At 67.3% G+C, this 57,671-nt stretch carries 47 protein-coding genes (1 of these 47 running past the window's edge); 21 read left to right on the top strand and 26 right to left on the bottom strand.

Annotated features, from left to right (window positions below):
* Positions 1-28: 28 nt before the first annotated feature.
* Positions 29-643: a glycerol-3-phosphate 1-O-acyltransferase PlsY gene (gene plsY / locus J5T34_RS11625; protein ID WP_208579882.1), complete on the top strand. Its 615-nt coding sequence runs from the start codon at positions 29-31 to the stop codon at positions 641-643.
* A gap of 21 nt (positions 644-664) precedes the next feature.
* Here the strand turns inward: plsY and J5T34_RS11630 are convergent, their stop codons facing one another.
* The gene (locus tag J5T34_RS11630) at positions 665-1,942 is read right to left on the bottom strand and encodes an ATP-binding protein (RefSeq protein ID WP_208579883.1); all 1,278 of its coding nucleotides are present in this window, start codon (positions 1,940-1,942) and stop codon (positions 665-667) included.
* On the bottom strand, positions 1,939-2,679 hold the full coding sequence (locus tag J5T34_RS11635) for a response regulator (protein ID WP_208579884.1): 741 nt from the start codon (positions 2,677-2,679) through the stop codon (positions 1,939-1,941). The genes J5T34_RS11630 and J5T34_RS11635 overlap by 4 nt, the downstream gene beginning before the upstream one ends.
* Positions 2,680-2,968: 289 nt before the next feature.
* On the opposite strand from J5T34_RS11635, the gene J5T34_RS11640 reads away from it, so the two are divergent.
* The 4 genes from J5T34_RS11640 to J5T34_RS11655 are packed head-to-tail and all read left to right on the top strand — an operon-like array spanning position 2,969 to position 12,525.
* On the top strand, positions 2,969-4,513 hold the full coding sequence (locus J5T34_RS11640; protein WP_208579885.1) for an MdtA/MuxA family multidrug efflux RND transporter periplasmic adaptor subunit: 1,545 nt from the start codon (positions 2,969-2,971) through the stop codon (positions 4,511-4,513).
* 25 nt (positions 4,514-4,538) lie between these two features.
* A complete protein-coding gene (locus J5T34_RS11645) occupies positions 4,539-7,721 on the top strand; it encodes an MdtB/MuxB family multidrug efflux RND transporter permease subunit (RefSeq protein ID WP_208579886.1) in 3,183 nt (1,060 codons plus the stop codon).
* Positions 7,718-11,056, top strand: coding sequence for an efflux RND transporter permease subunit (locus J5T34_RS11650; protein WP_208579887.1), 3,339 nt, complete (start codon positions 7,718-7,720; stop codon positions 11,054-11,056). Before J5T34_RS11645 ends, J5T34_RS11650 begins: the two co-directional genes overlap by 4 nt.
* 2 nt (positions 11,057-11,058) lie before the next feature.
* The gene (locus J5T34_RS11655; RefSeq protein WP_432207662.1) at positions 11,059-12,525 is read left to right on the top strand and encodes an efflux transporter outer membrane subunit; all 1,467 of its coding nucleotides are present in this window, start codon (positions 11,059-11,061) and stop codon (positions 12,523-12,525) included.
* A gap of 318 nt (positions 12,526-12,843) precedes the next feature.
* Here the strand turns inward: J5T34_RS11655 and J5T34_RS11660 are convergent, their stop codons facing one another.
* Positions 12,844-13,758 carry a LysR family transcriptional regulator gene (locus J5T34_RS11660; protein WP_174104370.1) on the bottom strand — a complete coding sequence of 305 codons (915 nt, stop codon included), beginning with the start codon at positions 13,756-13,758 and terminating at the stop codon, positions 12,844-12,846.
* A 140-nt stretch (positions 13,759-13,898) separates the two neighbouring features.
* Here J5T34_RS11660 and J5T34_RS11665 point away from each other — a divergent pair, with 140 nt between their 5' ends.
* Entirely contained in the window at positions 13,899-14,351 is a 453-nt protein-coding gene (locus J5T34_RS11665; RefSeq protein WP_208579889.1) for a PACE efflux transporter, read from the top strand.
* A 96-nt stretch (positions 14,352-14,447) separates the two neighbouring features.
* On the opposite strand, the gene J5T34_RS11670 is transcribed toward J5T34_RS11665, so the two are convergent.
* The gene (locus tag J5T34_RS11670; RefSeq protein ID WP_174104372.1) at positions 14,448-14,660 is read right to left on the bottom strand and encodes a glycine zipper 2TM domain-containing protein; all 213 of its coding nucleotides are present in this window, start codon (positions 14,658-14,660) and stop codon (positions 14,448-14,450) included.
* A gap of 193 nt (positions 14,661-14,853) precedes the next feature.
* On the opposite strand from J5T34_RS11670, the gene J5T34_RS11675 reads away from it, so the two are divergent.
* From J5T34_RS11675 to J5T34_RS11695, 5 genes are all read left to right on the top strand, one after another.
* Entirely contained in the window at positions 14,854-15,507 is a 654-nt protein-coding gene (locus J5T34_RS11675) for a hypothetical protein (protein WP_208579890.1), read from the top strand.
* Positions 15,508-15,746: 239 nt separating this feature from the next.
* A complete protein-coding gene (locus tag J5T34_RS11680) occupies positions 15,747-17,009 on the top strand; it encodes a flavin-dependent oxidoreductase (RefSeq protein ID WP_208579891.1) in 1,263 nt (420 codons plus the stop codon).
* A 34-nt stretch (positions 17,010-17,043) separates the two neighbouring features.
* Positions 17,044-18,195, top strand: a complete 1,152-nt coding sequence (locus J5T34_RS11685) for an ABC transporter substrate-binding protein (RefSeq protein WP_208579892.1) — start codon at positions 17,044-17,046, stop codon at positions 18,193-18,195.
* Entirely contained in the window at positions 18,192-18,701 is a 510-nt protein-coding gene (locus J5T34_RS11690) for a DUF3237 domain-containing protein (protein WP_208579893.1), read from the top strand. Before J5T34_RS11685 ends, J5T34_RS11690 begins: the two co-directional genes overlap by 4 nt.
* A 4-nt stretch (positions 18,702-18,705) precedes the next feature.
* Positions 18,706-19,284, top strand: a complete 579-nt coding sequence (locus tag J5T34_RS11695) for a MarR family winged helix-turn-helix transcriptional regulator (RefSeq protein WP_208579894.1) — start codon at positions 18,706-18,708, stop codon at positions 19,282-19,284.
* Between the two features lie 70 nt (positions 19,285-19,354).
* Here J5T34_RS11695 and J5T34_RS11700 read toward each other — a convergent pair whose 3' ends face one another.
* Together J5T34_RS11700 and J5T34_RS11705 are read right to left on the bottom strand one after the other, a co-directional pair.
* Positions 19,355-20,188 carry a hypothetical protein gene (locus J5T34_RS11700; RefSeq protein WP_208579895.1) on the bottom strand — a complete coding sequence of 278 codons (834 nt, stop codon included), beginning with the start codon at positions 20,186-20,188 and terminating at the stop codon, positions 19,355-19,357.
* A 9-nt stretch (positions 20,189-20,197) separates the two neighbouring features.
* Positions 20,198-23,287 (bottom strand): hypothetical protein, encoded by a 3,090-nt coding sequence (locus tag J5T34_RS11705; RefSeq protein WP_208579896.1) that lies wholly within the window; start codon positions 23,285-23,287, stop codon positions 20,198-20,200.
* 160 nt (positions 23,288-23,447) lie between these two features.
* On the opposite strand from J5T34_RS11705, the gene dacB reads away from it, so the two are divergent.
* Entirely contained in the window at positions 23,448-25,007 is a 1,560-nt protein-coding gene (gene dacB / locus J5T34_RS11710; RefSeq protein WP_244258854.1) for a D-alanyl-D-alanine carboxypeptidase/D-alanyl-D-alanine endopeptidase, read from the top strand.
* Positions 25,008-25,351: 344 nt separating this feature from the next.
* Here the strand turns inward: dacB and J5T34_RS11715 are convergent, their stop codons facing one another.
* From J5T34_RS11715 to J5T34_RS11755, 9 genes are all read right to left on the bottom strand, one after another.
* Positions 25,352-26,413, bottom strand: coding sequence for a hypothetical protein (locus tag J5T34_RS11715; RefSeq protein ID WP_208579898.1), 1,062 nt, complete (start codon positions 26,411-26,413; stop codon positions 25,352-25,354).
* A 36-nt stretch (positions 26,414-26,449) separates the two neighbouring features.
* Positions 26,450-29,383 carry a hypothetical protein gene (locus J5T34_RS11720; protein ID WP_208579899.1) on the bottom strand — a complete coding sequence of 978 codons (2,934 nt, stop codon included), beginning with the start codon at positions 29,381-29,383 and terminating at the stop codon, positions 26,450-26,452.
* Between the two features lie 248 nt (positions 29,384-29,631).
* On the bottom strand, positions 29,632-30,609 hold the full coding sequence (locus J5T34_RS11725) for an L-threonylcarbamoyladenylate synthase (RefSeq protein ID WP_208579923.1): 978 nt from the start codon (positions 30,607-30,609) through the stop codon (positions 29,632-29,634).
* 61 nt (positions 30,610-30,670) lie between these two features.
* Positions 30,671-31,915 (bottom strand): 5-(carboxyamino)imidazole ribonucleotide synthase, encoded by a 1,245-nt coding sequence (locus tag J5T34_RS11730; RefSeq protein ID WP_208579900.1) that lies wholly within the window; start codon positions 31,913-31,915, stop codon positions 30,671-30,673.
* Positions 31,916-32,050: 135 nt separating this feature from the next.
* Positions 32,051-32,548 carry a 5-(carboxyamino)imidazole ribonucleotide mutase gene (purE, locus tag J5T34_RS11735; RefSeq protein WP_208579924.1) on the bottom strand — a complete coding sequence of 166 codons (498 nt, stop codon included), beginning with the start codon at positions 32,546-32,548 and terminating at the stop codon, positions 32,051-32,053.
* 78 nt (positions 32,549-32,626) lie between these two features.
* Positions 32,627-33,535: a phosphoribosylaminoimidazolesuccinocarboxamide synthase gene (locus J5T34_RS11740; RefSeq protein WP_208579901.1), complete on the bottom strand. Its 909-nt coding sequence runs from the start codon at positions 33,533-33,535 to the stop codon at positions 32,627-32,629.
* A gap of 144 nt (positions 33,536-33,679) precedes the next feature.
* Positions 33,680-34,744 carry a class II fructose-bisphosphate aldolase gene (gene fba / locus J5T34_RS11745; RefSeq protein WP_208579902.1) on the bottom strand — a complete coding sequence of 355 codons (1,065 nt, stop codon included), beginning with the start codon at positions 34,742-34,744 and terminating at the stop codon, positions 33,680-33,682.
* A gap of 197 nt (positions 34,745-34,941) precedes the next feature.
* On the bottom strand, positions 34,942-36,378 hold the full coding sequence (pyk, locus tag J5T34_RS11750; protein ID WP_174104384.1) for a pyruvate kinase: 1,437 nt from the start codon (positions 36,376-36,378) through the stop codon (positions 34,942-34,944).
* A gap of 99 nt (positions 36,379-36,477) precedes the next feature.
* Positions 36,478-37,674 (bottom strand): phosphoglycerate kinase, encoded by a 1,197-nt coding sequence (locus tag J5T34_RS11755; RefSeq protein ID WP_208579903.1) that lies wholly within the window; start codon positions 37,672-37,674, stop codon positions 36,478-36,480.
* Positions 37,675-38,088: 414 nt separating this feature from the next.
* On the opposite strand from J5T34_RS11755, the gene J5T34_RS11760 reads away from it, so the two are divergent.
* A complete protein-coding gene (locus J5T34_RS11760) occupies positions 38,089-39,267 on the top strand; it encodes a helix-turn-helix transcriptional regulator (RefSeq protein WP_208579904.1) in 1,179 nt (392 codons plus the stop codon).
* 3 nt (positions 39,268-39,270) lie between these two features.
* Here the strand turns inward: J5T34_RS11760 and J5T34_RS11765 are convergent, their stop codons facing one another.
* The 3 genes from J5T34_RS11765 to J5T34_RS11775 form a co-directional block, all read right to left on the bottom strand.
* Positions 39,271-39,594, bottom strand: a complete 324-nt coding sequence (locus J5T34_RS11765) for an AzlD domain-containing protein (RefSeq protein WP_208579905.1) — start codon at positions 39,592-39,594, stop codon at positions 39,271-39,273.
* The gene (locus J5T34_RS11770; RefSeq protein WP_208579906.1) at positions 39,591-40,490 is read right to left on the bottom strand and encodes an AzlC family ABC transporter permease; all 900 of its coding nucleotides are present in this window, start codon (positions 40,488-40,490) and stop codon (positions 39,591-39,593) included. The genes J5T34_RS11765 and J5T34_RS11770 overlap by 4 nt, the downstream gene beginning before the upstream one ends.
* 178 nt (positions 40,491-40,668) lie before the next feature.
* Entirely contained in the window at positions 40,669-41,568 is a 900-nt protein-coding gene (locus J5T34_RS11775) for an AraC family transcriptional regulator (RefSeq protein WP_208579907.1), read from the bottom strand.
* 141 nt (positions 41,569-41,709) lie between these two features.
* Between J5T34_RS11775 and J5T34_RS11780 the strand changes: the two genes are divergently transcribed.
* On the top strand, positions 41,710-42,465 hold the full coding sequence (locus tag J5T34_RS11780; RefSeq protein ID WP_208579908.1) for an SDR family NAD(P)-dependent oxidoreductase: 756 nt from the start codon (positions 41,710-41,712) through the stop codon (positions 42,463-42,465).
* 120 nt (positions 42,466-42,585) lie between these two features.
* Here the strand turns inward: J5T34_RS11780 and J5T34_RS11785 are convergent, their stop codons facing one another.
* On the bottom strand, positions 42,586-43,608 hold the full coding sequence (locus J5T34_RS11785; RefSeq protein ID WP_208579909.1) for a Bug family tripartite tricarboxylate transporter substrate binding protein: 1,023 nt from the start codon (positions 43,606-43,608) through the stop codon (positions 42,586-42,588).
* Between the two features lie 351 nt (positions 43,609-43,959).
* Between J5T34_RS11785 and J5T34_RS11790 the strand changes: the two genes are divergently transcribed.
* The 6 genes from J5T34_RS11790 (at position 43,960) to J5T34_RS11815 (ending at position 48,792) form a co-directional block, all read left to right on the top strand.
* Entirely contained in the window at positions 43,960-44,880 is a 921-nt protein-coding gene (locus J5T34_RS11790; protein WP_208579910.1) for a branched-chain amino acid transaminase, read from the top strand.
* Between the two features lie 88 nt (positions 44,881-44,968).
* Entirely contained in the window at positions 44,969-45,163 is a 195-nt protein-coding gene (locus J5T34_RS11795) for a zinc-finger domain-containing protein (protein ID WP_208579911.1), read from the top strand.
* A gap of 196 nt (positions 45,164-45,359) precedes the next feature.
* On the top strand, positions 45,360-46,382 hold the full coding sequence (gene waaF / locus J5T34_RS11800) for a lipopolysaccharide heptosyltransferase II (RefSeq protein WP_208579912.1): 1,023 nt from the start codon (positions 45,360-45,362) through the stop codon (positions 46,380-46,382).
* A gap of 182 nt (positions 46,383-46,564) precedes the next feature.
* The gene (locus J5T34_RS11805; RefSeq protein ID WP_174104396.1) at positions 46,565-47,005 is read left to right on the top strand and encodes a YybH family protein; all 441 of its coding nucleotides are present in this window, start codon (positions 46,565-46,567) and stop codon (positions 47,003-47,005) included.
* Between the two features lie 50 nt (positions 47,006-47,055).
* On the top strand, positions 47,056-48,126 hold the full coding sequence (locus J5T34_RS11810; RefSeq protein WP_208579913.1) for an alpha/beta fold hydrolase: 1,071 nt from the start codon (positions 47,056-47,058) through the stop codon (positions 48,124-48,126).
* A gap of 57 nt (positions 48,127-48,183) precedes the next feature.
* Entirely contained in the window at positions 48,184-48,792 is a 609-nt protein-coding gene (locus J5T34_RS11815; protein ID WP_208579914.1) for a DUF2946 family protein, read from the top strand.
* Positions 48,793-48,822: 30 nt separating this feature from the next.
* Here the strand turns inward: J5T34_RS11815 and J5T34_RS11820 are convergent, their stop codons facing one another.
* The gene (locus tag J5T34_RS11820) at positions 48,823-50,628 is read right to left on the bottom strand and encodes a M48 family metalloprotease (protein WP_208579915.1); all 1,806 of its coding nucleotides are present in this window, start codon (positions 50,626-50,628) and stop codon (positions 48,823-48,825) included.
* A 146-nt stretch (positions 50,629-50,774) separates the two neighbouring features.
* Here J5T34_RS11820 and moaC point away from each other — a divergent pair, with 146 nt between their 5' ends.
* Positions 50,775-51,251, top strand: a complete 477-nt coding sequence (moaC, locus tag J5T34_RS11825; protein ID WP_208579916.1) for a cyclic pyranopterin monophosphate synthase MoaC — start codon at positions 50,775-50,777, stop codon at positions 51,249-51,251.
* A gap of 36 nt (positions 51,252-51,287) precedes the next feature.
* On the opposite strand, the gene J5T34_RS11830 is transcribed toward moaC, so the two are convergent.
* The 6 genes from J5T34_RS11830 to sucC form a co-directional block, all read right to left on the bottom strand.
* Positions 51,288-52,247, bottom strand: a complete 960-nt coding sequence (locus tag J5T34_RS11830; protein WP_208579917.1) for an SGNH/GDSL hydrolase family protein — start codon at positions 52,245-52,247, stop codon at positions 51,288-51,290.
* A 175-nt stretch (positions 52,248-52,422) separates the two neighbouring features.
* Positions 52,423-54,201 (bottom strand): PglL family O-oligosaccharyltransferase, encoded by a 1,779-nt coding sequence (locus tag J5T34_RS11835; protein WP_208579925.1) that lies wholly within the window; start codon positions 54,199-54,201, stop codon positions 52,423-52,425.
* A gap of 160 nt (positions 54,202-54,361) precedes the next feature.
* Entirely contained in the window at positions 54,362-54,892 is a 531-nt protein-coding gene (locus tag J5T34_RS24070; protein ID WP_208579918.1) for a pilin, read from the bottom strand.
* Between the two features lie 200 nt (positions 54,893-55,092).
* Positions 55,093-55,788, bottom strand: a complete 696-nt coding sequence (locus J5T34_RS11845) for a TerC family protein (protein WP_208579919.1) — start codon at positions 55,786-55,788, stop codon at positions 55,093-55,095.
* 315 nt (positions 55,789-56,103) lie between these two features.
* Positions 56,104-56,985 (bottom strand): succinate--CoA ligase subunit alpha, encoded by an 882-nt coding sequence (gene sucD, locus J5T34_RS11850; protein ID WP_174104405.1) that lies wholly within the window; start codon positions 56,983-56,985, stop codon positions 56,104-56,106.
* A gap of 73 nt (positions 56,986-57,058) precedes the next feature.
* Positions 57,059-57,671, bottom strand: the 3' portion of a protein-coding gene (sucC, locus tag J5T34_RS11855) for an ADP-forming succinate--CoA ligase subunit beta (RefSeq protein ID WP_208579920.1). Its footprint extends 554 nt past the window's final position; only the last 613 of its 1,167 coding nucleotides appear in the window; its start codon lies beyond the right edge, outside the window — the gene reads right to left on this strand; its stop codon occupies positions 57,059-57,061.

A 57,671-nucleotide genomic window follows, 5' to 3' on the forward strand; every position in this document is an offset into this window, starting at 1 on the left:
CCTTTCCCCTGCTTTCTTGACCCCGCCCATGGCCAATCTCGTCTTTGCCCTGCTCGCCTATCTGATCGGTTCGATCTCCTTCGCTGTCGTGGTCAGCAAGACGATGGGGCTGCCCGACCCGCATTCCTACGGCTCGGGCAATCCGGGCGCCACCAACGTGCTGCGCACCGGCAACAAGAAGGCGGCGCTGCTGACGCTGCTGGGCGACGGGCTCAAGGGCTGGCTGGCGGTCTGGCTGGCGCAGCGTTTCGGGCCGCAGTACGGCGTCGACCAGACCGGCATCGCGCTGGTCGCGGTGGCGGTGTTCCTCGGCCATCTGTTCCCGGTGTTCCACCGCTTCGCGGGCGGCAAGGGCGTGGCGACCGCCGCGGGCATCCTGTTCGCGATCCATCCGTGGCTGGGTCTGGGCACGCTGGCGACCTGGCTGATCATCGCCTTCTTCTTCCGCTACTCGTCGCTGGCCGCGCTGGTATCGGCGATCTTCGCGCCGTTCTTCTACATCCTGATGTTCGGCACCAACGTGGTCGCCGTGGCAATCCTGGCGATCAGCGCGCTGCTGATCGTGCGCCATCGCCAGAACATCGCCAAGCTGCTGTCGGGACAGGAAAGCCGGATCGGAGAAAAGAAAAAGCCGCAGCAGTAAGCCGCGGCTTCAACAGGTAGCTCAGGCCGCCTTGGCCAGCTGCGCAAACGGAAACACCATCTCGACGCGCAGGCCGCCCTCGGGCCGATTGCCGAGGATCAGGCGGCCGCCGGACTGGCGCACCAGCCGGTCGACGATCGCCAGCCCCAGGCCCGAGTGCGCATTGCCGCCGCGCGCCGGGTCCAGCCGCACGAATGGCAGCGTGACCTTGTCGAAGGCATCTTCCGGAATGCCGCTGCCCGCATCCTCGACCACCAGCTGCCAGCCATCGGCCACCCGCGCGGTGCGGATGCTGACCGGCGGCGCGCCGTAGTGGTACGCGTTGTCGACCAGATTGCCGATGATGCGATCGAGCTGCGTGGCGATCATCCGGAAGCCCTCGCCGGCCTCCAGCGACAGGTCCACCGGGCGCTCCTGCTCGGCGAGCGACGCCGCCAGCTCGGCCATGCGGCGATCGACCGGCACCGGGCGCGCGGTCGGCTCGGCGCTCTGCGCGAAAGCGAGAAACTGCTCGACGATCGCCGACATCGAATCCACATCGCGCGTGACGCCCGCCGCCGCCTTCGGATCGGCCAGCATCTCGGCCCGCAGCCGCAGCCGCGCCAGCGGCGTCTTCAGGTCGTGCGCGATGCCGGCCAGCATCGTGTTGCGCTCCTGATCGATGCGCGCCAGGTCCGCCACCATCCTGTTGAAGCGTTCGATCAGCTGCCGCAGCTCCAGCGGGCCGCGCTCGCGCAGCGGGGTCACCGGCTGCTGGCGCGACAGCTGGCCGGCGGCATTGGCCATCTCGCGTACTGGGCGCTGGATCTGCCAGGCGACCAGCAGCGCGAACACGATGGCCACGCTGACCACCAGCATCGCGCCCGGAATCAGCCGGTTGTCCAGCGGCGGGTTATGGACCCACAGGATCGGCATCGCGATCCAGTCCTGGCGCGTCGGCAGCTTGATCCAGATGCGCGGCGTGTCCTCGTCCTCGATGCGCACCTCGGTGCCGGGCGGCAGCCGGCTGGAGAAGCGTTCGACCAGCCGGCGCGAGCGGTCGGTGGGCGCGCGCGAATGTTCCTCGGCGCTGGCCTCGCCGGCGACCTCGACCAGGCTGGGCAGCTTCGCCGGCGGCCTGGCGTCGAGCGCGCGCTGGATGCTGTCGAGCTGGAACAGCATCTGCTCCACCGAATATTCCATGCGCTGCTCGCGGCGGTCCATGCGCAGGATCGCCAGCCACGAGAAATGGCTGATCACCAGCACCGCGGCAATCAGCAGCGCCATGCGGCCGAACAGGGTGTCGATGCGCAGCTTCATGAGACGTCCAGGTCGGCCTGCGCGGCTTCATCCGGCACGAAGGTATAGCCGCGCCCGCGCACGGTCTGGATATAGCGCGGCCGCTGCGCGTCCTCGTCGAGCAGCCGGCGCAGGCGCCAGATCTGCACGTCGATGCCGCGGTCGCTGACGCCGCTGGCCGCGCCGTACATCAGCTCGACGATGCGCTCGCGCGACAGCACTTCGAGCGGATGCATCAGCAGCAGCTTCAGCAGCGCGAATTCGGTGTCGCTGATCGGTAGCGTCTGCCCCGATCGCACCAGCGTGCGCTGGCGGAAGTCGACCTTGAAGGGGCCGAAGGTCGCGCTGTCGCGGTCCTCGGGGGCCGCCGCCGGGCGCGCCAGCTTGCGGCGCAGTACCGCGTTGATACGGGCCAGCAGCTCGCGCGGCGAGAACGGCTTGCCCAGATAGTCGTCGGCGCCGATCTCGAGGCCGACGATGCGGTCGATCTCGTCGCTGCGCGCGGTCAGCAGGATCACCGGGATATCGTCGTTGCGCGCACGCAGCTTGCGCAGCGCGGTCAGGCCATCGACCTTGGGCATCATCAGGTCCAGCACGATCAGGGCCGGGCGCTCCCGTTCGAGGCGGGCCTGCAGGCCGTCGCCGTCGTGCAGCACCGAAACGGCAAAGCCTTGCTGGGTCAGGTACTCGCGCAGCAGGTCGCGCAAGTCGGGGTCGTCGTCGACGACCAGGATCTGGGTGGGCTGATTGGGTCGCATAGCCGGATGATAATCAGGCACGCCCGCCGCGCCGCCGCAATGTTGTTTCGGCAAGTTACACCGGGCGCGCTGGTAATTATCTGTAATAAAGCCCTTCCTTACCGACATAGGTCTGCCCTCCCTCACGCCGTATCCTTGCCACGTCGCCGCAGGTGGGCCCCGCTCCGCATCCGCGGAAGGCCCTGACCGTTGCGGCATACTTCTGCGTCTTTCCATCGACAAGCAAGGCCGCGCACCCCGGTGGGGGCGCTCCAGGACCCGCTTCAGGACCCGCATCAGGACCCAGTTAATGGCCAATCCCGACTCCCATCAGCCCGCCAAACCCAAGACCCACGGCGAGGATCATCCGATCGATGCCTCCACCGAGGCGAGCGCCGGCCGGCCCGCTTCCGACCGGGATCCCGATCCGTACCGCGGCCATCCGCGCGGCACCGGACCCGTCCCGCCCGCCGACGGCGCCCCCGCGCGGGGCCGCCGCGGCGTGTGGATTGCCGGCCTGCTGGTGCTGCTGCTGGCCGGCGGCGGCTGGTACTGGTACAGCCAGCGCGGTGCATCCGATGCCGGCCAGGCAGGCCAGCCGGGCCCCGGCGGCCGGATCCCCGGCGGGCCCGGCGGACCGGGCGGCCCTGGCCGCGGCATGGCGGGCCCGGCCGCGCCGGTGGTGGTCAGCCCGGTGGCCCAGCGCGATATGGACGTGGTGCTCAATGGCCTGGGCAATGTGACCCCGGTCGCCAACGTCACGGTGCGCGCGCAGGTCTCCGGCCCGCTGCTGCGCGTGCTGTTCAAGGAAGGCCAGATGGTCAAGGCCGGCGATCTGCTGGCCGAGATCGATCCGCGTCCGTTCCAGGCCGCGCTCGATCAGGCGCTGGGCCAGCTGGCGCGCGACCAGGCGCTGCTGCAGAACGCGCGCATCGACCAGCAGCGCTATCGCACGCTGCTGGCGCAGGATTCGATCGCCAAGCAGCAGGTCGACACGCAGGACGCGCTGGTGCGCCAGTACGAGGGCGTGGTCAAGACCGACCAGGCCAACGTCGACAACGCCCGGCTGCAGCTGAGCTACACCCGCATCAAGGCGCCGACCTCGGGCCGCATCGGCCTGCGCCAGGTGGACCCGGGCAATATCGTCAGCACCTCCGATGCCAACGGCATCGCGCTGATCACGCAGATCCAGCCGATCGCCGTGCTGTTCTCGATTCCGGAAGACAACCTGCCGAGCGTGCTTCGGCAGCTGAACGCCGGCCAGACGCTGCCGGTGCAGGCCTGGGACCGGCAGGCGCGCAACAAGCTGGCCGACGGCACGCTGCTGACCACCGACAACCAGATCGATACCACCACCGGCACCGTGCGGCTCAAGGCGGTGTTCCGCAACGACGACGGCATGCTGTTCCCGAACCAGTTCGTCAATGTGCGGATGCGCGTCGATACGCTGGCCGGCGCCACCGTGGTGCCGGTCGCGGCCGTTCAACGCGGTCAGCAGGGCACCTTCGTCTATGTGGTCGACCAGGACAACAAGGTCAAGGTGCAGACCGTCGCGCTCGGCCCCAGCGACGGCGAGCAGACCGCGGTGCTGCGCGGCGTGCGGCCTGGCCAGCGCGTCGTGGTCGACGGCGCCGACCGCTTGCGCGAAGGCATGACGGTCCAGACCGTCGACCCGGCGGCGCGCGCCGCGGCAGTGGCACCGGCCAGCGAGCCGCGCGCGCGTGGCGGCCGGATGCGCGCGGGCGGCGCGTCGGGCCCCGAGGCTGCTGGCGCCAGCGCGCCGGCAGCGGCATCGGCACCGGTGGCGGCAACCGGACCGGCCTCGGCCGCCGCCGCGCCGGCACCGCGCCAATGAGCCCGCGCCGCAACGAGGACGCCGCATGAACCCGTCACGTATCTTCATCGAGCGGCCGGTCGCCACCGCGCTGCTGATGCTCGCGATCCTGCTGTCCGGGCTGGTCGCCTACCGGATGCTGCCGCTGTCGGCGCTGCCCGAGGTCGACTACCCGACCATCCAGGTGACCACGCTGTATCCGGGCGCGAGCCCCGACGTGATGACCTCGGCGGTGACCGCGCCGCTGGAGCGCCAGTTCGGCCAGATGCCGGGTCTGAAGCAGATGTCGTCGTCCTCGTCCGGCGGCGCGTCGGTGATCACGCTGCAGTTCGACCTGACGCTGCCGCTCGACGTCGCCGAACAGGAAGTGCAGGCCGCGATCAACGCCGGCAGCAACCTGCTGCCGGGCGACCTGCCGATGCCGCCGGTCTACAGCAAGGTCAACCCCGCCGACGCGCCGATCCTGACGCTGGCGATGACCTCGGACACGCTGCCGCTGCCCAAGCTGCAGGATCTGGTCGACACGCGCGTCGCGCAGAAGATCTCGCAGATCCAGGGCGTGGGCCTGGTGACCATCAGCGGCGGCCAGCGCCCGGCCGTGCGCATCCAGGCCAATCCGACCGCGCTGGCGGCGCTCGGCATGTCGATCGACGACCTGCGCACCGCGATCGGCGCGGCCAACGTCAACGGCGCCAAGGGCAGCTTCGACGGCCCGGCGCGCGCCTCGACCATCGACGCCAACGATCAGCTGCGCTCCGCCGACGAATACCGCCAGATCATCATCGGCTACCAGAACGGCGCGCCGATCCGCATCACCGACGTGGCGACCATCGTCGACGGCCCTGAGAATTCGCGCCTCGCGGCCTGGGCCAACGGCAAGCCGGCCATCGTCGTCAATATCCAGCGCCAGCCCGGCGCCAACGTGATCGCGGTGGTCGATCGCATCAAGACCATGCTGCCGCAGCTGCAGGCCTCGCTGCCGGCCTCGGTCAAGGCCGAGGTGCTGACCGACCGCACCACCACCATCCGCGCCTCGGTGCACGACGTCGAAATCGAACTGCTGCTGGCGATCGCGCTGGTGGTGATGGTGATCTTCCTCTTCCTGCGCAACGTGCCGGCGACGGTGATCCCGGGCGTGGCGGTGCCGCTGTCGCTGGTCGGCACCTTCGGCGTGATGTACCTGGCCGGCTTCTCGATCAACAACCTGACGCTGATGGCGCTGACCATCGCGACCGGCTTCGTCGTCGACGACGCCATCGTGATGATCGAGAACATCATGCGCTACATCGAAAAGGGCGAATCGCCGATGGCGGCGGCGCTCAAGGGCTCGAAGCAGATCGGCTTCACCATCATCTCGCTGACCTTCTCGCTGGTGGCAGTGCTGATCCCGCTCCTGTTCATGGGCGACGTGGTGGGCCGGCTGTTCCGCGAGTTCGCGGTCACGCTGGCGGTGTCGATCCTGATCTCGGCGGTGGTGTCGCTGACGCTGACGCCGATGATGTGCGCGCGCATGCTGCGCCATGTGCCCGAGGACAAGCTGCCGCGCTTTCATCGCGCCACCGGCGCCTTCTTCGATCGCGTGATCGAGCGCTACGGCCACGCGTTGAACTGGGTGCTGGGGCGGCAGCGCGCGACGCTGCTGGTCGCGATCGGCACGCTGGCGCTGACCGTGGTGCTGTACCTGGCGATTCCCAAGGGCTTCTTTCCGGTGCAGGATACCGGCGTGATCCAGGGCGTCACCGAGGCCTCGCAGAGCATCTCGTTCCAGGCGATGGCGCAGAAGCAGCGCGCGGTCTCCGAGGTGGTGCTGAAGGACCCGGCGGTGCAGAGCGTGTCCGCCTTCATCGGCGTCGACGGCACCAACACCACGATGAACGCCGGCCGCATGCTGATCAACCTGAAGCCCAAGGGCGAGCGCGACGACATCGCCACCGTCACCGAGCGGCTGCAGGCCGCGGTCGAGGAGATGGGCGGCGTCTCGCTGTATATGCAGCCGGTGCAGGACCTGACCATCGAGGACCGCGTCTCGCGCACGCAGTACCAGTTCACGGTGGAAGATCCCGATCCGCAGACGCTGGCCACCTGGGTGCCGAAGCTGGTCGAACGGCTGAAGGAAGAACCCGAATTCCGCGACGTCGCCACCGACCAGCAGAACAACGGCCTGCGCGTCTACGTCGACATCGACCGCGATGCGGCCGCGCGCTTCGGCATCACCACCGCGGTGATCGACAGCGCGCTGTACAGCGCCTACGGCCAGCGGCTGGTGTCGACCATCTTCACGCAGTCGAGCCAGTACCGCGTGGTGCTGGAGGCGATGCCGGAATTCCGCGACAACCCGCAGGCGGTGGCCGAGCTGCGCCTGCCCTCCTCGTCCGGCGGACAGGTGCCGCTGGGCGCGTTCGCCCGCATCAGCGAGCGCACCGGGCCGCTGGTGATCAACCACCAGGGCCAGTTCCCGGCCGCGACGATCTCGTTCAACCTGGCGCAGGGCGCGTCGCTCGGCCACGCGGTCGACAAGATCAAGCAGGTCGAACAGGAGATCGGCCTGCCGATTTCGATGCAGACCACCTTCCAGGGCGCGGCGCTGGCCTTCAGCGCGTCGCTGTCGAACACGCTGTGGCTGATCCTGGCCGCCGTGGTGACGATGTACATCGTGCTGGGCGTGCTGTACGAGAGCACCATCCATCCGGTGACGATCCTGTCGACGCTGCCGTCTGCCGGCGTCGGCGCGCTGCTGGCGCTGCTGCTGGCCGGCCATGACCTGGGCATCATCGCGATCATCGGCATCATCCTGCTGATCGGCATCGTCAAGAAGAACGCGATCATGATGATCGACTTCGCGCTGGAGGCCGAGCGCGAACGCGGGCTGGCGCCGCGCGACGCGATCTTCGAGGCCTGCCTGCTGCGCTTCCGGCCGATCCTGATGACGACGATGGCCGCGCTGCTGGCCGCGCTGCCGATGATGCTCGGCACCGGCATCGGCTCCGAACTGCGCCGGCCGCTGGGCATCACGATGGTGGGCGGCCTGCTGGTCAGCCAGGTGCTGACGCTGTTCACCACGCCGGTGATCTATCTGGCGTTCGATCGGGTCGCCGGCCGGCTCAAGGGCTGGCGCCGCCGGCGCTTCGGCGATCCCGATGCCGACCTCGATGCGGATCTGGGCCCGGGCGGCAATCCGGGGGGCACCCCGGGCGCGCCCCCGCCCGTCGACACGCCGAGGGCGCCATGAACCTGTCGGCCATCTTCATCCACCGGCCGGTCGCGACCGCGCTGCTGACGCTGGGCATCCTGCTGGCGGGCCTCGCCGCGCTGCGGATGCTGCCGGTGTCGCCGCTGCCGCAGGTCGACTATCCGACCATCTCGGTGTCGGCGTCGCTGCCTGGCGCGAGCCCCGAGACGATGGCCGCGACCGTGGCGACGCCGCTGGAGCGCGCGCTCGGCTCGATCGCCGGCGTCAACGAGATCACCTCGAGCAGCTCGCTCGGTTCGACGCGGATCGTGCTGCAGTTCGACCTGTCGCGCGACATCGACGGCGCCGCGCGCGACGTGCAGGCGGCGATCAACGCCTCGCGCGCGACGCTGCCGAGCAGCCTGCCGGGCAACCCGACCTATCGCAAGGTCAACCCGTCGGACGCGCCGATCATGATCATCGCGCTGACCTCGCCGACGATGACGCGGGGCCAGCTGTACGACGCCGCCTCGACCATCCTGGCGCAGAAGCTGTCGCAGATCGAGGGCGTGGGCCAGGTCACGATCGGCGGCGCCTCGCTGCCGGCGGTGCGGGTCTCGCTCAATCCCACGGCGCTGAACAAGTACGGCATCGCGCTGTCCGACGTGCGCAACGCGATCAGCGCGACCAACGCGAACCGGCCGCTCGGCGTGGTCGAGAACGACACCAAGGCGTGGCAGATCTACGCCAACGACCAGGCGATGAAGGCGGAAGACTATATGCCGCTGATCATCCGCTATGCGACGCCGGGCAGCTATTCGACGACCACCGCCGGCGCGCTGATCGCCAGCACGTCGAGCGCGACCTCGGGCGGCACGGTGCGCACCACCACCGTCAACGGCGTGACGACCACCACGGTCACTGCGGGCGGCACGACCACCACCACGGTCAACAATGCCGCCGGCAGCAACGCGGCCACCACCGGGCCGAATTCCTTCGCGGTGCCCGTGCGGCTGTCCGACGTCGCCACCGTGACGGACTCGGTGCAGGACGTGCGCAACGCCGGCTCGGCCAACGGCGAGCCGTCGGTGCTGCTGGTGCTGAACCGCTCGCCCGGCGCCAACATCATCGAGACGGTCGACCGCGTCAACGAGATGCTCCCGACGCTGCGCCAGATGATCCCGGCCGCGATCTCGATGGACGTGATGATGGACCGCACGCCGACCATCCGCGCGTCGCTGCGCGAGGTCGAACACACGCTGATCATCTCGGTGGCGCTGGTGATCATGGTGGTGTTCCTGTTCCTGCGCAATGTGCGGGCCACGCTGATCCCCAGCGTCGCGGTGCCGGTGTCGCTGATCGGCACCTTCACCGTGATGTATCTGGCCGGTTTCTCGCTGAACAATCTGTCGCTGATGGCGCTGACGATCGCCACCGGCTTCGTGGTCGACGATGCGATCGTGGTGCTGGAGAACATCTCGCGCCATCTGGAGGCCGGCATGCGGCCGGTGCAGGCGGCGCTGCGCGGCGCGCGCGAGGTCGGCTTCACGGTGATCTCGATGAGCCTGTCGCTGATCGCGGTGTTCATCCCGCTGCTGCTGATGGGCGGCATCATCGGGCGGCTGTTCCAGGAGTTCGCGATCACGCTGTCGGTGGCCATCCTGGTGTCGCTGGTAGTGTCGCTGACGACCACACCGATGATGTGCGCGCGGCTGCTGCGCTCTCCGGAGCAACAGCGCCCGCGCGGCCGCTGGTATCGCGCCAGCGAGCGCGTGTTCACCTGGATGAACGAGCGCTATGCCCGCACGCTGTCGGTCGCGCTGCGGCACAGCCGGCTGGTCTGGCTGGTGCTGCTGGTGACCATCGGCCTGAACGTCTGGCTCTATGTGATCGTGCCGAAAGGCTTCTTCCCGCAGCAGGACACCGGCCGGCTGATCGGCTTCATCCGCGCCGATCAGGCCACCTCGTTCCAGGCGATGCGGCAGAAGCTCGACAGCTTCATCCGCATCGTGCAGTCCGACCCCGCGGTGGTCAACGTGACCGGCTTTACCGGCGGCTCGCAGCGCAATACCGGCCAGATGTTCGTCACGCTCAAGCCGCTGACGGAGCGCACCGAGACGGCCAACGAAGTCATCGCGCGGCTGCGCGGCAAGCTCGCCAGGGAGCCCGGCGCGAGCCTGTTCCTGGTGCCGGTGCAGGACATCCGCATCGGCGGACGGCAGAGCAGTTCGCAATACCAGTTCACGCTGCGCTCGGATGACCTCGAGGTGTTGCGCGCGTGGGAGCCGAAGGTTCGCAATGCGCTGTCGAATCTGAAGGAGCTCGAGGACATCGACACCGATACCAACGACAAGGGGCTGCAGACCTCGGTGATCGTCGATCGCGACACCGCATCGCGGCTCGGCGTCACGATGCAGCAGGTCGATTCGCTGCTGAACGACGCCTTCGGGCAGCGGCTGGTGTCGACGATCTACCATCCGCTGAACCAGTATCGCGTGGTGATGGAGCTGAGCCAGGAGTACCTGCAGGGACCGAACGCGCTGAAGGACATCTATGTGGTGACCGGCGCCGGCAACCGTGTGCCGCTGTCGGCGTTCGCGCGCGTGGTGCCCACCAATACGCCGCTGGGGGTCAACCATCAGGGCCAGTTCGCCGCGTCGACGATCTCGTTCAACCTCGCCGAAGGGGTGTCGCTGTCGCAGGCAACCGAGCGCATCCAGCACGAGATGGCGCGGATCGGCGCGCCCGAATCGCTGCAGGCGAATTTCGCCGGTACCGCCAGCGCCTTCCAGGAGTCGCTGCGCAGCCAGCCGATCCTGATCCTGGCCGCGTTGATCACGATCTACATCGTGCTGGGCATCCTGTACGAAAGCTATGTACACCCGCTGACGATCCTGTCGACGCTGCCGTCGGCCGGCGTGGGCGCGCTGCTGGCGCTGCTGGCCTCGGGCACCGAGTTCAGCGTGATCGCGCTGATCGGCGTGATCCTGCTGATCGGTATCGTCAAGAAGAACGCGATCATGATGATCGACTTCGCCATCGATGCCGAACGGCGCGAAGGTCTGACGCCGCGCGAGGCGATCTATCGCGCCTGCCTGCTGCGTTTCCGCCCGATCCTGATGACGACGATGGCGGCGCTGCTCGGCGCGGTGCCGCTGGCGCTCGGCCGCGGCGACGGCGCCGAGCTGCGCGCGCCGCTCGGCATCTCGATCGTCGGCGGCCTGCTGGTCAGCCAGCTGCTGACCCTCTACACCACGCCGGTGGTCTACCTGACGCTGGACCGCTGGCGCCTGAAGTGGCAGGCCTGGCGGAACCGTCGCAACGCACGTCGCAACAGCGGCGGCCGCGGTGACGATACGCCGGCCGAGCCCACGCCTGCCGGATTCGATTCGTGATGATGACCAGAGAAGCGATGACCCGCCCCTCCTCCCTGCCCCGCTGCATCGTGATGGCGTGCGCGCTGCTGCTTGGCGCCTGCGCGGTCGGCCCCGACTACCAGCGGCCCGATGCGCCGGTGACACCGGCCTTCAAGGAAGCGCCGGCCGAATGGGGCCAATGGAAGCCGGCCGAGCCCGGCGACGCGAGCCAGCGCGGCAACTGGTGGGCCGTGTTCGGCGATCCGCAGCTGGACGCGCTGATGGCTCAGGTGAAGATTTCCAACCAGACCATCGCCGCCGCCGAGGCGCAATACCGGCAGGCCACCGCGATCCTGCGCGCGGCGCGCGCGGGCTACTTCCCGGTGGTCGGCGCGCAGGCCAGCGTGGACCGCTCGCGCAGCGGCAACGGCAATATCACCAGCGGACAGACCGCGACGCTGTCAGCCAGCTGGGAAGTCGATCTGTGGGGCCGCGTGCGGCGCCAGGTCGAGAGCAGCGAGGCCAGCGCGCAGGCCAGCGAAGCGGACCTCGCTTCGACGCTGCTGTCGACGCAGGCCACGCTGGCGCAGACCTATTTCCTGCTGCGCGTCACCGATGCCCAACAGGCCCTGCTGCAGCGGACCGTCGCCGACTACGAGAAGTCGCTGCAGCTGGTGCGCAACCAGTACCAGGCCGGCATCGCGCAGCGTTCCGACGTGCTGCAGTCCGAGACGCAGCTCAAGAGCGCACAGGCGCAACTGATCGACATCCAGATCGAGCGCGCGCAGTACGAGCATGCGATTGCGGTGCTGACCGGGCAGCCGCCCGCATCGTTCTCGCTGGCACCGATCGACTTCACCGAGACGGTGCCGCGCGTGCCGGTCGCGGTGCCGTCGCAACTGCTGGAGCGCCGTCCGGACATCAGCGCGGCCGAGCGCCGCGTCGCGGCCGCCAATGCGCAGATCGGCGTGGCGCAGGCCGCGTATTACCCGACGCTGAGCCTGTCCGCCGCGGGCGGCTTCACCTCGAGTTCCCTCGAGCGCTGGCTGTCGCTGCCGAACCGCATCTGGTCGTTCGGCCCCGAACTGGCCATGACACTGCTCGACTTCGGCGCGCGCGGCGCCGCCAAGGAACAGGCCATCGCGGTCTACGACCAGACCGTGGCCAACTACCGGCAGACGGTGTTGACGGCGTTCCAGGAGGTCGAAGACAACCTCGCCGCGGCGCGCCTGCTCGAACAGGAAGCGGTGGTACAGAACGAGGCGCTGCGCTCCGCGCGCGAAGCGCTGTCGCTGGTCAACAACCGCTATCGCGCCGGCACCGCCGGCCTGCTGGACGTGCTGACGGCGCAGACCGCGGCCTATACCGCCGAGCGCACGGCGCTGTCGATCGCCGGCCGGCAATTGAGTGCGAGCGTGGTGTTGATCAAGGCGTTGGGCGGCGGCTGGCAGGGACCGGAGACGACGGTGGCGAAGGAGGCGGGGGACGGGGCGGCGGTGTCGCGCTGAGGCACGATCGCGCATCGGCGGGATGCGGGGCGCCCGATGCCCTCTCCCCCGCCCCTCTCCCGCGAGCGGGAGAGGTGAGAAAGTCCGTCGTATCTGCGAGCGCTATCGGCGACTGCAGCGATATCGCGCTCCCCTCTCCCGCCCTGCGGGAGAGGGGTTGGGGGAGAGGGCAAGCGGCGCAACAAGCCACCACCAGCGCTAATCTCACGCACTGCTGCGCGCACTATCGAGGACTGCAGCGATATCGCGCTCCCCTCTCCCGCCCTGCGGGAGAGGGGTTGGGGGAGAGGGCAAGCGGTGCCCGCAGATACCCGCACATCAACCGCCTCCACGCCGCCGCGGCGCCGGCTGCGGCAGCGGCTGGTGGCTGACCCGCTCCTGCAGCCATGCACCGGCTTTGCCCAGCGGGCGCTGCTTGTGCCAGACCAGCTCCATCGCCACCGGCCAGTCCTGATCGTCGAAGTCCAGCTCGGGCGAGACCAGCTGCGCGGCCGCCGGCGAGTTGGCCGCGACATGCCACGGCACGAAGGCCCAGCCCAGTTCGCGCTTGACCAGCTCGACGATGACCCAGTGGCTCTCGACCCACCAGACCTCGGCGGCCACGCGCAGGCGCATCTTCTCTTCGCTGTCGCTGCGCACCGCCACCATCAGCTGGCGATGGCGCTTCAGTTCTTCCCAGCCGACCCGCTGCTGCGCCGCCAACGGGTGGTCGGGCGCGCAGATGATCTGCATCGGCACCCAGCCCAGCCCGCGGAAGGCCAGCGCGGGGGGCAGCACCTCCTGCCGCCACATCAGGCCCAGATCCGCGCCCCCCTCCAGCACCAGCCGGCTGACGTCCTCCATCACCGGGAACAACAGCTCCAGCTCGACCGCGGGAAACCGGTGGGAGAACTCCTCCAGCAGCACGCCCAGCGTTTCCTCGGGATACAGCTCGTCGACCGCCAGCACCAGCCGGCTCTCGACACCCTCGCCCAGGCTCTTGGCGACGCCGCGGAAATGCTCGCAGCGCTCGAGAATCACGCGCGCCTCGACCAGCAGCCGCTCGCCCGCGGGGGTCAGCGCCGGATAGCGTCCGCTGCGGTCGAACAACGCGTTGTCCAGATCGATTTCGAGATTGGAGACGGCGGTGCTGACCACCGACTGCGCCTTGCCCAGGCGCCGCGCCGCGGCCGAAAACGAGCCGGTCTCGGCCGCGGCGACGAAGGCTTGCAGTTGTTCGAGGGACAGGCTCATGGCGATCCGTGGCGTGGTGGGCAGAAAAGCCCCATGGTGCCACAGTCACGGCCATCCATCTGAATAGACGATACTTCCCAACTTGTATCTGGTGCTCTACCCGATAGACTGGGCGCCATTGTCTTTCAGGGAGCAGCACAATGCGCAGTACGCTCGACAGAATCCGTCATACGGTCGGCTTCGAAGTGATCGGCCTGCTGATCTTCGCCCCGCTGGGCAGCCTCGTGTTCGGCTACGCGCTGCACCAGATGGGCGTCATCGCCGCGGTGGCCTCGCTGGTCGCCGCGATCTGGAACTACGTCTACAACCTGCTGTTCGACAAGGCCATGGTCCGTCTGACCGGCTCGGTACGCAAATCGCCGCGCGTGCGCGTAGCCCATGCGCTGTTGTTCGAGCTGGGCCTGCTGACGGTATTTCTGCCGGGCGTCGCGTGGTATCTGAAGATCAGCCTGCTCGACGCGCTGCTGATGGACCTCGCGGTGGCCGGCTTCTATGTGGTCTACGCCTTCGTCTACAACTGGGCGTACGACATCGTGTTCCCGGTGCCGGACCGTGTGGTCGCCAATCAAGCCTCGGGAAGCGAGCCGGCCTGATCGGCAGCCGGCAGGCGCAACAACGCCAGGCAAAAAAGACGACGCCCCGGCCATCGGCCGGGGCGTCGTGCCTTGGTGCCAGCGCCTTCGCGGTCCTTACTTCTTCCTGTCGTCGGTCAACACATTGCCGACCACACCGCCCAACGCGGCGCCGCCCAGCGTGGCGCCCGGTCCGCCAATGATGGTCGCGCCGGCGACGCCGCCCACACCCGCACCGATGGCGGTGTTGCGCTGCTTGGGGGTCATGTCGGCGCAGCCCGCGGTGGCGAGCAGCGTGGCCAGCGCGAACGACAGGGTAAGGGTACGCATCGAAAGCTCCTTGTACGGGCGAGAGGTAGCTCGATTGTGCGGGCGAGCGCGCGGCATCGGCAGACGGTGGCCACCGATGCCACTGTCAGATAAATCCCACACCGCTTCGGTGCGCCGACTGGCCGGCCCGGCGCGATGCGACACCTTGTCATGGGTGCGCGTTAGACTTCGGGCGCGCCATTGCGAGCCCAACATGCTGCCGATCATCGCCCTCCGCCCTTCGCTGTTCCGTCCGTTTTTCGCCGCCATGCTGCTGCTCTGCCTGACGCCGCCGGCATGGGCGGCGCGGCCTCTTGTCACCGATGACGCGCGCATCGTCGATCCGCAGTCGTGCCAGCTCGAATCGTGGCTGCGTTTCAATCGCGACGGCACCGAGCGCTGGGCCATGCCCGGCTGCAACTTCACCGGCAACTTCGAATGGACGCTCGGCGGCTCGGTGCAGCGCTACGGAGACGGCCCGGGCAACGCCATCACCGACCTGCAGTTCCAGGGCAAGACCGTGCTCAAGCCGGTCGAGACCAACGGCTACGGCGTCGCGTTGACGGTCGGCATGACGGAATACCCGAAGGCTGCGCCGCGCAGGACCCCGGGCGGCCTCTACCTCAATCTGCCGCTGACGGTGTCGATGCGCGACGACCGTCTGCTGCTGCATGCGAACGTCGGCGCCACCCACGATCGCGCCGAACGGCAGACCCGCATGACCTGGGGCGTGGCCAGCGAGGCGATGATCAGCGAGCGCTGGGCCATGATCGCCGAGAGCTTCGGCGAGAGCGGCGACCGGCCGTGGATCCAGCTCGGCGCGCGGGTCTGGATCGTGCCGCAGCGGGTTCAGATCGACATGACCTGAGGCACGCAGCTCAACCAGCCGCGCGAGACGCGCTTCGTGTCGGTCGGCCTGCGGCTGCTGTCGCCGAGCTGGGGAAAGTGAGCGGCGCTCTGGTCGGTCAAATCCGCGTGCGGGCATAGACCGGTCACCCGTATCGCCCCGATCTTGCATGGTCCGGCGATTTAGTTATACTCCATAACAATTCGTCGAACACAGAGAGCGGGCCGCCCTTCGCGCGCAGGACCGCCGCAGGAGACACCATGCGCATCGCCATCGCAGGCGGCGGCATCGGCGGGCTGACGCTCGCGCTGCTCTGCCATCGTCACGGCATCGACGCCGAAGTGTGGGAAGCCAGCGAATCGCTGAAACCGCTCGGCGTCGGCATCAATCTGCTGCCCCATGCGGTGCGCGAACTGGCCGAACTCGGCTTGCAACCGGCGCTCGCGCAGATCGCGATCGAAACCAGCTCGCTGTCCTACTACAACAAGTTCGGCCAACGGATCTGGCACGAGCCGCGCGGACTGGCCGCGGGTTACCCGTATCCGCAGTTCTCGGTGCATCGCGGCGAGCTGCAGATGCTGCTTTATCGCACCGCGGTCGAAAGGCTCGGCGCCGATCGCGTGCATACCGGCCATGCCTTCGAAACGGTGCACGATACCGGCGCACGGCCCGGCTCGCCGGTGCAATTCACGCTGCGCCGGCGTGCGGACGGTGCCGAAGTGCAAGCCAGCGCCGATGTGCTGGTCGGCGCCGACGGCATCCATTCGGCGGTCCGGCGGCAGTTCTATCCGAGCGGCGACGCCCCGCGCTTTTCGCGGCGGATGCTGTGGCGGGCCGTCACCGAAGCACCCCCCTATCTGGACGGACGCTCGATGTTCATGGCCGGCCATCAGGACCAGAAGTTCGTCGCCTATCCGATCTCCGAGCCGCTGCGCCGGCAGGGCCGCTCGCTGATCAACTGGATCGCCGAACTGCGCGTGCCCGACGACGCGTCGGACACGCCGCCGCGCAGCGACTGGAACCGGCAGGTCGACAAGTCGGTGTTCCGTGAGGCCTTCGTCGACTGGCGCTGGGACTGGATCGACATTCCCGCGCTGATCGACGGCGCCGCCGCGATCTACGAATTCCCGATGGTCGACAAGGACCCGCTGCCGCGCTGGACCTTCGACCGCGTCACGCTGCTCGGCGACGCCGCGCACCCGATGTATCCGATCGGCTCGAACGGCAGCGCGCAGGCCATCGTCGATGCCCGCCATCTGGTCGATTGCCTGCTTGGCACGCCGGATACCGGCTACGCGCTGCGCGAATACGAAGCCGAACGCCTGCCGCGCACCGCCGGCATCGTGCTGCGCAACCGGCTCAACGGTCCCGAACAGGTCATGCAGCTGGCCGAACTGCGCGCGCCGCAGGGCTTCACCGATATCGAGCAGGTCATTCCGCGCACCGAGCTCGAAGCGATCGCATTGCGCTACAAGCAGCTGGCGGGATTCGATCGGCAGTCCGTGCAGGGCAGCACACGTTGACCGCCAGGAACAACATAAGAAAGGGAGACAACCGATGACACTTCGCCGCACCGCGCTTGCGCGCCTGACCCTGGCGCTCGCCGCCGCCGGCTCGATTTCCGGCGCCGCGCTGGCCGACGTCACCGTCGGCGTCAGCATTTCCTCGACCGGGCCGTCGGCCTCGCTCGGCATTCCGCAGAAGCAGTCGCTGGGCCTGCTGCCGCAGCAGGTCGCCGGCGAAACGATCCGCTATGTCGTGCTCGACGACGGCTCCGATCCTACCCAGGCCACCAAGGTCGCGCGCCGCTTCGTCAGCGAGGACAAGGTCGACATCATCCTCGGCTCGTCCGCGGTGGCGCCGTCGATTGCGATCGCCGAGGTCGCCGACGAGAGCAAGACCGTACAACTGGCGTTCTCGCCGATCGAGCTGAAGCCCGGCCGCGGCGAATGGACCTACCGGCTGGCCCAGCCGATCAAGCTGATGGCGGAAGCTGTCGCCGCGACGGCCAAGGCGAACGGCGTCAAGACGGTCGGCTTTATCGGCTTTGCCGATGCCTATGGCGAGACCTGGCTGAAGGAATTCACCACCGCCGCGGCCGCAAACGGCATTCGCCTCGTCGCCACCGAACGCTACGCGCGCTCCGATACGGCGGTCACCGCGCAAACGCTGAAGCTGATTTCGGCGCGCCCCGACGCGATGCTGATCGCCGGCGCCGGCACCGGTGCCGCGCTGCCCCACACCACGCTGCGCGAGCGCGGCTATCGCGGGCCGATCTATCACACGCATGGTGCGGCAACGAAGGACCTGATCCGCATTGGCGGCAAGGCGGTCGACGGCGCGATCCTGCCGGCCGGTCCGGTGATCGTGCCGGAACAACTCGCCGCCGACAGCCTGCCGAAGAAGCCGGGTCTCGATTACGTCAGCCGCTATGAGAAGCAGTACGGGCCGGAAAGCCGCACGCAGTTCGGCGCGCATCCGTACGATGCCGGCCTGGTGCTGCAGCGGATCGTGCCGGTCGCGCTCAAGCGCGCCAAGCCCGGCACGCCGGAATTCCGTGCAGCACTGAAGGCCGCGCTCGAAAGCGAGCGCGAGATCGTGGTCTCGCACGGCGTCCTCAACTACACCAGCCAGGACCACTTCGGTTTCGATCAGCGCGGCCGCGTGATGCTGACGATCGACAACGGCAACTGGAAGCTGCTCAAGTGATTGCTGAATCTACCTTGGCTGGCCTGTTCGCCTTGCCCACGCCGCGGCTCGAGCATGTGGCGGACTTCAGCTTCCGCCTCGATCCGGCGATCGAGGTCGGCGCCAGCGCGGTGGGGGTGCGGCGCGTGATTCCGATCCTCGATGGGGTCGTCGATGGCCCGCTGCTGCGCGGCCGGGTACTGCCCGGCGGCGCCGACTTCCAGCTGGTCCGTCCGGACCTCGGCGACGGCATCACGGTCGCCGAAATCGAGGCACGCTACGTCGTGGAGACCGACGACGGCGCGCGGATCTACATCATCAACGCGGGGCTGCGCAGCGGCCCGGTCGACGTGCTGGCGCGTTTGTCCGCGGGCGAGACGGTCGATCCGTCGCTGATCTATTTCCGCACCGCGCCGCGCTTCGAAACCCAGGCGCCGGCCTATCGCTGGCTGATGCAACACACCTTCGTCGCCACCGGCGCCCGCTTCCCGGACCGCGTGCAGATGCGATACTTCCGCGTCGCCTGAACGGATGGCGGGCTGCACGCCTGCCATCCCCGCCTCCATGTCCGCTTCGTCGCCCTCGTCCCGATCTCCCCGTTCCCCGCGCAAGACCCGCGATACGCTCGCGCCCGACCCCGCCGCCGAAGCCGGTGGCTTCGATCCGCATCTGCCGGACATCGACTATGGGGTGCTGGACGGTTTGATCGGCTACGCGATCCGCCGCGCGCAAATCCGGCTCTACGAGGATTTCGTGCGTGCGCTGGCCCCGTGGAACATCACGCCGCCACGCTTCTCGGCGCTGGTGCTGATATCGCGCAATCCGAGTCTGAGACTGACCGACCTGGCCCGGATCATGGGCATCGCCCGTTCGGGTGCGGTGCTGCTGGTGGATGCGCTGGAGGAGATGAAGCTGGTGGCGCGACGGCCGGCCGAGAACGATCGACGGGCGTTCAGCCTGGTGTTGACGGGGGCCGGGCGCAAGACGCTGGCGGAGGTAACCGAGGCGGTCTGCGAACATGATGCACGCATGTCGCGGCAGCTGTCGCCGGAACAGCGTAGCACGCTGGTGGAACTGCTCGGCAGGCTGTGTACGGCGCCGCCGTCATGATCCTGGCCAGGCCGGGCATCGGTCAGAGGCGCGCCGATCGACGCGCCGCCGCCTCACTGCCCTGAGCGTCCTAGACAATATTGCAGGGGAAGAACTGGCGCTCCTCCGGCTTCTTTCCGTTCCAGAAGAGACGGCAATACTCCTGCTCGACCTCGGCCTCATTCTGATAACGGCCCAAGGGACCGATCCGCGAGTTCTCAACCCGCCGAGCGGTCATACAGACGAGATAGTGGATTCGCCCGGAGTAGACACAGAATCCCTTACGGATCCGCTCCAGCGTGACAGGATGACGCGAGACACCCGGAGTCGGCGGCTCCATGTCGCGATGCCAGGGCATCAGGGGCGTAAAGCAACCGACCTGATACCAGTCTTCCAACTGGATGTCGGGCAGGCGCGAAACCACTCCCTGCTTGTCCACGGCACGCGGGAAGTGTTTGGCCCAGAACCCGGTATCCGTCAGATCGCGTCGCCACATCGACATGAAATCGTAGTCCTTGATGTCGATGACGCCGTTCATCAAGCCGATGATGGCCCAATCGTCCAACATCAGCCAATTCATCAAATGACACGGAATACCGAGCTTGAAGAGATCGTCGGTACGCCTTTCCGCTTGCGGCTTCTGCAACAGCTTGACAGTCTGCAGGAACTTCGACTTCGACAGCGCCCCATTGATATAACCGTTCGCCAAGGCCAGCAGCTTGACTGGCGCCACGTCCTTTTCGATTCCCGCCGGTAGCTTGATGTCGAATTGTTGATGCCGAATTGCCGAGGCGCCATCGGGATAGCCGATCGCCGAAGTGGGAAAATCGGGGAGCGTCCAATCGGTCCGCCACGCCCATATCGACACGTCAGGCGGATCGCCATGACAGGATTGCACTACGTTTGCAGAGACGCGCGTCATCATTGGCTCCTGTTAGTGGCCGACTGCTTCGCTGGCCGGATGGGTTTCCCGCCCGAGGACCAGGACATAACTGCGTTCACAAGGGCGCTTGTCGTCAAGCACGATCTTGCCGCTTCTGGTATAGACCCACGACGTCTGGATTCTGAATGCCGAACGCGCACTGTCGAGCCATGATTCTGCGGTCAGGCCGCGCAAATCGTCATCCCGAACCACCGCGTTGATACGCGGCAATTCCATCGTGGCCGTAAACCCGAGACCGCCGTCTGGCCGACGCGAACAGACATATTTGATGACGTTGTCCTGGGGCAAGCTTCCCCGATCGCTGTCGAACAGTTTGGGCTCTCCCCGGCCGAACGAGCCGAAATCCTCCATCGTCAAGGCTACGTACGCGCCGCTTTGAAATGCCTGATTCATTTGCTGCGTCGCACGGAAAAGCCGCTCATGATCGCCATCGCACAACGCAAGCAGCGACTGCATGAACCGATACAGCGCTCCGTTGTTGCTGGTTCGGACAATTGTGGCTTTCGCAGAGTGTTTGGCGCCGCTGGCTTCCGGCGGGTTGCTCACGCGCGGTAGTTCGGCGTTGTTGACATCTTTCATCGATAGCAATACGTTGCCCGCCTGCATATCGCAACGCCCCACATCGGCGGCCCACTGTTCCGCCACCGTGAACTGATGCGGCTTGCCCCTCGAGTCCTTATATTGCGGGAAGACCAGTGTGGCGCGCTCGCTCAGGCCTCCTTCCTTCGCGTAGAGGGAATGCTGCTTGATTGCATCCAGCTGCGCTTCGGTCAGCGGCGCCTTCACCAGTCTTGCGCGATGGACGCCTCGGTCGTCCTTCACAAAGTACTCCGTACCAAGACTTCCGAGTATGTTGATGCGGTCCTTATCCACTGACACCATCAAGCCGTATGCGTCCTTCAACGTTTTTTCAACCAGGCGTCGGTACTTCTGCAGGTCCACCGGCCTGCTTGTCATCGGCCTGCGGCTCTGTGCCGCCAGTTCACTGGCGAGGATGCCGTAACTTGCGTTCCAGCGAATGATTTCATCGGACAGGGCGCCCACACTTGCGTTCGTCTCCTGTCGATCAACGAACGGCTTGACCGCGTCGGCGAGCCTGCCGACGGCGTGATGACACGCCATGTAGTCCGCCCGATGCATCTTGTCCTGCAGGGCCGCAATCGCTTTGGGTGTCAACTTCTCGCCAATCACGAAGCGGAACAACCCGCGCAGATCGGTCAGCTCCCAAGACGGTCCCGGTGCCGCGGAGCCGGCCCGGTCTGATTTCGCCGCCACAGCATCGTCCATCCCGGCGAGTCGTTGAAGGGCCAGTCCGGAATCTGCAATGTCCTTGATCGTCCTTAGCAAGGCCGCCGGACTGGCAGGAGGATGCTGCAGTTGCCTCATCCCACGCTGCAGCGTCTCGCCGAGCATGGCGATGTCGGGAATGGCGTGATGAACGCCGCCGCATTCCATCAGGAGCCTGCGCTGGGAATCGCTCAACTGATGCGCGATGCGGGTCAGGAATTGGAGCAGCTCGGCTACGGTGGCATCGTCGAGAATCGGCCCTCGCGAGCGCGTCGCGCCTTGCACGACAGCGAGGTGATTCAGAACGGCAATCAGCGTGTTGATCTGCTCCCGGTGGTTACCGAATTGGCTATCGCGTAGTCGGGCGAATCCGGTTTCGTCGACGACGAATCGGTCGCAAATGGCCTTCGCAAGGACAGGCAGATTGTTTGCCTGTTCCGCTACGTCCGCGCGCACCGCACCGGCAAACCGCTCGATCGCCGCGTCGATGACGGCATACGCGTCACGCACGACGTCTGGCGTCAACGAGCCTTCTTTGGCATGGGTGACCAGCGCACCATACTGTTCCATCGACAGGGACACAAGCTGGTCGGCCTGGCTTTCGAGGAAAGCGATATTGTCCTTCAGTACGGCGACCTTTCTCCCACTCGCATCGACCAATCGGGGCTGAAGAATGGCTTCGAGCCTACCATGCAACGCTGCGAACTTCCTGACGTCTTCGGTCGAGAACGCCGGTGGCAACAAGTGTCCCTCCAGAGTGTCCCACCGCGAATAGGGTGCGATGCTCTCGAAGCGCCGGTCCTCAAAATGGCGCAAAGCCTGATTGATCGCTGCAAGGCAGGGAACGGCAAAGGCGGCACGAAGTTTGGCCTTGGACTGTCGAGCGCTTTCCGTATTTGCTTCGATCGACGCGACGGCCGATCGCAGCTTCGATAACTCGCGCGCCGCAAATGCGTTGTTCTGGCCGATGCACTGTCGATATCCTGCATCGGCTGCATCGCCTCGCTCACGCTCGAACCAGGCGTGCACGAGAGCGAGTTCGCGGTCTGGCCGCCGGATCAACACGCCCAGCACGGCATCGTTGTAGGCGTCGAGCGCTTTGCCCGATAGCGCCCGGCTCGCTCCTCCACAGGCGACGGCATTGTCCAGCGCCTCGCGTACGGCCCGTCGCGACTGCGGCGTGCCTTGATCCTCGACGATGGCGTTAACCACCGCGCGAAGGGCCGCTTCGTATTCTCCGATATCGAACGGCGAGGTGCTTTGCCTGTTGTCGCCTGCTTCGGCTCGAACCAGTTCGCTCCGGAGCAGGTTGAGGTCGTCGGCCAGGATGGCCGCGGTGCGCTTGATCGTCGCATCGGAAGATCGATAGCGCTCCAACAGAAGGGCTTGAATCTCGGTGCGGTACGCACGGAGCAGATGCAGGCAATCGTGACGCTCATCACTGGACAAGTCGCGCACAAATTGCGATACCACATCGACGCGCGCATGCTTCTCGAGGGCCGCCCCATGGTCTGCATGCGAAGCCGCGAGCAGGGATTCCAGAAGCCGCGCAGCGGCCTGTTGTCGCTCCTCCGCCGTCTCGGGTTGTTCCTTCGCATGACGTTCCGTCTTCCGCAGATCGATTCGTGCTCGTATCTGATCGCGGCGGCTCGCCGCGGCAGTGGCAAAGCCGTTGCACAGCATGCCGAGCCTGGCCGCGAAGCTGTCGCGCGCCTCGGCGACGTTCGCGTCGGTGCGCCGCGGCGACGGGTCGACCGACTTCCGGCTCCAGCAAGCGAGGTTCAATCCGGACATTGGGTTCCTTTCGGCAGGATGAGTGCAGCGAGGCTGCATGGTGCCGGTCGGACACCGGTGAATCTTCTAATATCGAGGCCGCTTCTTTCGTTAACGGGTCCGCTCGTCGCACTACCGCGACATGTCTCCGACGCGGTTGTCGTGTGCTAGCATCCCGCGCATGTCGACCGCCCTGCGTGCATCCCTTTCCGCCGTCCCTGTCCTGATCCTCGGCACTGCGCTGGGACTGGGCGCTCCGATCGAAGCCGACGCAAGAACGCCGGCAAAGCGCGACAAGGTCCAGGCGCGCAAGCAAATCGTCAAGCCCGCCATCGCCGAACACCGGCTCGCGGCTGCCTCTGCCGGACTGCCGGAGGCTGTCACGCGGGCTCTTGCGGCGGCCAACGTTCCCCTGCAGGCCACCAGCTTCTACATCGTCCGGCAAGGCGCGCCGACAGCCACGGCCAGCTGGAACGCCCAGACCCCGATGAACCCGGCTTCGACGATGAAGCTGGTCACCACCTTCGCCGGCCTGCAACTGCTCGGCCCCAGCTATCGCTGGCAGACCTCGCTCTACGCGGACCGCGAGCCGGGCGCCGACGGCGTGGTCGGCAACGTCTATCTGCGGGGGCAAGGCGATCCGAAGCTGGTGCCGGAAGAGATGGCCAGGCTGGTGGCCGCGGCGCGGCGGGCCGGCGTGACGACGATCGCCGGCGACGTGGTGCTGGACCGCAGCTACTTCCAGCAGGGACTGGACAATGGCGGCACCATCGACGGCGAGTCGCATCGCGCCTACAACGTGGCACCGGACGCGCTGCTGTATTCGTTCAAGACCCTGTCGTTCACGCTGACGCCGGATACCGCCACGCAGACGGTCGGCGTCTCGGTCATGCCGCCGCTGGCGCAACTGCGTCTGGACAACCGGCTGGCCCTGACCAATGGCCGCTGCGGCGACTGGCGGGCCGGCGCCATGCCGACGCTTTCCCCGCAGACCGACGGCACCGTGGTCGCCTCGTTCGAAGGCAGCTACTCCGCCGATTGCGGCGAACAGGTGCTGAACTACGCCGCGCTGAGCCATGACGACTTCATCGGCGGCGGCTTTATCGCGCAATGGCTCGCGGCCGGCGGCACCTTCGCGAAGCCACCGGCGATCCGGCGCGGCAGCGTGCCGCGGCCGGCGTTCCGGCTGACGCGCCACTATGGGCTGCCGCTGGCCGACATCGTCCGCGACATCAACAAGTACTCCAACAACGTGATGGCGCGCCAGCTGTTCCTGACCATCGGTGCGGAGATCGACCGGCGCGGCCCGGCCAGCACGGCACGCTCGGCGGCGGTGATCCGCCGCTGGCTGTCGCACCAGGGGCTCGACATGCCGGGGCTGATGCTGGACAACGGTTCGGGACTGTCGCGCCAGGAACGCATCAGCGCCTACGATCTGGCCCGCCTGCTGCAACAGGCGCTCGCCAGCGAGGCGGCGCCGATCTTCGTGAGCTCGCTACCGGTGCTGGGCGTGGATGGCACGCTGCGCAACCGGCTGACACGCAGCAGCGCTGCTGGACACGGCTATCTGAAGACCGGCACGCTGGCCGATGTGCGGGCCATCGCCGGTTATGTCGATGCGGCCGACGGCGGACGCTATGTCGTTGTCAGTCTGATCAATCATCCAAATGCCGCTCAGGCCCAACAGGCGCATGATGCCTTGCTGGAGTGGGTGTACCGCGGCGCGCCAGCGCCGCATTAAATCCAGTCCTAATAGGGTCTTGGGGATACCTTGCGATTAACAAGTTCGGTGCAGGAGAGCGGCCACATATCACGTTGCAACGCCGTTAGGGCACAAAACGCGTATCGCCATCGCTCCGGGCGGATGGAGGTTGCGAGCCAGAACTTCGTGCGCGTGGGGCAGTTCTTCCCAGTCGAATCTGCGAGACAGCATCGCCGACGGCATCAACAACACCATCAAGTTCATCAAGCGGTGCGCTTACCGCTATGGCGATGAGGAGTACTTCTTCCTCAAAATCCGCGCCGCCTTCCCCGCTATTCCTGGATGAACTTTCCCCGCCATCGCGGAAAGTCGTGGCGTCACCGTCATAGCAGGATGCAATCGCTCTGAGCCTTGAGCCGCCGATCCGTAGGCTCGGATTTCCCGGATGAGCGGGACGGACTTGCGGGGAACATCTCGCGCCCCCATTGGTGATAAGGCCCGATAGGGGTGAGCATGGCCGTCTTGATCGATTTGGTCGGGCCGTTTCCGCCGAACATCGCTGCGTAAAGCACACCGCTCTGCCCAGGCGGGGCCTTTTTATTCATCCGCCTGAGGATGTCCGCCGACATATAACGTTCCATCGACAATGCCAGGCTGCCGGCGTCAACACTGGCGACCATCCTGATATGGCTGTCGCTGAGGTCCGAATAGTCTATGGCGTCCACAGCGAATACTTCGCTATCGGACGGCAGGATCAGCGGGTGTGAGGGCGCAAGGCTATGGTTATACTGCGCGCCGAACAGGCTGGGCATATTCGCCTCCTTGAACCAGTCCGAGAAGTGCAGGAAGACCTTGTCCAAGCCATTGACATAGACGCGCTTCCCATCGATGTACTCGATCTTGCTCCCCGATGGTGGCGGGACTTTGCCGATGAGCCGCCGACGGCAGCGCAGGTCGTCAGTCCCCAGCAAGGGAAAATCGAGTTCGAAGGCATACAGTGCAACGTCGGGGTGACAAAGCAGATTGATCAACTCCGAACACAGCGCATTGTGCGACCGGATGTTGAGCATGCCGATCTGGACCAGGCGCCGCCCACGGACGCCGACATCCCGGTCGGTCAGCAGGCTGGACAGCAGAACGATCTGGCGGGCCGTCTTGCCTCGCTTCAAGGCGGCCTGGATAAAGCGCCGGGTTCGCGCGATGGAGCCTCCAAGCTTGTCATACAGGGACTGCAGTACGGTGCCGACGATGAAACTCTCCATCTGATGCGACGTGTCCATCAAACGCAGGGTGGAATCCGGGTCCGACCGCACGATGTGGTCAAGGACTTCTGCCGGCAGGCTATCGAGGATGCCGAAGTGCTGGCCGCCGGACTCGTTTCCCGCGAGCATGTGCGCCCCCCCGAAACGGGGAGTCGTCGATGCCGATATCGCTGTAGTTCCCATCGTTCTCTCCTTGTTCACCGTTTCATCAAAGCCGCCCTATTCCAATGTCGTCATGAACTCACGCGCGTTCCTGAACCGGAACCCCAGCTTCTCGTTCATCCCTGTTGGACGCTTCTTGTCAAACAGATTCAGGACATCATGCAGTGCCTTCGCGCTTGCCTTAACCTCGTCCAGAATCGATTGATCGGCTGCGTTGTCGAGGATTTGGGCGTTGAGTGCCGAAACCGTGTTCAAGATGCGAGCGACCTGTTCAAATCCATCGACGGTCCATTCATCGTTCCTGATGACGGAGTCGATGACTTTCATGTCGTCAGGACGCAGGATCGATGTGTCGACCCGTTGTAACGCAACGTACAGTGCTTGCAGGGCGACATAGATATCCCGATTGCGTCCCTCCAACAGCATGTTGGAATTCGGGCGATGCGCTCTGCTGTCCCATTGCGTTATCGCGGCCAAGGCGTCGCCCACAGCCTGATTGGCAGCGTCGACCATGTCCCGCAACGCCTCTCTGGCGGTGCGGCGCAGATCGGCTTCATGTGTGGCATCCGGACTGACCCAGTTAGGGTTGTCCTCTTCCGTGATGACGACCTCGTCGTCTGCGGTCCAGGAATCCTCCCAATCTTGCGCCGGCATGCCACGGGTCAGCAGCTGAGACCGCGCGGGATCGAGCTTTGGCGACGGCCGTTGATCCGGCGGTTCAGCGCGCTGCGCTTCATCGGCGCGGGAATACGGTTCCTCAAGTTCCCAGAACAGGCTTGGGTCAAGGACCTTCCCGCTGCCACACAGGAAAGACGTGATCTCGTCCCATCGTGCATCCGACAGCTGGCGCGGCGTGGTCGGGATTTTCCCCGCAGCGCGCGCCGCATCCAGGCGCAGCACGCGGGTCCCTTCGTTCATCCCTGCCAGCAAGCGAATATCCGGCAAGCGATCCGGTGGCAAGCGAAGCTTCGTACCGTCGGCCAGATCGTACGGTGACGTGCGATCAAGGCTGTGCAGAACCTGGTGGAGCGCCTGGAACGCGTTGCCCTGCAGGCGCGCATGCACTCGGCCCAGCTCGCGCTGGCCGACCCCGGTGGCAATGTCCTGCATGGACTTTGCCATCATGCGGCCGGATTGCTCGAACGCCATGTTTCGCGCCTCTTCGACGTTGTGCGTGCCGCCATGGAACAACGTGTCGCTGAACAGCCGCATCCCGGCTCTCGTCGCGTTCGCCAGCGCATTGGCGAGTTCTGGCGCGGTTTCGGCTTGCAGACACAGGCGGAGCTGATTCCGATGCTCCTTGGCGAAATTGCACAAGGCCGCCATGGGCATTCCCAGACCTTCGCAGCGTGACAGCCGTCGCAACTGTTCGTCATTGAGCAAATGTCCGGCCGTTCGCAGCAAGAGGGCAACGCGCATATTGAACATTGGCAAGTCGTGCCGTGCCAACGCACTGGCGCCGGCGACGGCGGCGACATTCTCGATATGACCGATCATCCGGTCCACCTCGGCCGACGCCCGCTCACGATCACTATCGATGTCTGACGCCAGTCGATGGATCAGCGGTGGCACGGTATCGATCTTCGCCTCGGGAATGACCGCCATCACCCCAGCGATGGATTCGGACAGGATCTGTTTGGCGGCTTGCGCCGCGGCGCTTTCCATCTCCTGCACGAGCGCTTCCACTTCTGCGTCCCATCGCGCATTGCTGCCGGACGACGTCGAGGGTCCCTGGGCCTTCAATGCGGCCAGATCCGTCAGCCTGGTCAAGGTCGCTCCCACGGAGCCGATCAAGGTGGCGGCGGTCTCCAGCACGCTGGCGGGACAGCGTTCGCTGGCCCGGCCGACTATCGCGTTCAAGGTGTGATGGCACGCTTGCAGCCGGCTGGCACAGGCCTCCGGTGCCACGGCCGACCATGCACGCCCATACTGGTCGATCGTCTTCGCGGCATTGGCCAGGCTCGTCAGCAGCGGTCCGACTTTGTCACGGTCGACTGCCGGCATGCCATCGGCGTTGCCCGCGGGCTTCGTCACGCTGGCAAATACCGCGAAGCGATTTGCCAGGTCCCGTATTTGCGCCTGCCAGAGCGTTCCCTGCGACTTGCGGCTCGCGACCTGCTCCGTGATGACGCGAAGCTTGGCGAGCTCCCGGGCGGCGTAGTCCTCGTCGCGCCGGCATAGTGCAAGCAGCGGCGTTCGGGCCGCGCGCGCCGCAGTGGCACCCTTGGCGATCGCCGGTACGCGTCCGCTGAGCACCGCGGGCTGCGTCTGGAACCAATCCTGGACGCGCGTCAACGACGCGGCATCGAGGCGCGACATCGCCAGTTCGATCGAGGCATGATAACCATTGAGTTCGGCATCGGTCATCGCCACCTTTGCGCCACCAGCGGCCAGCAAACGCTGGAAGCGGCTCATCAGGGTCTGCTGTTCGACGTCGGCGACAATGCCTTGCACAAAATCGTGCAACAGTTCCTGATAGCGGATCGTGTCGAACGAGACCGTCGCGTCGGGGGTCATGTCCGGTTCCGCCGCCTTGGCGGCGACCGTCATCAGCAGGCTGGGCAGTTGCATGCCGGCCTGCCTGAGCGCGTCCACCCGCGCGGCGGCGTGCAGGCGCAGCTCCGAATCGCCGTGGTACGGCGTGTTCTGCAGATCCTGACTGACAGCGCGGATTTCGGCATCGCTGGCGAGGGCCTTGGCGATCAAACGGCGCTGATGGGTGCTGTAGGCGGCGAGGGCTTGCGCGACAGCGGCCTCAAAATCGCCGCGTTCGGGAAAGGCGACCGATGACTGCGCGAAGCGAAGCAGGCATTCCCGGAGCGCGACGGGATTGCCATCGGCCCAACGCAGGCCATCGAGCAGATCGTGGATGAACTTGAGGTCTTGAGCGGAGTGGCTGCCGACAGCAGGCGACGCGGTGGGCCGGGCTGGAGCGGCGAAGACAGAATTGGACGGATGGGAGCGGCCGAAAACAGGGATACGAAACGGCATATCAGGAACTCACGGATGAGAGACAGCCCGTGCAATTCCGTACAAACCTGAACGACCGATCGCTGCGGGCATCGGCTGAAGCCGACGCGGCAGTTTGTTCGAGACCGCGAGCCCGCGCTTTCGATGCAGTCGTCGGGTTTACGCATTTGGCGTACCGCTCCGCCAACCATCGCCGATGCGGGCGCGGGCGTCTACTGCGCCGGCGAACCAGCGTGCCGGCGATATGGTATGTCCCGCCCTGAACGGCGTCAGTCGGCGAACGCCGCGGCGGCGCGCTGCAATCGATCCCGCACGCCTGCCCATTCGGGCGTCGGCGGCAGCGGCTCCACGTAGAGCCGGGCGAAGCCCTCCTTGTCGAGGCGTCGCAGCAGGCGATACAGCTCACGGGCGTAGGCGGCGGGCCCTGCCGGTGCCGGGATCCAGACGCAACGCGAATCCGGCGCGGGAGCGCCTGCGACCCATGCCACGCGCACGTCGGCCGGCAGATCGGCCAGCGCAGCGGGCAAGTCCTGCGCTTCACGCAGATACAGCGGCGTGCGCGGCGCGTAGTGGGCCTTCAGGGTGCCGGAGGCCCGCGGTGCAGCGGCATCCGGCGGCAGCGGCGCGACGCCCAGCACGTCGGCCATCATCGCCGGCGTGATCGCGCCCGGGCGCAGCAGCACCGGGCCGATGCCCCGGTCCAGCCGCGACAGGTCGACGATCGTCGATTCGATGCCGACCTCGACGCCATCGCCTTCGAGCACATAGACGCTGTCGCCGAATTCCTCGCGCACATGCTGCGCGGTGGTCGGGCTGACCTGGCCGAACTTGTTGGCCGACGGCGCCGCGATGCCGCCGCGGCCGCGCTTGAAGCGCGACAGCAGCGCCTGCGCGACCGGATGGGAGGGGCAGCGCAGGCCGATGCTGTCCTGGCCGCCCGCCACATCGGCAGGGATATGCGCGGCGCGCTTGAGGATCAGCGTCAGCGGCCCCGGCCAGAAGGCGTCGATCAGGCGCTGCGCGGCCTCCGGTACGTCGTCGGTCCAATGGCCAATGTCGGCGCCGTCGACCACATGGACGATGATCGGATGGTTCGACGGCCGTCCCTTGGCGGCGAAGATGCGCGCCACCGCCTCCGGGTTCTCGGCATCGGCGCCGAGGCCATAGACGGTTTCGGTCGGAAACGCGACCAGTTGTCCGGCCTCGAGCAGGCGCGCGGCCTCGTCGAGCTCGGCGGCGGTCGGCATCCGGGAAGGATAGGAAGCGGCGGCCATCGTCATCACACTGAGCAGAGAACTGTGCGGAAAATCAGGGCGCGATATGCAGGACCTGCAGCGCCGCATCGAAGGCGCGCTGCGCGTCCTCGGCGCGCTCGCCGATGCAGTTGACGTGGCCCATCTTGCGTCCGGGGCGCGCGTCGCTCTTGCCATACAGATGCAGCTTGGCGCCGGGCTGTCCGACCACCGCGTCCCACGCCGGCTCGCGCTCGAGCCCGTATTCGTACCAGACGTCGCCCAGCAGGTTCAGCATCTTGCCGGCCGAATGCTGGCGCGTGCTGCCCAGCGGCAGCCGGGCCATCGCCCTGACCTGCTGCTCGAACTGGCTGGTCTCGCACGCGTCCATCGTGATATGGCCGGAGTTGTGCGGGCGCGGCGCCATCTCGTTGGCAACCAGGCTGCCGTCCTGCAGCACGAAGAATTCGATGCACAGCACGCCGACATAGCCCATCTCGCCGGCGATGGTCGCCGCCGCCGCACGCGCGCGGTCGGCGATCTCGGCCGACACCTGGCGCGACGGCATCACCGTCGAGAACAGGATGCCGTCGCGATGGACGTTCTCGGCCAACGGCCAGGTCGCGGTCGAGCCGTCCGCGCCGCGCGCGGCGAGCACCGACACCTCATAGGCCAGCGGCAGCATCTGTTCGAGCACGCAAGGCACATGCTGCATCGCGTTCCAGGCGGCGCGCACATCGTCGCGGGTCTTGACGCGGGCCTGGCCCTTGCCGTCGTAGCCCATGCGGGCTGTCTTCAGGATGCCGGGCAGCAGTTGCTCCGGCAGCTGGTCGATGTCGGCATCGTGCTGGATCACCCAGTGCGGGGCCGGCGACACGCCGGTGCGCTCGGCGCAGGCGGCGAAGAACTTCTTCTCGCCGATGCGGTTTTGCGCGATCGACACGCAGTGGCCGCGCGGCGCGACGAAGGCGCCGAGCTGCTCGAGCCGGTCCAGCGACATCGACGGCACGTTCTCGAATTCGGTTGAGACCGCCTGGCACAGCCGGGCCATCTCGGCCAGCGCCGCCTCGTCGGTGTAGGTCGCGCACAGATGCTTGTCGGCAACCGCGCCGGCCGGGCTGTCCTGGTCGGGATCGAGCACGCAGACCTTGTAGCCCATCGCTTGTGCGGCGTGCGTGAACATCCGGCCCAGCTGGCCGCCGCCGAGCATGCCGAGCCAGGCGCCGGGCAGGATCGGCGCGTTCGGGCCGCCGACGCCGAATTCGGCGCGCGACTCGGGCGTATGCGCTTCGATCAGATGGGGATGGATATCGGTGGGCATGCTCGTGCGGATTCCAGGGGAACAGTTCGCGGCCGCCGGCGACGGCCGCCGAGGCGTGAATCGGTGAATCAGTGAATCGGTGAATCAGTGAATCGGTAAATCAGTGAAGCAGACCGGCGGATCGGCCGGCTCGGCTCACAGCGGCAGCGTCATCGCGCGCGCCGCTTCGGTCTGGCGCGTGCGGAACGCCTCCAGTGCCGCGGCCAGCGTCTCGTCGGTGGCCGCCAGCGTGGCGATCGCGTGCAGCGCGGCATTGGCCGCGCCCGCCTCGCCGATCGCGAAGGTGGCCACCGGCACGCCCTTGGGCATCTGCACGATCGACAGCAGCGAATCCTCGCCGCGCAGGTATTTGGACGGCACCGGCACGCCGAACACCGGCACGATGGTCTTGGCGGCGATCATGCCGGGCAGATGCGCGGCACCGCCGGCGCCGGCGATGATCGCGCGCAGTCCGCGCGAGCGCGCCGTCTCGGCATAGCGGAACATCTCGTCGGCCATCCGGTGCGCCGATACCACCTGGGCCTCGAACGGGACGCCGAAGTCCTTGAGCATCGCCACGGCGTGCTGCATTACGTCCCAGTCCGAGCTGCTGCCCATCACGACGCCGACCAGCGGCTTGTCTGTCTGGCTCACTTCCTGGCTCACTTCCGATCCTCGCTTGCGTGGCGTGCCCGCGGCCGCCCGGTTATTGCCGTTATTGCCGTTATTGCTTTATTGCAGTTCCTGCCCGGTCAGCCGGGTCAGCGCCTCGCGGTACTTGGCGGCGGTCTTCTCGACCACGTCGGCCGGCAGGGCCGGCGCCGGCGCGGTCTTGGGCCACGGCTTGCCGTCGATGCGCACCGCCTCGAGCCAGTCGCGCACGAACTGCTTGTCGAACGACGGCGGATTGGTGCCGACCTGATAGGAATCGGCCGGCCAGAAGCGCGACGAATCGGCGGTCAGCACCTCGTCCATCAGCGTCAGCGTGCCATTCTCGTCGAGGCCGAACTCGAACTTGGTGTCGGCGATGAGGATGCCGCGCGTGGCGGCATAATCGGCCGCCTCCTTGTACAGGCGGATCGAGATGTCGCGCATCTGCGCGGCCAGCTCCTTGCCGATGCGCGCCTCGACCTCGGCAAAGCTGATGTTCTCGTCGTGCTCGCCCATCTCGGCCTTGGCCGCCGGCGTGAAGATCGGCTCGGGCAGCTTCTGCGCATTCTGCAGGCCCGCCGGCAGTTCGATGCCGCAAACCCGGCCGGTCGCCTGGTAATCCTTCCAGCCCGAACCCGCCAGATAGCCGCGCACCACGGCCTCGACCAGGATCGGCTTCAGCCGCTTGACCACCACCGCACGGCCGCGCACCTGCTCGACCTCGTCCGCCTGCACCACGGTCTCGGGCGCGATGCCGGTCTCGTGGTTCGGCACGATATGGGCCAGCTTCTTGAACCAGAAGTTGGCCATCTGGTTCAGCACGCGGCCCTTGCCCGGGATCGGCTCGCCGAGGATCACGTCGAACGCCGACAGGCGATCGGTCGTCACGATCAGCAGCTTGTCGTCGCCGACGGCATAGTTGTCGCGCACCTTGCCATGGCCGAGCAGCGGCAGCGAGCGGATGGAGGACTGATAGAGAGCGTCAGACATAGAAATAGGTCGGCGAGCGGGAGAGAGGGAAAAACAATGAGGGGCTTCGTGCGGTGGCGAAGCCCCATCGGTCAATTCATGGCCATGGCGTCAGCCGGGGCCCGGTCCTCATGCGCTCGGCGCTGAAGACCGGGCGGCAACGCCTTACTGCACCACCTGCGACAGCTTGCCCGACTTGTACTGCTCGGCGATTTCCTTCAGCGCGATCGGCTTGATCTTGCCGGCCTGGCCTTCGCAGCCGAACGCGACATAGCGCGCCTTGCAGACCTGCTTGGCGGCTTCGCGGGCCGGCTTCAGGTATTCGCGCGGGTCGAACTTGCTCGGGTTCTCGACGAAGAAGCGGCGGATCGCGCCGGTCATGGCCAGACGGATATCGGTGTCGATATTGATCTTGCGCACGCCGTACTTGATCGCTTCCTGGATTTCCTCGACCGGCACGCCGTAGGTTTCCTTCATGTCGCCGCCGAACTTGCGGATTTCTTCCAGCAGTTCCTGCGGGACCGAAGACGAGCCGTGCATCACCAGGTGGGTATTCGGGATGCGGGCGTGGATTTCCTTGATGCGGCTGATCGCCAGGATGTCGCCGGTCGGCTTGCGGGTGAACTTGTACGCGCCGTGCGAGGTGCCGATGGCGATCGCCAGGGCGTCCAGCTGGGTCGCCTTGACGAAGTCCGCGGCCTGCTCGGGGTCGGTCAGCAGCATCGAGTGGTCGAGCTTGCCTTCGGCGCCGATGCCGTCTTCCTCGCCGGCCTCACCGGTTTCCAGCGAGCCCAGGCAGCCCAGTTCGCCCTCGACGGTCACGCCGACGGCGTGGGCCATCTGCACGACCTTGCGGGTCACGTCGACGTTGTATTCGTACTCGGCCGGGGTCTTGCCGTCTTCGCGCAGCGAGCCGTCCATCATCACCGACGAGAAGCCCAGGTCGATCGCGCCCTGGCAGATCGCCGGCGACTGGCCGTGGTCCTGGTGCATCACGACCGGGATATGCGGATAGGCCTCGACCGCGGCCTCGATCAGGTGGCGCAGGAAGTGTTCGCCGGCATATTTGCGGGCGCCTGCGGAAGCCTGCATGATCACCGGCGCATTCACTTCGTCGGCCGCCTGCATGATGGCCTGGACCTGCTCCAGGTTGTTGACGTTGAATGCCGGCAGACCGTAGCCGTTCTCGGCGGCGTGGTCGAGCAACTGGCGCATCGAAACGAGTGGCATGTCAGACTCCTAAGAAAAGAATGGGGTTCTCGGTATTGGATGTTCTTGGGCTGCCGGGCTTGTCGCCACGGTCCGCCGCTATCGTGGCAAGTTTCCGTGGGCCGCGGCACCGGGCTGTGTTCCCCAGCGCACCGTGGTCCCCGTCATGGTTCGCGTCATCGGCATCGCCTCCCTCTGGGTCAACCGCATGGTCGACGTCACAGGCCCACCCGGACGATCTTCAGCGTATTGGTGCCGCCGGGCTGCCCCATCGGCTCGCCGATCGTCAGCACGATGAAATCGCCGCGCTGCACCACGCCCTTGGCCAGCAGCAGCTCCTCGGCCTGTTCCAGCGCGGTATCGCGGTCGCTGCTCGATTCCAGCGGCAGCGCCACCACGTTCCGGTACAGCTGCATCTTGCGCTGCGACGCGAGGTTCGGCGTCATCGCGTAGATCGGCACATGGATGCGGTGACGGCTCATCCACAAGGCGGTCGCGCCCGAATCGGTCAGCGCGGCAATGGCCTTCACTTGCAGATGATAGGCGGTGAACAGCGCGCCCATCGCGATCGACTGGTCGATGCGGGTGAAGGTCTGGTTCAGGAAATCGGTGTCGAGCTGGACCACCTCGGACTTCTCGGCCTCGACGCAGACCGCGGCCATCGCCTCGACGGTCTCGACCGGATAGCGGCCGGCGGCGGTCTCGGCCGACAGCATCACGGCATCGGTGCCGTCCAGCACGGCGTTGGCCACGTCGGACACCTCGGCGCGGGTCGGCACCGGATTGACGATCATGCTTTCCATCATCTGCGTGGCGGTGATGGTCAGCTTGTTGGCCTCGCGCGCGAGCCGGATCATCCGTTTCTGCAGCGCCGGCACCGCGGCATTGCCCACTTCGACGGCCAGGTCGCCGCGCGCCACCATGATGCCGTCCGAGGCGGCGAGGATTTCCTCGAGCACGCCCGGGCGGATCGCCTCGGCCCGCTCGATCTTGGCGATCATCCGCGCCTTGTGGCCGAACTGCTGGCCCGCCACCGCGGCGAGCTGGCGCGCCATCTCCATGTCGGTGGCGTTCTTCGGGAAGCTGACCGCGATATAGTCGGCGCCCAGCGCCATCGCGGTCTTGATGTCTTCCATGTCCTTGGCCGTCAGCGCCGGCGCCGACAGGCCGCCGCCCTGGCGGTTGATGCCCTTGTTGTTCGACAGATCGCCGCCGACCTTGACGGTGGTGAAGATCTCGTTGCCGATGACGCGGTCGACCACCAGCACGATCAGGCCGTCGTTGAGCAGCAGCAGATCGCCCGGACCGACATCGCGCGGCAGGTCGCGGTAATCGAGGCCGGCGCGCTCCTGGTTGCCGAGCTGGCAGTTGGCGTCCAGCACGAAGGGGTCACCGGCCTTCAGCGTGATCTTGCCGTTCTCGAACTTGCCGACGCGGATCTTCGGCCCCTGCAGGTCGGCCATGATCGCGACCTCGCGGCCGCAGGCCTGGGCGGCCTCGCGCACCAGGCGCGCGCGCTCGAGGTGGTCCTCGGCGGTGCCGTGCGAGAAATTGAGCCGCACCACATCGACCCCGGCCGCAATCATGCGGGTCAGCATCTCGAGCGTGCTGGAAGCGGGGCCGATGGTGGCGACGATCTTGGTCGAACGGGTCATCTGGTTTCCTTGTCCTTGGCGTGGCGCGGCCGATTGCCGGCGTGCGCCGCTGCGGCGGCCGGCGACCGGCAAACCGCGAACGGCGGGCGGTTCCGGCCCTCAGCCGGCGGCGCGCTGCTCCAGGACTTCGAAGGCCGGCAGCTTCTTGCCCTCGAGGAATTCGAGGAAGGCGCCGCCGCCGGTCGAGATATAGCCGACGCGGTCGGCGATGCCGTACTTGGCGATCGCGGCCAGCGTGTCGCCGCCGCCGGCGATCGAGAAGGCCTTCGATTCGGCGATCGCTTCGGCCAGCACCTTGGTGCCGTTGCCGAACTGGTCGAATTCGAACACGCCGACCGGGCCGTTCCAGACGATGGTGCCGGCCGCCTTCAGCTGCTCGGCCAGCATCGCCGCGGTGCGCGGACCGATGTCGAGAATCATGTCGTCGTCGGCCACGTCCTTGACGTCCTTGACGGTGGCCGCCGCGTTGGCGCTGAACTGCTTGGCGCAAACCACGTCGACCGGGATCGGTACCGAGGCGCCGCGCGCGGCCATCATGTCGATGATCGCCTTGGCTTCGGCGGCCAGATCCGGCTCGGCCAGCGACTTGCCGATCTTCAGGCCGGCGGCCAGCATGAACGTGTTGGCGATGCCGCCGCCCACCACCAGGTTGTCGACCTTGTCGGCCAGCGACTTCAGGATGGTCAGCTTGGTCGAAACCTTGGAGCCGGCGACGATGGCCACCAGCGGCCGCGCCGGCTGGCCCAGCGCCTTGCCCAGCGCGTCGATCTCGGCGGCCAGCAGCGGGCCGGCACAGGCGATCGGCGCGTATCTGGCGATGCCGTGGGTGGTGGCCTCGGCGCGGTGCGCGGTGCCGAAGGCGTCGTTGACATAGATATCGCACAGCCTGGCCATCTTCTGCGCCAGCTCGTCGCTGTTCTTCTTCTCGCCCTTGTTGACGCGGCAGTTCTCCAGCAGCACCACCTGGCCGGGGGCGACCTCGACGCCGTCGACCCAGTTCTGCACCAGCTTGACGTCCTTGCCCAGCAGTTCGGACAGGCGCTTGCCGATTGGCGCCAGCGAATCGGCCGGCTTGAATTCGCCCTCGGTCGGGCGGCCCAGATGGGAGGTGACCATCACGGCGGCGCCGGCCGCCAGGCACGCCTGGATCGCGGGCACGGAGGCCCGGATGCGGGTGTCCTCGGTGATATTGCCGGCGTCGTCCTGCGGCACGTTGAGGTCGGCGCGGATGAACACGCGCTTGCCGGACAGTTTGCCTTGGGAAATCAGGTCGGATAGACGCAGGACAGAGGTCATGGCTCTTGCGGGAAAGATCGGAAAAACCGGCATTTTACCTGAACGGGGGGCCCCTTTTGCGCAATTGCAACGGGGTTGCGACGCCCAGCGCACAAAGCCGAGTGGAACGCTGATCACATCCTGCTGACGACCCCGCCTCAAACCCGTACCATAGCTGCTCGGCCACCGCAGACGCCCCCGGCGCTGCCCGCGAGAAGCCGTCCGCTCCCAGTCCAGAAGAAACAAGAAACAAGAAGGTCGAAGTCGACCGGGCCGTCGCATGAGACAAGAGCCTGGCGGCGTATTGCTTTGTCGTCGGAACCAGGGGAAGTCAATGAACCAACGGGAAGTCCATGGCGCAGACCATGGGCGGCGCCAGCCATGGCACGCGTCGCCCGGCCACTGCCCCGCCATCGGTTCGATGCGGAGGCGGCAATGAACGATAGCGACATCCACGACACCATCCGCGGGCTCTACGAGGGCATCGTCGATCCGCAGGCGTGGCAGCGCAGCCTGCGGAATCTGCAGCGCGCCAGCGGCAGCGCGCAGATGGGCATGGTCGTGCTGGACAGGCGCAACGACCGCATGTCGGTCACGGAACTGGCCAATCCTGTCGAAGGACTGGCACAAACCTACCAGCAGACCTTTCAGGCGCTCGACCCCGGCCGCTCGTTTACGCCCGGAATGCCGCTCGGCGGCTGGTACATCGATGCACGCGAGCTCGGCGTCGCCACCATGGGCCGGCACCCGTTCTACGGCGACTTCATGCGCCGCTACGGCCTGGGCTCGGTCATGGCCTGCCTGGTCGATCGCCAGCCCTACTACGAGGTCTATTTCTCGCTGCAGCGGCCGCTGGACGGGCCGCTGTTCGCGCCGGAGGACGCGCGCGCCCTGGACTGGGCGATCCCGCACATCCGCCAGGCGATGGCCCTGCGCGAGCGCACCAGCACGCTGACCGCGCTGCAGCGCCTGTCGATGCAGCTGCTGGACCAGCTGGCGTTCGGCGTGATCGTGTTCTCGGCCGATGCCCGCGTGCTGCTGCACAACAGCGAGGGCGAGGCCTGGGTGCGTCGCCTGGCGCCGAACCCGACCTTGCCGCGCACGGGTACGGGCTCGGGCACGGGCGACGAATGGACCCTGTCGCGGCCGTTCGCCGCGATGGTGCGCGCCGCCTGCGACGCGAGCGCGCCGGTGGCGGCCCAGGCGGCGACGGCGCAATCGCGCCAGGGCGCGCGTGCCCAGGTCATCGTGCTGCCGCTGCCGCCATCGCATGCGATGGGGCAAGCCTGGCAGCAGCCGGCCGCGCTGGTGGCGATTCACGATACGCGCAGCAGCGCGCCGCTACTGCCGCAGGTGTTGCGCGATCTCTATGGACTGACGCCGGCGGAGACGCGGCTGGCCACGCTGCTGACCACCGGCATCGGCCTGCCCGAGGCGTGCGAGCAGTTGCAGATCGGCCGCGAAACGAGCCGGACCCAGCTGAAGGCGATCTTCATCAAGACCGGCACCAACAGCCAGGCCCAGCTGTCGCACCTGCTGACGCAGCTGAGCGCCACGCTGAAGGCGCCGCCGACGGTGCAGGACGACGGCAATGCGCGACTCGGCGAGGTTTGACTTCTAGGCCAGCAGCCGCAGCGCCGTATAGACCGCCATGCCGACCGCGATCATGCCGAGCATCTTGCGCGTGGCCAGATAGAACAGCCCCGCGGCGATGCCGGCGATCAGCTTGTAGTTCTCCAGGCCGACGGTGAAATGGCCCTGCCAGGTCATCAGGTCCGGCAGGATGATGGCCGCCAGCGCGGCGGCGGGCGCGTAGCGCAGCGCCCGCTGCAGGCGGTCGGGCAGGCTGACGTGTTCGCCCGCCATCAGGAACAGCGCGCGCGTGACGATCGTCACCACGGCCATGCCGACCAGCGCGATCCATATCTCCCAATGGCTCATGCCCGATCCTCCGCCGACGACCCGGCATGGCCGGGTTGACTGCCTGCCTTGTTGTTGGCCTTCCCCTCGACCTGGTTGGCCACCTTCTCGCGCGGCCGGCGACGTGCGATGCCGCGCAGCGTGGCGCGGGCCGCCAGCTGGTCGCTGGCCATGCCGGCCGCGATCGCGCCCACCACCGCGACCACCAGCCCCAGCCGGTAAGGCAGGTCGAAAAAGAACAGCGCCAGCACTGCCGACACCGCGACCGCCATCAGCGTCGAGCGCGAGTTGATCGTCGAGACCATCACCGGGATCAGCGCCAGCGTGCCGGCCAGCGCCAGCCCCCAGCTGTCGGGGAACAGGCTGGCCAGCAGGATCCCCGCCAGCGACGACACCTGCCACATCACGAAGTTGATCAGCGCCATGCCCCAGAAATAGCCTTCCTTGCCGGGCTCGTAGCCCGGCGTCTGGTAGCGCTGCATGAAGAAGACGAAATGCAGGTCGCCGTTGAACGACCCCAGCAGGGTCCGCCGCCACAGCGGCAGATAGCTGAAATGCGGCTGCAGCGCGGCGCTGAAGATCACGAAGCGCAGATTGACCACGGCGGCGGTCAGCCAGATCGTCCACAGCGGCATGCCGGCGGCGAACAGCGGCAGCACCGCCAGCTGGGCCGAGCCGGCATAGACCAGCAGGCTCATGCCGATCGCCTCGGGCACCGTCATCACCGACTTGCTCATGGCCACGCCGGTCACCAGCCCCCACGAAAACGTGGCCGGCAGCGAGGGCGCAAAACGGCGCGCGCCAGCCAGAAAGCCGGCGCGTTCGGCACGTGGAAAGCGGGTCCAGAAACGGTGCAGGACGCCTTGCGTGGCACGATGCCAAAGGCGCAGCCAGGCCGGTGGCCGAGGGGAAGTCATGGAGCGGACGCGGTGAGGATTCCGGCCGATCGCGCGGCGGCGATCACTGCGCCGCGCCGGCATCGCCGGATACCCCGCCGCGGGCGCGGCGGGCAAGGCGCCATTATAGGGCCTGGCGCGATTTGGGTAAGTGCCTGCTTAAATCCCGGCGCGCACGGCGAATGTGCCCGTCGGCACGCTATTCGGCGCTCGCCACCTGCAGCGCGCCGCGCATGGCGTCGGCATCTTTCGCCGGCGGCACGCCGAACATGCGCCGGTATTCCCGCGTGAACTGCGGCACGCTTTCGTAGCCGACGGCGAAGGCCGCGCTGCTGGCGGTCGCGCCATCGGCCAGCATCAGACGGCGCGCCTCGAGCAGCCGCAGCTGCTTCTGGAATTGCAGCGGCGACAGCGACGTGACGGCGCGGAAGTGTTGGTAGAACGACGAGGCGCTCATGCCGGCCACCGCGGCGAGCCGCTCCATCGGCAAGGGCTTCGTGAACTCCTCCCGCAGCACCGCCACGGCGCGCGCCACGCGCCGCGCATTGCCCTCCGGCCATCCCAGTTCGCGGATGGCGGCGCCATGCCGACCGGCCAGCAGCCAGTAATGGAGCTCCCGGACACGCTGCGCGTGCAGCACCGGGACCGCTTCGGGCCGTTCGAGCAGGCGCATCAGCCGCAGCGCCGCGTCGGCGACCTCGGCATCGGTCGGCTCGTACCGCACCGCCACGCCGTCGGGCGCGGGCAGCGACTGCATCTGCATGGCGAGATCGGCGATCACGGCCGGCTCGAGCTCCAGCACCAGCGACAGATACGGCGCCTCGGCGCTGGCGCGGGTGACCTGGCTGACCGTCGGCACGTCCGCGGTAATCAGCATGGAGTCGCCCGCCTCGAAGGTGAAGGTTTGCGCGCCCATGGTGACCCGTTTGCTGCCTTGCAGCACCAGGCAGACCAGCGGCCGCGCGATGGCATGGACCAGTCCGCTGGGCGAGGTCGCCCGGATCGTGGTCAGGCCGGGCACGGGTGTTTGGGCAAGGCCGTGGGGATCGGCGCAGGCGTCCGTGTACCGGCGGACGGCTTCGAGCAGGTCAGCGTTCATGCACGCAGCATAGCGTTCGTCTGGCGGCATGGCGAACCGGCTCGGAGATTCAGGCAAGAAACCGGGAGAAATTGACTAAGCCTATCGCGACTTGAACTTCAATAATTCGGATCACCACCAACCGAACCAAGGAGTTTGACCATGAGCAAGATCGCCATCGTCACCGGTGCCAGCCGCGGACTGGGCCGGGCCACCGCCATCGCCATCGCCCGCAGCGGCGGGGACGTCGTCGTGACCTACCAGCGCCGTGCCGACGAGGCCAACGCCGTCGTCGCCGAGATCGAAGCCATGGGTCGCAAGGCCTGTGCGTTGCAGCTCGACACCGGCGATACCGGCGGCTTTGCGCGGTTTGCGGAGGCCCTGCGTGTCGCCCTGCGGCAGACCTGGCAGCGCGACACGTTCGACCATCTGGTCAACAACGCCGGCCACGGCGACTATGCGTTGATCGGCGACACCACGGAAGCGCAGTTCGACGCCCTGGTGAACGTGCATTTCAAGGGCGTCTTTTTCCTGACGCAGACGCTGCTGCCGCTGATGGCCGACGGCGGGCGCATCGTCAACCTGTCCAGCGGGCTGACTCGCGTTTCGTTCCCCGGCTACGCGGCGTACGCCGCGGTCAAGGGCGCCGTGGAAGTGCTGACGCGGTATATGGCAAAGGAACTGGGGGCGCGCGGCATCGCAGTCAATACCGTGGCGCCGGGCGCGATCGAAACCGACTTCGGCGGCGGCGCCGTCCGCGACAATCCCGAGATCAACAAGCTGTTCGCCGAAATGACCGCATTGGGCCGCGCCGGCGTGCCGGACGATATCGGCCCGATGATCGCCGGCCTGCTGTCCGAGAGCCATCGCTGGGTCAACGCCCAACGGATCGAGGTGTCGGGCGGACAGGGGATTTGAGGCGGCTGGACTCTGGGCTCGATGCTGGCCCCGGCCCCTGGCCGGGGTCTGCTTCGCAATGCAGCGCTCCTCCGTTTGACGGGCCGCGGAATAGCCGGCGCGGCCCCGAAGTCACGTCGATCAATCGATCGAAGCGCCCACCGTCTTGACGACGTTCGCCCACTTCTGGCGGTCCGCCTTCACCGTGGCGCGGAACTGGTCGACGGTTTCGATGCGCGGCGTGTTGCCCGCGTCGACCAGCTTCTGGCGCACCGCCGGGTCCTGCAGCGCGACGCGCACCGCGTCGTTGACCTTGCGCGCGATCTGCGGGTCCAGGCCCTTGGGGCCGAAGAAGCCGAACCAGATCGTGCTGTTGTAGTTCGGCACGCCGCTCTCGGCGATGGTCGGCACATCGGGGATCACCGGCACGCGCTTGGCGGTGGTCACGCCGAGCAGCCGCACCTTGCCCGCGCGGTATTGCGGCAGCACGCTCTGCACCTGGTTGAAGATGCAGCAGACCTCGCCCTTGAGCACCGCCTGCAGCGCGTCCGGGCCGCCCTTGTAGGGCACGTGGACCATGTCCAGGCCGGCGCGCGCATTGAATTCGGCGAAGGCCAGATGGGTGCCGGTGCCGTTGCCGGTCGAGGCGTAGTTGTACTTGCCGGGGCTGGCCTTGACCTTCTCGATGAATTCCTTGACCGACTTGACGTCGAGCACGGCCGGGTTGACGGTCAGCACGTTCGAGACCTCGACCAGCGGCGCGATCGGCGTGAAGTCGGCCTCGGCGTCGAACGGCAGGTTCTTGTACAGCGCCGGGTTGATGCCGTGCGTGGCGGCGGTGCCCAGCAGCAGCGTATAGCCATCCGGCTTGGCGTGAGCGACCACTTCGGAGGCGACGTTGCCGCCGGCGCCCGGCCGGTAGTCGTACAGAATGGTGGTCTTCAGCGACTTCTGCAGCGAGTCCTGCAGCGTGCGGCCGACCATGTCGACGCCCGAGCCGGCGGTAAAGCCCATCAGGATCGTGACCGGCTTGTTGTCGGGCCAGTTGCCCGGGCCCTGGGCTTGCGCGGACGGGGCCAGCGACAGGCAGGCGAGGCTGCCCAGAGTGGCCAGAGTGACGACAAGGCGGCGGGTCACGAGGCGGCGGGTCGAAGTGCGTGTCATGGCGGCGAAATCGGAATACCAGGAATCGAAAGGCGGAACAAGGCCGGAACAAGGCCGGAACAAGGCCCGAACAACGGCTCGGCCGGCGCGGCCCGCTGCCTGGCGTGGCGGCGGGTCCGGACTGCAAAGCAAGTACGATACCAACGAACCGCCACTTTCCAAACGATTGAGTTCGCTTGAGCGTATGCCGTGTCGATATAAGCACGCCAGGCCCAGGCGTCGAATCGCCCCAATCCTCGGTCCGGCGCCACCCCGGCGCCGCCCCGGCGCCGCCTCGCCGCGTTGGCACGGGGTGTGCCGGGGCTTACAATGTCGCCTTTGCACCTTTTTGACGTTTTGCGGGAGACAAACATGTCGATGGCCGATCGTGACGGAAAGATCTGGATGGATGGCAAGTTGATCGATTGGCGCGACGCCAAGATCCACGTGCTGACCCATACCCTGCACTACGGCATGGGCGTGTTCGAGGGCGTACGCGCCTACAAGACGCCGGCCGGCACCGCAATCTTCCGGCTCAAGGAGCACACCCGCCGCCTGTTCAACTCGGCCAAGATCTTCCAGATGGAGATCCCGTTCGACCAGGCGACCCTGGAAGCGGCGCAGCGCGAGGTGGTCAAGGCCAACCAGCTCGAATCCTGCTATATCCGCCCGCTGGTCTGGATCGGCTCGGAAAAGCTCGGCGTCTCCGCGCGCGGCAACACCATTCACGTGGCAATCGCGGCCTGGCCCTGGGGCGCCTATCTGGGCGAGGAAGGCATGGAGCGCGGCATCCGCGTCAAGACCTCGTCGTTCACCCGCCATCACGTCAACGTGTCGCTGGTGCGCGCCAAGGCCAGCGGCTATTACATCAACTCGATCCTGGCCAACCAGGAGGCCACCAGCCTGGGCTACGACGAGGCGCTGCTGCTCGATACCGAGGGCTATGTCAGCGAAGGCTCCGGCGAGAACGTCTTCGTGGTCCGCAACGGCGTGATCTACACCCCGGATCTGGCCTCCTGCCTGGACGGCATCACCCGCGACGCGACGCTGACGATCGCGCGCGACCTGGGCATCGAAGTCCGCGAGAAGCGCATTACCCGCGACGAAGTCTATTGCGCCGACGAGGCGTTCTTCACCGGCACCGCAGCCGAAGTCACGCCGATCCGCGAACTCGACGACCGCGTGATCGGCGAAGGCCGCCGCGGCCCGATCACCAGGCAGATCCAGGACGCCTTCTTCGCCGCCGTCGGCGGCACCAACGAGAAATACCAGCACTGGCTGACCCTGGTCTGATGCCGGCGGCCCGGCCGCCATCGGCGCCGGGCCTGCCGCCGCACCAACAGCCAGAATCCCCATCTGACACGACTGACCCCGCAACACCATGACGCAAACCGCAACCGTCGTCGAAATCGGCGCCGAAGACCTTCCGCTGCACTGCCCCACGCCCAATACGCCGACCTGGAACTACCATCCGCGCGTGTTCCTCGATGTGGCGGACACCGGCATGGCCAAGTGCCCGTACTGCGGCACCGTCTACCAGCTCAAGCCGGGCACCGTGCTCAAGGGCCACCACTGATCGCCCGCTCGTCCGTTCCCGGGCGCGGCCACGCTGGCGTGGCCGCGCATGCGCCGAAAGCAGCGCCCACCCCACTGCCGGCCCCGACTGCGGTACCGGCCGGGTCCGCTTCGCTTTCCGGCGCCGAACGCCCCGTTTCGCTCTCGCCGCTCTGCCGCCCCCGCAGCCTTCGGGCCGGCATGGCGGCGCCTTGCCTATGAACAAAGCCCTCGTCATCGCGCCCAACTGGATCGGCGACGCCCTGATGGCGCAGCCGCTGTTCGCGCTGCTCAAGCAACGCCATCCGCGCCTGGCCATCGATGCGCTCGCGCCGAAATGGGTCGCGCCCGTGCTGGCGCGCATGCCCGAGATCGCGCGCGTGTTTCCGAGCGACCTGGCGCACGGCAAGCTGCAGCTGTCGGCGCGGCTGATGTTCGCCCAGCAGTTGAAGAACGAAGGCTACGACGTCGCCTACGTGCTGCCGAACTCGCTGAAATCCGCGCTGATCCCATGGCTGGCCGGCATTCCGCTGCGGGTCGGCTATCGCGGCGAGGCGCGCTTCGGGCTGCTCAACATCCGCCACGCCAATCCGCCGAAGGACAAGCGTCCGCCGATGGTCGAGCACTATGCGCGGCTGGCGCTCAAGCCGGGGGCGCGGCTGCCCGAGGCCCTGCCCGAGCCGCGGCTGCGTGTCGATCCGGCGCGCGTGGTCAAGACCGCCGAGCGCTTCGACATCGCGCCGCAGACGCGGCTGATCGCCTTCTGCCCCGGCGCCGAATACGGCCCGGCCAAGCGTTGGCCCGCGGCGCATTTCGCCGAGCTGGCGCAGATGCTGCGCCGCTCGTATCCGTACGCGCAGATCGTGACGCTGGGCTCGGCCAAGGACGGCGAGATCGCCGCCGAGATCTGCGCCGGCGCGCCGTTCGTGCGCAATCTGTGCGGCCAGACCTCGCTGGACGACGCGGTCGACCTGCTGGCGCTGGCCGAGGCGGCGGTCTGCAACGACTCCGGGCTGATGCACGTGACCGCCGCGCTGAACCGGCCGCAGGTCGCGGTGTTCGGCTCCAGCGATCCGCGCCATACGCCCCCGCTGTCACAGGCAGCGAGTATCATGTGGCTCCAGCTCGAGTGCAGCCCCTGTTTCCAGCGCGAATGCCCGCTCGGCCATCTGCGCTGCCTGCGGGAGATCGAGCCGGAAATGGTCTTCGTGGAGCTGCGCAAGCTGCTGCACCGGCCCTGATTGCGTAGCCGAGCAACCCAGAAGCTGAACAGCGCGCGCCGACCTGGCGCCGCCAGGTGCGCCCGGCGCGCCGTTGATTGACCCGCGATGGCCGTCCCCGCAGAGACCGACCGACACCGGCACCTGGGACGGCTTCGATTCATGGCCCGGCCTGCCGGCGGGGCCCACCGACCGATCCCGCCATGCCTCGCTTCGCCCGCCTGTTCGATTCCGCCGAAGACATCCTGGAAGCCTTTCGCGAGGCATTGAAGCTGCGCGATGCAGAAGGCGCGCTGAAGCTGTGGCTGGACGAGGATTCGATTACCTGCGTGATGCCCGACGGCCAGCGGCTGATCGGCCACGATCATCTGCGCCAGGCCTTCCTGCAACTGCTGGACCGCCAGCCGGTGCTGATCGACGTGCTGGAAAGCAGCAGCCACGCGACGCTGGGCGTTTCCATCTTCGATGTGACCGAGGCGCTGCGCTTTGCGGCCGACCGCGTCGAGGCCGACCTGTACGTGCATACCACCTACGTGCTGATGCAGAACCACGAAGGCTGGCGCCTCGCGCATATCCATTGCAGCCCGGCCAACGCCGCGCAGGTCGCGATCTCGACCGCAACGGCCAAGCAGGCGCTGCACTGAACGGACTGCCACCGATCGGGAAAGCGCCCGGCATCGAACCGCCCGCCGACATGTCCCGCCCCGCCGATCCGATCCGACATCCCCTGTCGCCGCCGGACGACCCGCACGGTTTCGACGCACACGCGCGCATGCCATGGTGGCTGCGCGACGGCCATAGCCAGACCATCATCCCGGCCCGGCTGACACGCCGGACGCGCGTGCGCTTCCGCCGCGAGCGCTGGGACACGCCCGACGGCGACTTCATCGATCTGGACTGGACCACGCATCCGGTCGCACCCGGCGCGCCGCTGCTGGTGCTGTTCCACGGGCTGGAGGGCAACTCGACCAGCCACTACGCGCAGTCGATGATGGCCGCGCTGCGCGAGCGCGGCTGGCAAGGCGTGATTCCGCATTTCCGCGGCTGCTCCGGCGAGCTGAATCTGGCGCCGCGCTTCTACCATTCCGGCGACCACGTCGAGATCGACTGGGTGCTGCGGCGGCTGCACGAGCGGCATGCGGCCGACGGACGGCGGCTGGTCGCGCTCGGCATCTCGCTCGGCGGCAATGCGCTGCTGCGCTATCTGGGCGAGGCGCAGTCGAGCGCCGGCTTCCTGGCCGGCGCCGCCTCGGTATCCGCCCCGCTCGATCTGGCAGGCGGCGGCGCGGCGCTCTCACGTGGCTTCAATCGCGTCTATACGCAGATGTTCCTGCAGACGCTCAAGCGCAAGTCGCTGCAGAAGCTGGCGCAGTATCCGGGCCTGTTCGATCGCGATGCGCTGCTGGCGAGCCGCGACCTCTATGCCTTCGACAACGTGGTCACGGCCCCGCTGCACGGCTTTCGCGATACCGACGACTACTGGGCGCGCGCCGCCAGCAAACCGGTGCTGCGCCATATCGCCGTGCCCACGCTGGTACTGAACGCGCGCAACGATCCCTTCCTGCCGGCGCACTATCTGCCGGGCCCGCGCGAGGTCAGCGGCCAGGTGCTGCTGGACCAGCCCGAGCATGGCGGCCACGTCGGCTTCCTCGCGCCGCCGCGCGATTGGCGGCGCCATCTGCCGTTGTCGTCGCTGCTGCCGGGCGGCGGCCATACCGACTGGCTGCCGGCGCGCGTGCTGCGATTCTTCGATAGCCTGGCCTGACAGGTTCTACGCTGAAAGCGGCATGCCGCGCTGGCAGGAGTTCAACAGGAGACGAGCATGGACGATATCGTCAAGCAGGCGATGGCCCGCTGGCCCAATGTCCCCTACTGCTATGGCTGGCTCGCGCTGGACCGGCGCGGGCAATGGCGCCTGCGCAACGAATACGCGCAGCAGCATGGCCTGTCCGGCGACCCGCTGCGGCATCCCGCGCTGGTCGGCTTTATCGAGCGCAACTATCAGCGCGACGAGCACGGTGCCTGGTTCTTCCAGAACGGGCCGCAGCGCGTGTTCGTCGAGCTGGCCTATGCGCCCTGGGTCGTGCGCCTGCATCAGGGCCAGTTCCACACCACCTCGCAGCGCGCCTTCGTGCCGCGGTCCTGCCATGCCGACGAGCACGGCAACGTGTTGCTGGCCGGCGAGATCGACGGCGAGAACGGTATCCACGTCGCGCTGCTGCATGACCATGATCTCGACGCCTTCAGCGGCAGCTGCGACTGGCACGGCGAGGCCTGCGGCACCGAGCTGGGCGTGTTGCATTTCGGCGGCCGCGATCTGCCGATCGAGCCGATCGCCGAGGCGGAGGTGCCGCAGCGCTTCGGCTTCGTGCGGCAGCCGCAGCCGGCGCCGCAGCCACCGCAAGCGCAGCAACAACCGCCATCGAGCTGACGCGCGTGCGGGCCTGGGCGGCGCGGCCGCTCAGTTCGGCATGCCCTTGTTGTCCTGGCGTTCTTCCCGATACTGGCGCTCCAGCTGGTGCAGCCGCGCATCGACCTCGGACAGCGTATAGAAGTCGCCATCGCCGGCCTTGCGCGCGATCTGCAGCTGTTCGATCGCGGCCTGATAGGCGCCATCGCGCGCGTATTTCTCGGCCAGCGCCTGGTGCTGCTGCACCCGCTTGCCCTGCGCCGCGTAGGCGCGCGCCAGCAGCTCCCACCACTCGGCCCGCGCGCTTTCTTCGCGGGTGCGGGAACGCAGGAAGGTCACCAGCTCGTCCGAGCGGCCCGCGCCCAGCAGCGTCTCGGCATACGACAGCGCGACCGCGTGCGACAACGGAAAGGTCTTCATCGACGCCAGGGCCTGACGGACGGCATCCGGCACGCGGCCCTGCGCACGCGCCAGCTCGATCGCCATCACGTCCAGCATCGGGCTGCCCGACGACGCGCCCGGGATATTGCCGTACAGCCGGCGCGCCTCGGCCAGCGCCTGCTCGGCCTGGACCAGCCGGCCCAGCCGCTGCTCGGCGAAGGCGATGCCGTAGTAAAGCGCCGGCACCCGCATCGGCGGCGCGCTCGACAGCTGCGCCTGCAGCGCGGCGCGTGCGTTGTGGATGTCGGTGGGATTGGCTTCCTGCAGGATGCGAGCGCGCGCCCGCGCGAATTCGTACTCCGGGGTGCTCGGCACCTTGCGCACCGGAATATGGCTGGCGCGGTCCTGCATGTCGGCGATCCGCTCCGAGGTCAGGGGGTGGGTCCGTACATAGGACGGTACCGAGCTCTCCGAGATGCCGGTAACGCGCTGCAGCCGGCGGAAAAAGTCCGGCATGCCCTGTGGATCGAAGCCCGCCGCCGACAGGATCTGGAAGCCGACCCGGTCGGCCTCGCGCTCGGCGCCGCGCGAGAACGACAGCTGGTTGGCCAGCGCCGCGCCCTGCCCGCCCATCGCCAGCGCGGCCGCGGCGTCGGGGCTGCGGGTCGCTGCCAGCCCGGCCAGCACCATCGACGCCAGCGCGATCCACATCGATTGATCCTGGCTGGTGATGCCGCGCGCGATATGCCGCTGCGTGACGTGGCCGATCTCGTGGCCGAGCACCGACGCCAGTTCCGACTCGGTCTCCGACTGCACCAGCAGCCCGGTATGCACGCCGATATAGCCGCCGGGCAGCGCAAACGCGTTGATGGTCCGATCGCGCACTGCGAACAGTTCGAAGCCCGTGGCGAAGGTGCCGCCGCCGGTGGTCCCGGCAAGATTCTGGCGGCGCGCGGCCTGGATCAGCTTGTAGCCCAGCGCGTTCAGATAGTCGGCCAGCAGCGCATCGGTGACGTACTGCGGATCGCGGCGGATGTCGCGCATGATGCGGTCGCCCAGCCGCTTCTCCATATCGGGCGACAGCGCCGCGGTCGACGGATCGCCCATGTCCGGCAGCTGGATGCCATTGCTCTCGACCACCGGATTGCCGCTGCGCAGGCCGAAGTCGGACTTCTGCCCGGCCTTCACGCTGCGGTTCAGGTTGTCGTAGACCTGATCGCTGGCGTCGCCGGCCAAACCCGGCAGCGGCGGCGCAATCGTCGGCAAAGCCGTGCCGGTCGGTGCCGATGCGGACTGCGGCCAGGCCGGGGTGGCCAGCGCCAGCATCAGCAGCGCGGCCAGCGGGCGGCGCAATACGGCAAGCCGGAACACCGAAGGACGCGATGCGGGCGTCCGGCGCGAGCCGCTGGCGGCGCGGCGATCAGCGGGCGCAATGGGCTGGGCAATAGGCCGGACGACGGGGCGGGAAATCAGCATGTTGCTATGATAGCGGCCTGGCGCGACCGTTCCGCGCCGGGCGGCAGCCCCTCCGCCGCTGTCGGCTTTTCCCGACCTCCCTCGCTTTCCTTCGATCCTCTCCCGCTTCGACGCCAACCTTCGACGCCTACCCTGCGACGCCAACCATGAGCAAGCTCACTCACTTCGATACCGCCGGCCAGGCCCATATGGTGGATGTCGGCGGCAAGGACGCCACCCACCGCGTGGCGATCGCCACCGGCACCATCACGATGGCGCCGGAGACCTTCGCGCTGGTGCGTGACGGCACCGCGAAGAAGGGCGATGTGCTCGGCGTCGCCCGCATCGCCGGCATCATGGCCACCAAGCGCACCGCCGACCTGATTCCGCTATGCCATCCGCTGGCGCTGACCAAGGTCGCGCTCGACTTCGCGCTGGACGAGGCGGCCAGCACCGTGCGCTGCACCGTCCGCGCCGAAACGCGCGGGCAGACCGGCGTCGAAATGGAAGCGCTGACCGGCGTGCAGGTGGCGCTGCTGACAATCTACGACATGTGCAAGGCCGCCGACCGCGGCATGGTGATGGGCGATATCCGCCTGCTGGAGAAGCATGGCGGCAAGTCGGGGGATTGGGTGGCGCAGTAAGTCCCGGCAGCCGCCGGGATCAGGCCGTCCGCTGCGTCAGTGGTACAGGCCGGCAGTAGCGGCGTGGCGCGCGCCGGAGGGCAGATTGGCCGCGGCCACCAGCGCATCGGCGAGCAGGTCCTGCCCTTCGGGACTCAGGTGGATGTCATCGAGGTAGGCCACGTCGCGTGCGCGGCGCTCGGCATCGCGCATGCTGACGATCGGCACCTCGTACTCCTCGCACAGCCGGGAGAACGCCTGCAGGCCGGCCGGCATTCCGGCGCCGTCCAGTTCGTCGCGCTCGTAGTGCTGCACCATTCGGACCTGCACGCCGGCGCGCTTTGCCATCACGATCAGTTCGGCCAGATCCCGCAGCGAGGCGGCGCGGTCGGCGTCGGTCGATTCCCGCGGCGGCGCTGACGACTGGTCCAGTCCCAGATAGGCGGGCAGATAGCGGGTGGCCCCCTCCACCAGCGCCGACAGCGGCGGCTCCGAAGGATGGGTGTCCGTCCGCAGCGGCGTGAACGTCGGCACATCGCCATAGTCGGCGCCATTGACCACGATGATCGCGGTGTCGGCGTCGAGAAAGCCGAAGCGTCGCGCATAGGCCAGCCAGTTTCCCGGGCCCCAGCTGAACGCCGCCACATTGCCCACGGTTGCCGCCTTGCCGTCCTGACCCAGCCGTGCCCGCAACTGCTCGGTGGCCAGTCGCCCCTGATCGACCTGCGCGCCGCCGTTGACGACGGAATCGCCGAACACCAGCACGCGCCGCTCTCCGGGGGCGCGCTTCTTCGGCTCGAAATCCTCCGAACGCATGCCGAAGCGGTTGACCACATAGCGATGGCCGAAGCGCTTCACGCGCTGGTTGGGCTTGAGCAGATACTCGATTTCCGGATCGGTCTGATACAGCGGCGGATCGCCCAGCCCGAGGCCGGCGCGCGCCAGCACCTCGGTGGTAATGATGGCGATCAGCCCGAGGACAGCCGCCGTCAGGATCCTTCGCTTGCCAGTCCGCATTCGTCTCTCCCGTGTGACACAGGCACCGGGCGAGTCTATGGGCCGGAACTGGCGTGACAAATCGTGCCGACGGATGAAATGCCAAGGGCCGCCGCTTCCTCGGAAATCTCGATAGCCACGGCTTGCCGCAGCGCGGCATTCCGCCTTCCGGCTACCGCCCTACCGTGGTATCGGCCTACCGTGTGGGGGGCGCCGTGCTACCGGCCTGACGTGGCGCGGCCTTGTCGGCGCGGCGGCGCTGGATCCACTCGCAGAATGCGTTCGGCCGCCTGGCAGCGTCGACGCCGTCGCAATAGCCGGCGACCCGGGCGAACTGCGCGGCCTCGTCGCCGCGATAGTAGTAGCGCAGCCGCTCCAGCCATTCGCGGCCCTGTTCGGGCTCCCCGTTCAGCGCCAGCAGCCAGGCCCCGCGCGCGATCATCGTGGGGGTCGGCAACAGGTGGATGGCGGCGATATGCGGCGGCAGCCAGGCGTCGGCGCCGTCGGCGGTCAGCGGCGCCAGTTCGGCGCGGTGGGCCTCCGCGTGCTGCCCGAACCAGAGGTGTGGCGCCGGCAAGGTGTCGACCCGCGCCGGGCTCGCGTACTCGCGCGCCTCGACGCGGCGATAGTCCTGCCACATCGTCGCGAGAACCAGGGCCGCCGCCACGCCGACCACCACGGTCCCGGCCGTGGCGAGCGGGCGCGACATCCGGGCGACCGTCAGCGCCGCCGGCTCCAGCCAACCCAGCAGGAAACAGAACGGCAGCAGGAAATACAGATAGTGCAGCGGGTATTCGAGCATCGAATGCGCGCACAGCATGGCCAGCCAGGTCAGCGCCGCCGCGGTACGCGCGCGCTCCGCCGTATCGGCGCGCCACAGCCGCGTCCGCACCACGCGCCACAGCCAGGCGGCCAGAAACAGCGCCACGCCGGCCGTGCCGACGATCCCGGTCTTGGCCAGCAGGTCCAGCACGGCGTTATGGGCGTGCAGCGACATCTCGACGATGACGCCGAGCCGCGCCATCTGTTCGAACTGCGCCCAGCCGAACTCGCCCCAGCCGACGCCGAACCACGGATGCGCGACGAACATCGCCCACGCATGCGCCCACAGCGCGCCGCGCGCGGAGATCTGGTCGCCGGCCTGCAATTGCGCCATGGTGTCGAACAGCGACCAGCCGAACGCCTGCCCAGCGGTCTTGATCGCAGGCTGCAGCAACATCAGCATCGCGACCAGCGCGGCCGCGGCGAATACCAGCCCCGCCGGGGCGCGCAGCGTCCAACGCTCGGCCGCGGCGTCCTGCTGCGCGGAGCGCGCGAGCCACGCCGCCACCAGCGCGTAACAGGCGGCCAGACCGACGTGCAGCACGCCGGTGCGCGAGCCCGACAGCACGACGCCGCTCTCGATCAGCACCACCGCGACGATCCACGGCAGCGCGCGCAGCTTGCCCCGGGAGGCCAGCCAGACCGACGCCGCCAGCGCCAGCCCATGCACGGTCGCCTGGTGGTTGGGCTGGTTCAGATTGCCCCACAGCCGGCGATTGGCGTCGTAGAAGTAGTCGGACACGAGCCCGAAGCTGTCGCCCTCGAGCCGGAACAATTGCACCCATTGCGCGAGCGTGCCGAACAGGCCGGCGGCCACCCAGGCGGTGGCAAATGCGGTCAGCACCGCCTCGGCGTCCAGCGCGCGGCGATAGCGGTGGCCGGCCCAGATCGCACCGGTGCCGAGCAGCAACGCGGCCAGCGTCAGGCTGCGGCTGCCGGTCACGTCGGGCTGGCCCACCAGCGTGGCGCCCGCGCCCAGCGCGATCAGCCACAGGCAGAAGGCGGCCACCAGCGGCACGCCGCTGCCGACCGCGCGCAGCCGGGCCGACCACAGCACCAGCACGACGAACGCCAGCGCCGACGCCCACTCGCCGTAGAAAGTGGCCAGCGGCAACGTATGTTTCGAGACCAGCGGCGGCAACGCGACGGCCATGGCCAACAACGGGCACGCCGCTTCCAGCGCAACGTTCCTGCGCAAATTCACATTCGATTCCCAACGAAGGCGAAGCGCCCAAGGGCGTGTCGCCGAGATGATCCCTGCGCAGTCCGGCACGGCGGGTGATGCCGGCTACGACACCGGCCCCGACAACCGACTACGCCCTCGCCTGCGATGTATCGGCGGGCGACTGGCTGTTCCTGAGCACGTACTGCCTGGCCACTGCATTGTCGATCGTGGTGGCGATCTCCCAGCTGACCGAGGTCGCGTTGAGCGATGGCCGCAGCGTGATCTCCTTGCCGTCGACACCGGCGCCGAGCCCGCTGGCGGCCAGCGTCAGCGTGATGACGCCCGGACCGGTGACGCTGGCCCGGGCGATCTCGCGGTTCGGCGCGAACGGCGGGATCGCGGCGGCGGCATGGTCGTCGTTGCAATCGTCGAGCACGCCGCCCGCTTCCTGTGCGCACAGGCTGACCGCCATCCTCAACGGCGCGGCCGCCGTCAGCACGCTCGACAGCCTGGCCCGAATTGTATCGTCCCGATATTGCGGTACCGCGATGGCAGCGAGGATGCCGATGATGGCGACCACCACCATCAGCTCGATCAGCGTGAAGCCACGAGGGGGCCGAGGATGGCGATGGGCGCGACCTGCGCAATGGCCCTGCGGCAAGCGTGCGGCGAATGACATGGGGCGGCTCCCGAACGATGCGAAGGCCGACAGTATCGAGCCGGGAGAACGCGCTTGGCCGTCCCTTCACAAAATTTGGCATCGAAGCATGACCCGCGGACCGAACGGAAGCGCCCATGAAAAAGCCCGGCAACGCTGCGGGCGTGCCGGGCTCGGTCTGATGGCCGCGTTCGTCCGGGGGACGACGGCCGGGCGGGACGTCAGGCGGTCTGCGCGCTGCGCTTCTGCATCAGCTTGCCGATCACGACCACCAGGATCGCGCCGACCGCGCCGAACACCAGGTGGGCATGCGGCACGTGGACTTCGAACCAGGCGGCGTCGACCGGATCGCTGACCAGCATCTCGCCGGCCAGATAGCCGAGCAGCGCGGCGCCGGCGACGATGATCACCGGGAAGCGTTCCATCACCTTCAGCAGCAGCGTGCTGCCGAACACGATCAGCGGAATCGACAGGCCCAGGCCGACGATCAGCAGCAGGAACTGGCTGCCCTCGGGGCCCTTCTGCGCGGCGGCGGCCACCGCCACCACGTTGTCCAGCGACATCACCAGATCGGCGATCAGGATGGTGCGGATCGCGGCCCAGATATTGTCCTTGGCGTCATGGCCTTCCTCGCCATCGTCGCCGGTCAGCAGCTGCACGCCGATATAGACCAGCAGGATCGCGCCGATGATCTTCAGGTAAGGCAGGCTGAGCAGCTTGACGGCGGCGACGGTCAGCACCACGCGCATGATGATCGCGGCGGCGCTGCCCCAGAAGATCGCGCGCTTCTGCTGCGCGGGCGGCAGGTTGCGCGAGGCCAGCGCGATCACGACGGCGTTGTCGCCGGACAGCACGATGTTGGTCAGGATGATGGATCCCAGTGCGATCCAGAACGTGGTGGATGACAGCAGTTCCACTGCGTGGCTCCTCGAAGTCGATATTGGAATTGGAATGAGGACCGGGTGTCAGGGGTGCCGGGGATACCGGCGCCGGGCTCGCCGGCAGCGTGACTGCGGCTTTTCGGATGTCTGACGCCCAAGACATGGAGATGTACCGCAGCAACCTTTCGATTTGATTTCAGCAAACCTGCCAATACATCAGAGAATGATCTATTGGTCGCTCCCGTGGCGCCAAAACGACAATGCCCTCGCGGCAAGCGAGGGCATTGCAGGGGGCGCCGCGGCGGACCGCGGCGCCGGCCGACAGACCGGCAGCGCCGGCGCCGAACCGTATTACAGGATCGACTTCAGCAGACGGCCCATTTCCGACGGGTTCTTGGTGACCTTGATACCGCAGGACTCCATGATCTCCAGCTTGGCTTGCGCCGTGTCGGCACCGCCCGAGATCAGCGCACCGGCGTGGCCCATGCGCTTGCCCGGAGGCGCGGTCACGCCGGCGATGAAGCCGACCACCGGCTTCTTCATGTTGTCCTTGATCCAGTAGGCGGCATTGGCCTCGTCCGGACCGCCGATCTCACCGATCATCACGACGGCATCCGTGTCCGGATCGTCGTTGAACATCTTCATCACGTCGATGTGCTTCAGGCCGTTGATCGGGTCGCCACCGATGCCGACGGCCGACGACTGGCCCAGGCCCAGCGCGGTCAGCTGGCCCACGGCTTCATAGGTCAGCGTGCCCGAGCGCGACACCACGCCGATGCGGCCCTTCTTGTGGATGTGGCCCGGCATGATGCCGATCTTGATTTCGTCCGGCGTGATCAGGCCCGGGCAGTTCGGTCCGAGCAGCAGCGTCTTCTTGTTTTCACGGCGCATGCGGTCCTTGACTTCCATCATGTCGCGCACGGGGATGCCTTCGGTGATGCAGACCACCAGATCCAGGTCGGCGTCCACCGCTTCCCAGATCGCGGCAGCGGCGCCGGCGGGCGGGACGTAGATCACCGACACGGTCGCGCCGGTCTGTTCCTTCGCTTCCTTGACGCTGGCGTAGATGGGAATGCCCTCGAAGTCCTCGCCGGCCTTCTTCGGGTTCACGCCGGCAACGAACGCGTTCTTGCCGTTGGCATAGTCGCGGCAGCCACGGGTGTGGAACTGGCCGGTCTTGCCGGTAATACCTTGGGTGATGACCTTGGTGTCTTTGTTGATCAGAATCGACATGCTGTAATCCTTTGCTTGGCTGTCGCGGCGGGCGCACGGCGCCCCACCGCTCGCTTTCGGTTTCGCGTCTGGCTTACTTGCCCGCGGCCGCGGCCACCACCTTCTGGGCCGCTTCTTCCATGGTGTCGGCGGAGATGATCGGCAGGCCCGACTCGGCCAGCATCTTCTTGCCGAGGTCTTCGTTGGTGCCCTTCATGCGGACCACCAGCGGCACGCCCAGCTGCACGGCCTTCGAGGCCGAGATCACGCCTTCGGCGATCACGTCGCAGCGCATGATGCCGCCGAAGATGTTGACCAGGATGGCCTGCACGTTCGGGTTCTTCAGCATCAGCTTGAAGGCCTCGGTCACCTTCTCGGTGGTGGCGCCGCCGCCCACGTCGAGGAAGTTGGCCGGCTCGCCGCCGAACAGCTTGATGGTGTCCATGGTGGCCATCGCGAGGCCCGCGCCGTTGACCAGGCAGCCGATATTGCCGTCGAGCGAGATGTAGGCCAGGTCGAACTTCGAGGCTTCGATTTCAGCCGGATCTTCTTCGTCCAGGTCGCGGTAGGCGACGATTTCCGGGTGGCGGAACAGCGCGTTCGAATCGAAGTTGAACTTGGCGTCGAGCGCGATCACCTTGCCGTCGCCGGTCAGGATCATCGGATTGATTTCGGCCAGCGAGGCGTCGGTGTCCCAGAACGCCTTG

The sequence above is a fragment of the Cupriavidus gilardii genome, from assembly GCF_017598945.1.
GTDB lineage: Bacteria > Pseudomonadota > Gammaproteobacteria > Burkholderiales > Burkholderiaceae > Cupriavidus > Cupriavidus gilardii_E.

Excerpts from the sequence above, each read along its gene's own strand:
- plsY (WP_208579882.1), top strand. The coding sequence starts at position 29 with ATGGCCAATCTCGTCTTTGCCCTGCTCGCCTATCTGATCGGTTCGATC.
- J5T34_RS11630 (WP_208579883.1), bottom strand. The coding sequence starts at position 1,942 with ATGAAGCTGCGCATCGACACCCTGTTCGGCCGCATGGCGCTGCTGATT.
- J5T34_RS11635 (WP_208579884.1), bottom strand. The coding sequence starts at position 2,679 with ATGCGACCCAATCAGCCCACCCAGATCCTGGTCGTCGACGACGACCCC.
- J5T34_RS11640 (WP_208579885.1), top strand. The coding sequence starts at position 2,969 with ATGGCCAATCCCGACTCCCATCAGCCCGCCAAACCCAAGACCCACGGC.
- J5T34_RS11645 (WP_208579886.1), top strand. The coding sequence starts at position 4,539 with ATGAACCCGTCACGTATCTTCATCGAGCGGCCGGTCGCCACCGCGCTG.
- J5T34_RS11650 (WP_208579887.1), top strand. The coding sequence starts at position 7,718 with ATGAACCTGTCGGCCATCTTCATCCACCGGCCGGTCGCGACCGCGCTG.
- J5T34_RS11655 (WP_432207662.1), top strand. The coding sequence starts at position 11,059 with ATGACCAGAGAAGCGATGACCCGCCCCTCCTCCCTGCCCCGCTGCATC.
- J5T34_RS11660 (WP_174104370.1), bottom strand. The coding sequence starts at position 13,758 with ATGAGCCTGTCCCTCGAACAACTGCAAGCCTTCGTCGCCGCGGCCGAG.
- J5T34_RS11665 (WP_208579889.1), top strand. The coding sequence starts at position 13,899 with ATGCGCAGTACGCTCGACAGAATCCGTCATACGGTCGGCTTCGAAGTG.
- J5T34_RS11670 (WP_174104372.1), bottom strand. The coding sequence starts at position 14,660 with ATGCGTACCCTTACCCTGTCGTTCGCGCTGGCCACGCTGCTCGCCACC.
- J5T34_RS11675 (WP_208579890.1), top strand. The coding sequence starts at position 14,854 with ATGCTGCCGATCATCGCCCTCCGCCCTTCGCTGTTCCGTCCGTTTTTC.
- J5T34_RS11680 (WP_208579891.1), top strand. The coding sequence starts at position 15,747 with ATGCGCATCGCCATCGCAGGCGGCGGCATCGGCGGGCTGACGCTCGCG.
- J5T34_RS11685 (WP_208579892.1), top strand. The coding sequence starts at position 17,044 with ATGACACTTCGCCGCACCGCGCTTGCGCGCCTGACCCTGGCGCTCGCC.
- J5T34_RS11695 (WP_208579894.1), top strand. The coding sequence starts at position 18,706 with ATGGCGGGCTGCACGCCTGCCATCCCCGCCTCCATGTCCGCTTCGTCG.
- J5T34_RS11700 (WP_208579895.1), bottom strand. The coding sequence starts at position 20,188 with ATGATGACGCGCGTCTCTGCAAACGTAGTGCAATCCTGTCATGGCGAT.
- J5T34_RS11705 (WP_208579896.1), bottom strand. The coding sequence starts at position 23,287 with ATGTCCGGATTGAACCTCGCTTGCTGGAGCCGGAAGTCGGTCGACCCG.
- dacB (WP_244258854.1), top strand. The coding sequence starts at position 23,448 with ATGTCGACCGCCCTGCGTGCATCCCTTTCCGCCGTCCCTGTCCTGATC.
- J5T34_RS11715 (WP_208579898.1), bottom strand. The coding sequence starts at position 26,413 with ATGGGAACTACAGCGATATCGGCATCGACGACTCCCCGTTTCGGGGGG.
- J5T34_RS11720 (WP_208579899.1), bottom strand. The coding sequence starts at position 29,383 with ATGCCGTTTCGTATCCCTGTTTTCGGCCGCTCCCATCCGTCCAATTCT.
- J5T34_RS11725 (WP_208579923.1), bottom strand. The coding sequence starts at position 30,609 with ATGCCGACCGCCGCCGAGCTCGACGAGGCCGCGCGCCTGCTCGAGGCC.
- J5T34_RS11730 (WP_208579900.1), bottom strand. The coding sequence starts at position 31,915 with ATGCCCACCGATATCCATCCCCATCTGATCGAAGCGCATACGCCCGAG.
- J5T34_RS11740 (WP_208579901.1), bottom strand. The coding sequence starts at position 33,535 with ATGTCTGACGCTCTCTATCAGTCCTCCATCCGCTCGCTGCCGCTGCTC.
- fba (WP_208579902.1), bottom strand. The coding sequence starts at position 34,744 with ATGCCACTCGTTTCGATGCGCCAGTTGCTCGACCACGCCGCCGAGAAC.
- pyk (WP_174104384.1), bottom strand. The coding sequence starts at position 36,378 with ATGACCCGTTCGACCAAGATCGTCGCCACCATCGGCCCCGCTTCCAGC.
- J5T34_RS11755 (WP_208579903.1), bottom strand. The coding sequence starts at position 37,674 with ATGACCTCTGTCCTGCGTCTATCCGACCTGATTTCCCAAGGCAAACTG.
- J5T34_RS11760 (WP_208579904.1), top strand. The coding sequence starts at position 38,089 with ATGAACGATAGCGACATCCACGACACCATCCGCGGGCTCTACGAGGGC.
- J5T34_RS11765 (WP_208579905.1), bottom strand. The coding sequence starts at position 39,594 with ATGAGCCATTGGGAGATATGGATCGCGCTGGTCGGCATGGCCGTGGTG.
- J5T34_RS11770 (WP_208579906.1), bottom strand. The coding sequence starts at position 40,490 with ATGACTTCCCCTCGGCCACCGGCCTGGCTGCGCCTTTGGCATCGTGCC.
- J5T34_RS11775 (WP_208579907.1), bottom strand. The coding sequence starts at position 41,568 with ATGAACGCTGACCTGCTCGAAGCCGTCCGCCGGTACACGGACGCCTGC.
- J5T34_RS11780 (WP_208579908.1), top strand. The coding sequence starts at position 41,710 with ATGAGCAAGATCGCCATCGTCACCGGTGCCAGCCGCGGACTGGGCCGG.
- J5T34_RS11785 (WP_208579909.1), bottom strand. The coding sequence starts at position 43,608 with ATGACACGCACTTCGACCCGCCGCCTCGTGACCCGCCGCCTTGTCGTC.
- J5T34_RS11790 (WP_208579910.1), top strand. The coding sequence starts at position 43,960 with ATGTCGATGGCCGATCGTGACGGAAAGATCTGGATGGATGGCAAGTTG.
- J5T34_RS11795 (WP_208579911.1), top strand. The coding sequence starts at position 44,969 with ATGACGCAAACCGCAACCGTCGTCGAAATCGGCGCCGAAGACCTTCCG.
- waaF (WP_208579912.1), top strand. The coding sequence starts at position 45,360 with ATGAACAAAGCCCTCGTCATCGCGCCCAACTGGATCGGCGACGCCCTG.
- J5T34_RS11805 (WP_174104396.1), top strand. The coding sequence starts at position 46,565 with ATGCCTCGCTTCGCCCGCCTGTTCGATTCCGCCGAAGACATCCTGGAA.
- J5T34_RS11810 (WP_208579913.1), top strand. The coding sequence starts at position 47,056 with ATGTCCCGCCCCGCCGATCCGATCCGACATCCCCTGTCGCCGCCGGAC.
- J5T34_RS11815 (WP_208579914.1), top strand. The coding sequence starts at position 48,184 with ATGGACGATATCGTCAAGCAGGCGATGGCCCGCTGGCCCAATGTCCCC.
- J5T34_RS11820 (WP_208579915.1), bottom strand. The coding sequence starts at position 50,628 with ATGCTGATTTCCCGCCCCGTCGTCCGGCCTATTGCCCAGCCCATTGCG.
- moaC (WP_208579916.1), top strand. The coding sequence starts at position 50,775 with ATGAGCAAGCTCACTCACTTCGATACCGCCGGCCAGGCCCATATGGTG.
- J5T34_RS11830 (WP_208579917.1), bottom strand. The coding sequence starts at position 52,247 with ATGCGGACTGGCAAGCGAAGGATCCTGACGGCGGCTGTCCTCGGGCTG.
- J5T34_RS11835 (WP_208579925.1), bottom strand. The coding sequence starts at position 54,201 with ATGGCCGTCGCGTTGCCGCCGCTGGTCTCGAAACATACGTTGCCGCTG.
- J5T34_RS24070 (WP_208579918.1), bottom strand. The coding sequence starts at position 54,892 with ATGTCATTCGCCGCACGCTTGCCGCAGGGCCATTGCGCAGGTCGCGCC.
- sucD (WP_174104405.1), bottom strand. The coding sequence starts at position 56,985 with ATGTCGATTCTGATCAACAAAGACACCAAGGTCATCACCCAAGGTATT.